Origin of the sequence: Staphylococcus simulans (assembly GCF_025561465.1) — a bacterium.
Classification (GTDB): Bacteria; Bacillota; Bacilli; order Staphylococcales; family Staphylococcaceae; genus Staphylococcus; species Staphylococcus simulans.
This window is the reverse complement of sequence record NZ_CP095100.1, coordinates 2537544-2595214: the sequence shown is the minus strand read 5'-3', so window position 1 is coordinate 2595214 and position 57671 is coordinate 2537544. Positions and strand designations below refer to the sequence as shown.

Here is a 57671-nt window from a genome sequence, read left to right as displayed (position 1 = left end):
TATGGTAAAGAAGCGTCTGATTTTACCAAGAATATGTTGATGCATGCTTCTAAGGTTGAAGTTGAGTTTGATAAGGGCGGTAAGACAGATAAATATGGCAGATATCTAGCATATGTCTATGCCGATGGTGTGATGGTAAATGATGCATTAGTCAGACAAGGTTTAGCAAAAGTGGCTTATATTTATCCGCCAAGTGTTACGTATTTAGACCAATTACAAGAGAGTCAACGTTTAGCGCAACAGGAGCATCTGAATATTTGGAGTGGTAATGTCCCAGAAAATAATTATCAAAGTAGCCTGCCGTCAGGCTCCCAAGGATCTCAAAATCATTCACAAAACAGTGCGTCTCAAAATGGAGGAACGAAGTATTATGCTAACTGTACAGAATTGAGAAAAGACTATCCTGGAGGCGTGTCTAAAGATCATCCGGCTTATAGAGATAAAATGGATGGAGATAAAGATGGATGGGCATGCGAGATAAATTAATGGGTATGAAAAAAGTAGAATTCGTTTGAATTCACATAATAAAAATGATTGTAAAAAGTAAATGGCTATGCTATAATTCTTGATTGTGAGTAATGAAAATTATTCCTTGCTTACTCCAATTGAGAGTAAGCCGTATAGTCCACGAGGAGGTGCAGATAAAAATGAGAACATATGAAATTATGTACGTTGTTCGTCCAAACATTGAAGATGAAGCGAGAAAAGCATTAGTTGAACGTTTCAAAAATATTTTAACTAACGACGGTGCTGAAATCATTGAAGAAAAAGATTGGGGCAAACGTCGCCTTGCTTACGAAATCGACGATTTCAAAGAAGGTTTCTACAACATTGTACGTATCAACACTGAAAACAGTGAAGCTACAGATGAATTCCAACGTTTAGCAAAAATCAATGACGATATCATTCGTTATATGGTTATTCGCGAAGACGAAGATAAGTAAAAACAGAATGGGGGCGTTTAAATGATTAACAGAGTTGTATTAGTAGGCCGTTTAACTAAGGATCCTGAATACAGAACGACACCCTCAGGCGTAAGTGTAGCGACTTTTACTCTAGCGGTTAATCGTACGTTTACGAATGCGCAAGGGGAACGTGAAGCGGACTTTATTAACTGTGTTGTTTTTAGAAAACAAGCAGAAAACGTAAGCAATTACTTGTTTAAAGGAAGTCTTGCAGGCGTTGATGGTCGCTTACAATCACGCAGTTACGAAAACCAAGAAGGACGCCGTATCTTTGTTACTGAAGTTGTATGTGACAGTGTTCAATTCCTTGAACCAAAATCACAAAACCAACGTCATGGCCAACAATCTGGCGGTAATAACCAATTCCAGAGCTATGGTCAAAACTATGGTGGTCAACAACAAGGACAAAATACGTCATCTTATCAAAACAACAATTCATCCAACGCTGGTCAATCAGACAATCCATTCGCAAATACGAACGGACCTATTGACATCAGTGACGATGATTTACCATTCTAATACGTGTAATGAACGTAAAATTTGAAAATATCGATTAAAGGAGGCAGTTAACCATGGCAGGTGGACCAAGAAGAGGCGGACGTCGTCGTAAAAAAGTTTGTTACTTCACAGCAAACGGAATTACACACATCGACTATAAAGATACTGACTTATTAAAACGTTTTATCTCAGAACGCGGTAAAATTTTACCACGTCGTGTAACTGGCACTTCAGCTAAATATCAACGTATGTTGACTACAGCTATCAAACGTGCTCGTCATATGGCTTTATTACCATATGTTAAAGATGAAAACTAAGATAAAACTTATAGATAAACCCCGTAGGCATAGGCTTACGGGGTTTTTTCATGTTCAAAAATAATAATAAAGGACGAAATAAGGATAGAAAATATTAATCTAAAAGAGGTAAGATTCTCTAAAGTTTGTTTTTTTTAACAGAAAAAATACGCCCGACTTCGCGAGCGTATTATAAAAGTCATTAAGTATTTATGGATTATTTTTTAGGAGCAAAAGTGTCTACTAAGTTCACGATTAACTTGATAATACCACCAATAATATCTGCGATCATCATGATAAGCAACCTCCTTTTTTTATCTTAATTTTATTCTAGATGATTTTTCTATTTCATTGCGCAAAATTCCTTAAGTCATCATTTAACCTACTTAACTGTTAAATTTTGACTCTGGAAATAACAGTTACGTTCCCTAAGTGTTCTAAAAGTATAAGTATGATGAGTTGTACACTGTGTTTATTGCGTTTATGGACGGGTAAAATATTTTTGAAATGTATCCACTACATTGGACAAGTGAATAAATGTCAAGTTGAAAAGGAGCATCTTAATATGAGTAGACAAGGATTAAATAAAAACGATAAGAATGAAACATCTCATCCAACGCACTACGAAGGATTAGATCATAGCGGTAAAAGTGAAGAACACTTTGATCTGCATAAAGCGAATGATTTATTAACAGAGTACAAAGAAAATGAAAATAAGTGGTCAAAAGAAGAACGTACTAAAGAATTAGAATTAATCGAAGATGAAATCAAAAAACAAAAAATGTTGGTTAAAGATAGAGTGAAACCAGATAGTCAACCAGAAAAAGATCGTTTAGCTAACTTATCAGATAAAGTGACTGAACAAGTATTCGGTATTTTTGAACATACAGATGATTTAGAAGAGGCTAAAAGATTTTTAGAGTCTCATTATCAACGTGGTAAAGTTGATATTGCTTATGGTCGTTCTTTCATTTTAGTTTGTGAAGATTCACTGCTTGCACAAGCAAAAAGCGAATACTCAAGCAATAAAGATAATGAAGAGTTAGTTAATTTTATCTCTGAAAAGAATATTGAATTAAGTAAAGAAATTATGTCAGATGATTACGTTCATTTATTAGAAGTAGAGCGTGAATTCTTAAAAATCTTGATGAAAAATAATCAACTTGACGAAATTTAAAAGTTAAATAAAAATGTATGAGACCTTAACCCTGTAGCATTGATGCATATCAATATTACAGGGATTTTTTTATCTGATTTTATTTTCATTAGCTATCTGTATAGGTTGAAAGGAATGTTTGGGTGTTGTTAATGTAAGAAGTACATAAAATATAATCACTTGTACACAAGAGACCGTACAAGAATGTTAAAATTAGATAACAAACAAACATTAAGTCGATAAAATTATATAAAAACATGTTATCATTACGTTAAATCTATTTGCTCAGTGTCATAATGAAGTAAAGTGAATTGAGTAAACGGCAGAGGATAACGAGATTATAGGAGTGAACACAACGTGAAGCTTTATTTGATACGGCATGGAGAATCAACCGCAAACTATGATAATCATCATGGAAATCAATACTTTACTGGACAATTAGATGTCTCTTTAACAAAAGAAGGCGTATGTTCTGCACAAGCATTAAAAACATATTTTGAAGGTATACATATAGACCATATCTACATTTCTGATTTAACCCGTACGATTCAAACATATGAAAATGGTTTTGACAGTGCGATTCCACATACTTTTTCGCCATTATTAAGAGAACGCTCTCTAGGGGAGTTTGAAGGCTATCCAAGAGAAACATTGCGTGACAATCCAGCTTATAGTCGTTATTTTGAAGATCCACGATACAGCGACTTTCGAAACAGTTTTACACAACGTGCACCTGGCGGTGAAAACTATTCAGATGTATTAGGAAGAATAGATGAATTTTTTAAAGATATATTGGATATTAAAGACGAAGTAGTAGTGATTGTGGCGCATCAAATTTGGATACGTTGCTGCTTGTATTATTTAGGTGTAATTACTGAAGAAGAATTATTCGATAAACATATTGAGAATTGTGATCCGATTCTTGTAGATACTGAAAACATATAAAAGCGGTTGAATCCCTTGTTTTGGATTCAACCGCTTAACATTTATCTTGATTGATTTTATTTTAATTTGTCGATTGCTTGAGGTAATAACTCTTCAAACAAATCAATGAAGTTTAAATAAACATCTTTATAAACGTATTCATCAATTCGGTGTGCTTGGCTTGTTTCGCCAGGACCGAACATAATAAGTGGGAAGTCTTTTCCTTTATCAAGCATTAAGTCAGCCGCATCTGTGACACCTGGTGAAGCTTGTTTAGGAATAGATTCACCTAAATATTTTTTACCGAGTGATTGTGCTAGGTCTACTACTGGATTATCACCAGTTGTGAAGACTGCAGAACGTGACATATACGTATCAATGTCTAAATCACAATCACTGTATTTTTCTTTAACATCTTTTGCGACTTGTTCGAATAAGTCTTGGTAGCCATCATTGTCTGCTTCTGGAATTGTTCTGATATTAAATTCTACTACTGCGCGGTCAGGAATAGAGTTGACTTGTGTACCACTATTAAAGATTGTCGCATTTGCGACAGGTTCGCCTAACTCTTCATTTGTCGCAGTAATTTTAGCTTGTGCTTCATTAATGCGATGCACAAAGTCTACTAATGGATTCAACGCATTATAACCGAGTTGAGGCATAGAACTATGCACAGATGAACCTTTTGATGTGACACGGATATCCATAGAACCTTTGTGTGCATAAATAATTTTATCTTGAGATGGTTCTGAAATAAGCAATGCATCTACATCATCCATATAACCATCTTTATAGAAGGCTCTAGCTCCGTCACCTTCAATCTCTTCGCCTACTGTCGCAAGTAAACGGATTGTGCCTTCTTTTGGTAAGCCTTGGTCGTGTAATTCAATTAAACTGATCACAAATGCAGCTAAACCAGATTTCATATCTGCTGCACCACGACCGTGTAGACGTCCTTCATCATCTTCAGTTAGTTTGAAAGGTGGTGTTTGCCAATCTTCTGGGTTACCTGGTGAAACAACATCCATATGACCGGATACCCCGATAACAGGGCTGCCGCTACCAATTTCAGCTACAAGGTTTGCGCGTGTATCTGTTAATTTAATAATTTTAGCGTCGATATTATGTTTTTTGAAAAGGTCTTGCAGATACTCTGCGACGTCTAATTCATTATCGTTCACAGATTCAATACCGACTAAATCTCTTAATATATGAATACGTTCATCTGACGTTAATTTACCCATATCATCAGCTCCCTCATAAATTTTCATACAATATAAGCGTAAAATATCGGATAATAGTATTCAAACAATTCGCACTTTTGAACGTTAAAATAAATAAGCGTAAACTCGGAGGTAGACGGGAAAATAATAAATGAGTCGAAGACATTGGAGGAATCGTATTGGATAATAGAATTCAATATCAAAACGTTGCGAAAGATAAGATTAATATTCTATACGAAATGGAAAAACAATTGAAAAAAGCGAGCATCGATCATCACTTACAAGAATTAGTGAAAATCCGTGCTTCTCAAATTAATGGCTGTGCCTTTTGTTTGGCAATGCATACAAGCGATGCACGTAAAATCGGTGTAAGTGAGAAAGAAATTTTCTTATTAAACGCATGGCATGATACGAATATATATTCTGAGAGAACGAAACTGGCTTTAGAATTAACAGAAGCTATTACTTTAATTTCACAACATGGCGTATCTGATGAGCTATATCGCCGCGTACGCGAAGTATACTCAGAAGAAGAATACACAGATTTAGTCTTTGTGATTAATCAAATCAACTTCTGGAATAGACTCTCTATCTCAATGGGTAATGAACATAATGTTTAATATCGTATAAAGAAAGCGCGCGAGCACTGTTTAATGAGTGTTCGCGCGCTTTTGTATGTTCAATGATTATTTATCAATCGCTTGAGTAGATAGCTTGTGTTTCTTTAAGAAAGCTTTGATTTTCTTTTGTTGTTTTAAATTTACGTCACCTGCGTAGTTTGTAGGAACATCGACGACATTGATTGTTTTTTGTGGACTATAACTCAACTCTTCTAACTGTTGGTCTGCACGTGCAACTTTATAGTTAACAGCGCTGAAGTATTTATTAATACGTTCGATATCTTCTTTTTGATTAGAAGGAACTTTATTATCTTTTAAGAATGCTTCGAAATTCATTTGATTCTTCGTTGTAAGGTTAGCTAATTCTCGTAAATCTGTATCTAACTGATCTGAGACTTTTTGACGACCATCATATTGTTGGTCTAGCTTATGTTGTAAGACGTATTTGTTATCAATGATATCGTTATTCGCTTCTAAGTAACGTTTTAAATAATCACGCGTTTCTTGTTCAGTTAAATCTTTACCTTTTTCAGAGGTTTTAAAGATTTCTATTTTGTGAATCGGTGTCGCATTTTTCGGCGCATATTTTGCGTGATGTTCTTGTTTTTCGTCTTTTTGTGCACAAGCTGTAAGCGTCAAAGCTAACATTAATGTGAAAGCGATGATTAATAGTTGTTTTAGTTTGCTCACTTTTGTTTCTCCTTCACTGTTCTATATGATTACTTTCATTATAGCTTAACATCCTAGCATGCGTTAAGTATCTCGTTGCCATGGAGATTCCAGTCTTGAAGTGAAAGGAACATCGAGTTGATATTTCGCAATGAAATGTTGCGCAACGTGCAGCATGAGATAGCCGAATAACACAGCACCGACTGTATCAGAAAAGTAATGAGCATGAACGTAAATGCGTGAAACCATCATAATGAAAATCATCAGATACGCGATATAATGCCAATAACGTTTGCGCATTAACGTTAAGAAGACCACTGCCGCAACGACAATTGTTAACGTATGCAAACTTGGGAAACTGAATCCTGAGATATATTCCACAGGACGTGCGCGATGAATAAAGTACTTCAATCCAATTCCTAATAAAAGTGTCACAATTGCCCAAGTCATTGTTATCAATGAGAGCTTTTTATTCTTGAAGAATAAAATAATTAAAATGACAGCCATAAAACCAACTAAGTGCCATGGTTGAAATAGGTTAGAGTAGACGATTAAGAAGCGGTCCATAAATGGTACTTGATGTAAGAGTCTGACGAAGTTATAAATCGGTTCGTCTATCATAAGGATGAAGTCCAATTTCACCAGCAGCATTAAAATAATAAAAATAACGAGGGTAATGCCGATATGTTTGGTATGTAGGACCTTCATAATAAAACCTAACTTTCTTTCTTGATTTAGATAAATTATAGCTTACTGTCTCATCTTTGCCATCCTACTTTGGAATGAACTAAACCTAACGGTAGGTGATAGGTTTGATTAATCATGGGATTGAATATATTTTTCAACTTTACGCAGTATAAAGAAGAGCAGTGCTAAATATACACCGAGTTCGACTAAAATAAGCCATGCGTGGCCAAATTTGATAAGTATAAATAAGTCGAGGACGCTTAATGGAAGACTGACGTATAAAAGACGTTTGAAGTAACGTGTTTGCAGTGACTGATAAAAGCGTTGCAGCTGTTCCCAATTGAGGTTTCTAGGAAACGTGCGGGTTCGATTCAAACCGATGAAAAGATTGTTAAAATTGACAGTAGAACGAGAAGCTTGGCTGAGATGAACTATAGAAACAAGTAATAATAACATAGACAACCAAAGCTCCTTTTCTCAGCTATATTGTAGTGAATTATATTAATTGTAACATGAATATGTATAAAAAAAGACAGACAAAGATAGCTTTCTTAAAGAAATTTATCTTTGCCTGTCTTATTAGTTATCCGTCTTAATCAAATGATAGGGAGAGATTAGTTACGGATAATATAATCAAATGCGTTCAGTGCAGCGTCTGCACCTGTACCCATTGCGATGATAATTTGTTTGAAGCGATCGTCTGTTACGTCGCCTGCCGCGAATACACCCGGCATACTTGTTTCTTGTTTACGGTCTACGATAATTTCGCCATGGTCGTTTGTGTCAATTGCACCGTGCAACCATTCAGAGTTTGGTAATAGACCGATTTGGACGAAAATACCATCTACATCAATTTGATGTGTTTCGCCAGTTTTGTTGTCTTCATATTTAAGACCGGTAACATGATCGTCACCAAGAACTTCTGAAGACTGTGCATTTTTCAAGATTGTAACGTTTGATAATTCACCTAAACGTTTTTGTAAAATCTCATCTGCACGTAAGAAGTCTTTGTATTCTACAAGTGTAACGTGTTTTACAATACCTGCTAAGTCAATAGCAGCTTCAGCACCAGAGTTGCCGCCGCCGACAACCGCAACATTTTTACCTTCGAATAAAGGTCCGTCACAGTGAGGGCAGTATGCAACACCTTTGTTGCGTAACTCGTCTTCACCTGGAATGTTCAAGTTTTTGAAGCGTGCACCTGTAGCAATAATAACTGTCTTACTTTTTAGTTTGGCATCATTTTCTAAAGTAACAACAATGCCGTCTTCAGTTTTCTCAACGTTAGAAGCACGGATACCATCCATCACATCAATATCGTATTCATTGATGTGTTGCTCTAAAGCAGATGAGAATTCTGGACCTGTTGTTTCTTTAACTGTGATAAAGTTTTCGATACCTGCAGTTTCAGTCACTTGACCACCGATACGATCTGCCACAATACCTGTACGTAAACCTTTACGTGCAGTATAGATAGCAGCTGTACCACTTGCAGGACCGCCACCGATGACTAATACATCGAATGGTTCTTTATCATTGAATTCAGCAGGGTCTGCTTGGCTGCCTAACATGTTTAAGATGTCAGAAATAGTCATGCGGCCGTTACCGAATTCTTCGCCGTTTAAGAATACAGCAGGAACTGCCATAATATCTTCAGATTCTTCTCTGAAGACTGCGCCATCAATCATGGTATGCGTGATGTTAGGGTTTAACACACTCATCATGTTCAATGCTTGAACCACATCCGGACATTTTTGACAGCTTAAGCTGATAAATGTTTCGAAATGAAGTGGTCCTTCAAGCGCTTTGACTTGATCGATAACACTTTGTTCTTCTTTCGGAGGGCGTCCGCTGACTTGTAATAAAGCCAATACGAGTGAGTTGAATTCATGACCTAATGGCACACCGGCAAATACTATGCCTGTGTGCGCATCAGGAGTATCTACACTGAAACTTGGTGTACGTTTCAGTGTATCCTCTTTAACAGTGATATGCGATGACATATCAGCAATTTCATCTAACAGGTCTTTCAACTCTTTAGATTTGTCGCTGTCATCATAGCTCGCTGTTAAAACCACGTCGCCTTCCATTAATTCAAGAAGTTGAGATAATTGTGATTTTAACTCTTTATCCAGCATTTATATGAATGCCTCCTTAAATTTTACCTACTAAGTCAAGACCTGGTTGTAAAGTTTCGCCGCCTTCTTCCCATTTAGCTGGGCAAACTTCACCTGGATGTTGACGTACATATTGAGCAGCTTTAATTTTGTGAACTAAAGTGCTTGCGTCACGGCCAATACCGTCTGCGTTAATTTCTGCAGCTTGTACTACGCCATCAGGGTCAACGATGAAAGTACCACGTTGAGCTAATCCTAGTTCTTCATCTAATACATCAAAGTTACGAGTGATTGTTTGTGATGGGTCACCAATCATTGTGTATTGTAATTTGCTGATAGCATCTGAGTGGTCATGCCAAGCTTTGTGTACGAAATGAGTATCTGTTGAGATTGAGTACACATTAACACCTAATTTTTGTAATTCATCATATTGGTTTTGAACGTCTTCTAATTCAGTTGGGCAAACGAATGAGAAGTCTGCTGGGTAGAATACTAAAACGTTCCAAGAACCTTTTAATGTTTCTTCTGAAACTTCGATGAACTCATCTTTTTTAGGATCATAAGCATTTGCTGTGAATGGTAAAATTTCTTTGTTAATTAATGACATAAAATACATCCTCCTAGAAATTAAAAAGTTTTTTTGATTAGAAAGCTAATCAGGATAGCTAAATTATCCTAATTATTTATTTATAATAATTCTAATCTCCTTGATTCCTATTATCACATTATCGTCAGAAATAGTCAATACTCGTGATTGTGTAAGTGGAATAATGCATAAAACACTGTAAATACTAGTGTATTAGAAATATTAACGACTTTTAGAATGTGTGTAAAGCAAAGAAATTCATAGGAAATTAACAATTATTTCTCAATATCAATTAGAGATTAATTTTCTCAATAAAGATGACTGATTATTAATCGCAATCTCTACAATAACGTTATACCCCGTTTCTGTCTCTATAACAACAGAAAGGGGTATTGTAACTTATTATTCAAATGTGACCTCAATTGAGCCTGGGTAACTATATTCTGCACGATACGTACCTTTTTCAGCTGGAACAGGTGGAACAAATGTACCAGAAGAAACAATTTGGCCTTTAAGCAGTTGTTTATCTTGTGATGCAAGTTTTTTAACTAACCATTTTAATGCTTCAATTGGATTACCTAGTACATCTGAAGAAACACCTGTCGCAATTTCTTCATTATCTTTTGTTAATTTTAAAGTGATATTTTCAAAGTCTTCATATGAGACACGATCAGCAGCTTCACCTAATGCGACTAAACCTGAAGCTGTGTTATCAGAAATTAAGTCGCCTAAAGTGAAGTTAGGGAACCAATCTTTATAGCGTGCATCTGGTATTTCAATACCTGGCGCTACTTTAACGCTGTTTAAGATATCTTCGTCTGATGCATCGGGACAAATATCATTTAATATCACGAACACGAGTTCAGGTTCGATAAGCGGTGCGAATAATTTAGATAATTGAACTGTTTCACCTGATTTTACAACTTTATCAGATAAAATTGTTCCGTAAGCCGGCTCATCTGTATTCGCGTAAGCTTGCGTTTCTGCACTGGTCATACTTACTTTGTAGCCTGCGATTTCACTGTTGTTTGCTTGTGTCAATTCACTGATTAAAGCATCTTGGATTTGATAGGCTACCGATTCGCTGATGCCATATTTTTCTGAAACGAAGTCAATCGGTTCATGATTTTGTTGTGCTTTAAACAATGCATTTACAATTTCTTTTTTGTATTGGACCATAGGTATCTCCCCTTATTCTGAATATTACTATTATTAGAATAACTTTTATTGTCTTAACTTTCAAAGCATTAAATTTTTATGACTTATGAAAAGAGGGTAAAATAAGAGTGCTAAAATCATTTGAAAGGTAGGAATGAAAATTCTATGTCAGATGTAATCGATCAAATTATGATGAAACACCACTCTGTAAGAAAATTCAAAAATGAACCTTTAAGTAAAGAAACGGTTAAAAAGTTAGTGGAAGCAGGCCAAAGAGCTTCTACATCAAGCTACTTACAAACATATTCTATTATTGGTATTACAGACCCTGAAATTAAAAAAGCATTGAGAGAAATTTCAGGTCAACCTTATGTTGAAGAAAGCGGCTATTTATTTGTCTTTGTGATGGACTATCACCGTCAAGATTTAATCAACAATGAAGTTGAGCAAAACTTACAAAGTTCATTTGAATCTGCAGAAGGCTTACTTGTCGGTACAATTGATGTTGCGTTAGTTGCACAAAATATTTCAATTGCGGCAGAAAGCTTAGGACTTGGTATGGTTTATTTAGGTTCATTACGTAATGATGTTGCTCGCGTGAAAGAGCTATTGAACTTACCTGAATATACATTCCCATTATTCGGAATGGCACTAGGTGTTCCTGCAGATGATGAAAATGGTTCACCAAAACCACGTTTACCATTTGAAGCTGTCTTCCATGAAAATGGATACAACCAAAACGATGACGAAGAATTAGGTTATATTAAAGATTATGATAAAGAAGTCAGCGCATATTACGACAAACGTACAAATGGAGAACGTAAAGAAACTTGGTCAGAACAAATTGCACAATTCTTAACAATGAAAGAACGTGCAGATATGTTAGACGAACTGCATAAGTCAGGTTTCATTAAAAAATAAGTGTTCATTCATCAGACACTTGATTAAAAGTAGAGAAATTAAAAAATCAGCCCTATCACGCTCACTTTAATTGTGAACGCGATAGGGCTGATTTACTTTACATAAAGCCTAAGCCTAATATTTAACTCGTACTTATAAGAAGTTGGCCTTCTTATCTCTTAATAGTCTGTACTTAAGTCATTATATTGATTTTCATTAAATTTCTTTTTATCCAAGTTGCCAGTTAATTTAGCACTGCCGACACCTGCAAGCATAGAGTCATTGACGTTTAATGCTGTACGTCCCATATCAATTAATGGTTCTACTGAAATTAGCACACCAGCTAATGCGACAGGCAAGTTCAATGTTGAAAGTACTAAGATCGCAGCGAATGTTGCGCCGCCGCCAACACCTGCAACACCAAATGAAGAAATAATAACAACCGCAATGAGTGTCACAATAAACTGCAAGTTGACTTCAACATCTGCAACCGGTGCGACCATCACTGCTAACATTGCTGGATAGATACCTGCACAACCGTTTTGGCCGATAGATAAACCGAAAGATGCTGATAAGTTCGCAATACCTTCAGGTACACCTAAACGTGATTTTTGTGTTTGTACGTTTAATGGCAGGGCACCTGCACTTGAGCGTGATGTGAATGCGAATATTAATACTTCAGCGACTTTACGAACATAGCGCCAAGGATTCAAGCCGAGGATGCTGACAATAATTAAATGAATGATGAACATCGTAATTAAAGCCGCATATGAGGCCAATACGAACTTACCTAATGTCCATAACGCTCCGAAATCACTCGTCGCAATGGTATTTGCCATAATGGCTAAGATACCGTAAGGCGTTAAACGTAAAACGAAAGTCACAACTGACATGATTACTGAATAGATAGCTTCAATTGCACGTTTTACGATATGACCATTTTCAGGTTGTTTACGTGCGACACGTAAATATGCGAAACCGATAAATGTCGCAAAAATAACTACAGCGATTGTAGATGTTGTACGTTGACCTGTGAAATCTAAGAATGGATTTCTTGGTAATAATTCTAAGATTTGTTGGGGTAGCGTACTTGCGGTCATATCTTTTGCTTTCTGAGCAAGTTCTGTACCGCGTGATTGTTCTGCACTGCCTAAATCAATAGATGAAGCATCTAATCCGAAGACAAGTGCTGAAATAATACCAATTGTTGCTGCGATTGCAACTGTTCCAATTAGGAACACAAAGATGTAGAAACCGATTTTCGCGAATTTTTCACCTAATTGAATTTTAGTGAAAGCTGCGACAATCGAAATGAAGATCAGTGGCATAACGATCATTTGAAGTAATGCGACATAACCATTACCTACAATGCCGAACCAATCTGTTGTAGTGGTTGTGATTTTAGAACCAGCACCATAAGCCAGGTGCATAATAGCGCCAAGTACAATTCCAATACCTAGTGCGGTGAAAACACGTTTTGAGAAAGAAACGTGTTTTTTTGCCATAACAAAAAGTCCAGCAAGAAGCAGAACGAAGATGATAATATTAAGAATAGTGAAACCCAATTGAATCAAACTTCCTTTCATAAATATTTATCTTATAGCAAAAGATAAGACTTGATTTGAATTCAAATAACTGCTCAAAGAAGGAAGTTCATTTTATGATAACTGAACTTAGCAGATATGTATCAACTTTTTTATACAACAGTATAGGATAGTTGTAAAGTTCGTTTAAATACATAGTAAATATATCGTATATATAAGAAAGGGTCAATGGCGGTTTTTAACTGTTTCTTTAAAAATACTGTGAACAAAATAAAAAAATCCAACCCGAATTATCGGATTGGATTTGAATAGTGTTTAATTTACATACCGAATAAACGTGCGAAGAAACCTTTTTTCTCTTCTTTCTTATGATGTGGAACAGTAGGTTCATGTTGATTGTCAATCGGTATTTCTGGTTCAGGTGTTGTTGAATTTGGTGTACCTTGAACTTCTGTCTCAGGTGTTTCATTTTCTGATTTAGTTGTTTCAGATGCATCAACTGCTGGTTGTTCTGAAGTACTTTCAGATTTAACTGGTTCTGTTTGTGTCGGTTGTTCAGTTTCAGCTGATGCTGTGGCACCTTTATAATCAGAAAGCGGTGTTTCTGTAGTTTTTTGAGTTTGTTCTTCTGAAGATGTTGTTTCAGTTTTAACTTCTTCCGTTGAAGGTTTAGTTTCTTTGACTTCAGCAGTCTTAGCCACTTGTTCCTCTGCTTTAGGTTCAGTTTTAGTTTCAACAGTAGGTTGTGGTTGTGCTAAAACTTTTTCAGTATGAGATTTCATAGCTTCAGTGTTATCTTGAACTGCTTTTGCTTGATCTTTTTGTGCTGTTTCAATCGCTTTAAGTGTTTTTTCGTGTTGATCAAGCTTATCTGTCATTTGTTGTTGTAAAGTTTGTAAATCTTTTTGTTGTTGGTGCACTTGAGAAATCATTTGGCCTAGCATTTGACGTTCTTCACGCATCTTAGTGATGTCGTTATGTAAGTCACTTAATAATTTTGCGAAGTTTTGATCGCTAGGAAGTTGATTTTGATCATCCTCTTTAACAACAATTTGTAAGAAATCATTTTCTTTCTCTAATTCTTCGAAAGCTAAGTCGTAACTATTTGTTTGCTTAACTTTATCCGCAATCTCTCTGAATAACTCGATGTCTTCTTCTTGGAAGTCAGTTGCTTCACGACCACGGTATTCTGTTTTCTTTAAATGGTAACCGCGTTCTTCTAAATGTTGTACGATTTTACGTACTTGTTTCTCACTTAATTCGACGCGTTGGGCGAATTCTTTTGTTAGCATCTGATCTATATCCTTTCACTCTATGATTTTAAGTGGGACGTATGTCTTACGTCACACAAACGTTAGTCTAACCTCTATGTTAGTTTAACCCGATTTCCTTTTGATTTCAAGGGTTCTCACGATTTTCGAAGATCCATTTGTTCAAGTAGCGGATAAACGGTTTTGCGTGAAAGGTGATTTGCGAAAACATATTTTAAAATATAACAAGATTTAACACTAGTACCGTAAATGTCTTTAGTCAACGGAATGCGTGTGTGCAAGAATAATTTCAATGGAATTGGTTCGCCGCCTGGCTCTATAGCAGGACGAATATAATCGATTTCTCTTTGTTCTTCAAAGCCATGTTCTTTTAAGAAAAGGTGACGTTGCATAAGCAGATCTGCATCAGGTTCATCTAAAGAATCCGGAATCGGTAATGCTTCCATCATAAAGAAATTCACATCGCGGTCATGCACACGGTTGGCTAGATTATCCAATCCTTCTTGGAGCTTCTCTAATGTTTCAGTTAAATAACGTTTTCTTTCTGGTGTGTCTACAGCAACTAGATACATAATAAATGCTGCATTTGTAGTAGCTTCGTAGTGGCCCGTGGCAAAACTGACAACTTCATCGTTATCTAAACCGACTAAGAAGACGTAATCATTTTGGGTGCGTTTATTTTCAAGTGATTGTTTGAATACATGGTGTTTTTGTGACACATTTCCGAATTGATAGTTATCAAAGAGATTTAAAGCTGCCTCATACAATGGATCGGATGTTTGTTTCACTAATTTAAAGTCCATAGCGCTGCCCTCCCATTTTTCTTTTGATTATAGCATATTGATACACTGGGCTTATATGTAAATAAAAAATAATCAGCAGACTAAGCTGCTGATTATCATGAATGCAAATTAAATTTCATATTCTTTATCGTGTTTATCTTTTTTTGTTTCGTATTCGTCTTTGAACTCTTTTCGGCTGATATCATGTTTATCAGCAAGCACAACGATATTACCATTAAGTAATTCGCGTTTTAGAATTTGACGTTCTGTGTCTGATAAGTCGTATTGTAATAAGACTGCTTGTTCACCGTCTTCCCCAGTTAGAAGGCGAGCAATTCTGTCACTGAACGTTCCGCTTGTAGATTGCACTGTCATGTCCGTGCTTGCTATACTGCCAAGGTTTAATTTGTTTTTGCTGATAACTGAAATCTCGTCTTTGGTATACCCCTCATCTAATCTGCGTTTTAAAGTATCAAAAATTTCGTCTTGTGATGTAAGTACAGTAATGTTTGCCATGTTAAAGCTCCCCCTCTGTGAAATATGTTTAATGTTATAATGTATACCCTTTTTTTATATAATTGAACCATCTAAATTATACTATTATACGGCTAAGCTATCAAATAAATATAAGAAAATTCACACTATTATCAACGCAAGGACGTATTTTCTTCGATGCACAATTAGATTTTATGGAAATATGATGAATTAAGTTTCAGTTATTGAAATAAAGCTTGAAATTTGATATTATCATTAAATAATTTACCTTACTCATATAATCTAGAGAATTAGGCTTTAGAAGTTTCTACCATGTCGCCTTAACGACATGACTATGAGTCACTGATACAATACAACACAATGGTGCTTTCAAAACAAACGGGTAGACACGTGTTCATTCTACAATATAAGTTGAGGACTATTTGGGAGATGGGACTTATATTGTAGTGTTCACAAACATCGAGCGATTAAGTTTTGAAACGCGGAGAACAATAACAGCTTCTCAAACCGTCATTTATAAGTTGCTTTGGCAACACGCTTGAAGGGGTTGAACTTGCGTTAAACCACAGAAGGCGTCAACAAGAATGGTCTTATATCTAATAAATATAAGATGATTTAAATTGACCTCCTGACTCCAAAGTGAACTTCATATTGATAATGATGTGTATTGCCTGTGCCACTCATAGATCCTGAAACTCATAGAGTAGTTTGGGATTTTTTTATACACAAATTTAGGAGGTTTGTTGGCGTGGAAGCGTTGAAAAAGAAGGTTAAAGAAGACGGCGTCGTCATTGGCGAAAAAATCTTGAAGGTAGATGGGTTTTTAAACCATCAAATTGATGCAGTGTTAATGTATGACATTGGCGAAACATTTTATGAACAGTTTAAAGATCAAGGCATCACTAAAATCTTAACTGTTGAAGCATCAGGCATTGCGCCAGCTATTATGGCAGCATATCGTTTTGAAGTACCATGTCTCTTTGCGAAGAAGGCTAAGCCAAGTACTTTGGCAGATGGATTTTATCAGACAGATATTCATTCGTTTACGAAAAACAAGACGAATCGTGTCATTATCTCTGAAGAATTTTTAGGAGAAAATGATCGTGTATTGATTATCGATGACTTTTTAGCGAATGGAGATGCGGCACTTGGTTTGAATCGTTTAGTTGAACAAGCAGGTGCAGAAACAGTCGGTATCGGTATTGTCGTGGAGAAAAGTTTCCAACAAGGCCGTAAACGTTTAGAAGAAGCTGGCTTGAAAGTTTCTTCACTTTGCCAAGTCGCATCGCTTCAAGGCAACCAAGTAACTTTAGTAGGTGAAGGTGAAGAGAACGCATGAAGAATTTCATCTTGAGTCTACAACATTTACTTGCAATGTATGCAGGTGCTATACTTGTTCCAATTATCGTCGGGACGAGTTTGAAATTCACACCAGAACAAATCGCGTACCTTGTAACAGTCGATATCTTCATGTGTGGGGTAGCCACATTTTTAGAAGCGAATAGAGTAACAGGTACAGGTTTGCCGATTGTTTTAGGGTGTACCTTTACTGCGGTTGCACCGATGATATTAATCGGCCAGACCAAAGGTTTGGACGTATTATACGGGTCACTCTTTGTATCAGGGATTTTAGTGGTCTTAATTGCACCTGTCTTTTCTTACGTTGTTAAATTCTTCCCACCTGTCGTAACAGGTAGTGTGGTAACGATCATCGGGATTAATTTAATGCCGGTTGCTATGAACTATGTAGCAGGTGGACAAGGGGCAAAAGACTACGGCGATATGAAAAATATCATTTTAGGTTTTTCAACGTTGTTGATTATCTTGCTTTTACAACGTTTTACACATGGTTTCTTAAAGTCTATTGCAATCTTAATCGGGTTGATTGCAGGAACTTTGCTCGCTGGTGCTTTTGGTGTTGTCGACTTGAATCAAGTTGGAACAGCACATTGGTTCGAGTTTCCGAAACCATTCAGATTCTCAGGCTTTGCGTTTGATATCGGTGCGATTTTAGTATTCTTTATCGTCGCATTAGTCAGCTTGATTGAATCAACAGGTGTATACACAGCGTTAAGTAAAATCACAGGAAGAACTTTGACGCGTAACGACTACCGCAAAGGTTACACTGCGGAAGGGCTTGCGATTGTGATTGGTTCTATCTTCAACGCATTTCCATATACTGCATATTCTCAAAATGTCGGTTTGGTTTCACTTTCTGGCGTGAAAAAGAATAATGTCATCTATGGAATGGTCATCTTACTCTTAATTTGCGGTTGTATTCCAAAGTTAGGCGCGTTAGCAAATATTATTCCATTACCTGTACTCGGCGGGGCGATGATCGCGATGTTCGGTATGGTAATGGCTTATGGTGTCAGTATCTTAGGCAGTATCGATTTCAAGAAGCAGAATAACTTGTTAGTTATTGCTGTGGCTGTCGGTTTAGGAACAGGTATCAGTGCTGTTCCGGAAGCATTTAAAGCAATGGGCGAACAATTCGCTTGGTTAACACAAAATGGAATTGTACTAGGTGCTATCTCAGCAATCGTACTTAATTTCTTTTTTAACGGCTTAAAGTATCAACAAAACGAAGAAAATGTGAAATAATGTAATTAAAACAAATAATGGAGGCTGTATTCAATGTGGGAAAATAAATTTGCTAAAGAATCTTTGACGTTCGATGATGTACTGTTAATTCCAGCGGAGTCTGATGTATTACCTAAGGAAGTAGATTTAAGTGTTGAGTTATCAGACAGAATCAAATTGAAAATTCCAGTTATCTCAGCTGGTATGGACACTGTAACTGAGTCAAAAATGGCAATTGCTATGGCAAGACAAGGCGGTCTTGGTGTCGTTCATAAAAACATGAACATCGAAGATCAAGCTGATGAAGTACAAAAAGTTAAACGTTCTGAAAATGGTGTTATTTCTAATCCATTTTACTTAACACCAGAAGAAAAAGTTTATGAAGCTGAAGCCTTAATGGGTAAATACCGCATTTCAGGTGTACCGATCGTAGACAATAAAGAAGACCGCAACCTCGTTGGTATTCTCACAAACCGTGACTTACGTTTTATTGAAGATTTCTCAATCAGAATTTCAGATGTCATGACAAAAGAAGACTTAATCACAGCTCCAGTCGGCACAACTTTAGACGAAGCAGAAAAAATCTTACAAAAACACAAAATCGAAAAATTACCATTAACTGAAAATGGTAAATTAGAAGGACTTATCACTATCAAAGATATTGAGAAAGTTCACGAATATCCAAACGCTGCTAAAGACGCACAAGGCCGTTTATTATGTGCAGCAGCTATCGGTATTTCTAAAGATACTGACATCCGCGCAGAGAAATTGGTTGAAGCAGGTGTTGATGCATTAGTTATCGATACTGCACACGGTCACTCACAAGGTGTTATCGACCAAGTTAAACACATTAAAGCTAAATATCCAGAAGTAACAGTTATCGCTGGTAACGTTGCGACAGGCGAAGCTACAAAAGCATTATTTGAAGCTGGCGCAGATGTTGTTAAAGTAGGTATCGGACCTGGTTCTATTTGTACAACTCGTATTGTTGCGGGTGTAGGTGTACCTCAAATTACTGCAGTGTATGACTGTGCAACTGAAGCACGTAAACACGGCAAAGCGATTATCGCTGACGGTGGTATCAAATACTCTGGTGATGTTGTAAAAGCATTAGCAGCTGGTGGTCACGCAGTAATGTTAGGCAGCTTGCTTGCGGGTACTGAAGAAAGTCCAGGAGAAACTGAAATCTTCCAAGGTAGACAATATAAAACTTACCGTGGTATGGGTTCATTAGGTGCAATGGAAAGTGGTTCAAATGATCGTTACTTCCAAGAAGATAAAACACCTAAAAAATACGTTCCAGAAGGTATTGAAGGCCGTATCGCATATAAAGGTTTATTACAAGACAACATCTATCAATTGATGGGCGGCGTGAGAAGCGGTATGGGTTATACAGGCTCTCACAACTTGAAAGAATTACGTGAAGAAGCAATGTTTACACGTATGGGACCTGCTGGTTTAGCAGAAAGCCACCCACACAATATCCAAATCACAAAAGAATCACCAAACTACTCAAGATAAAAGGAGAAACTGATTTATGGAAATGGCGAAAGAACAAGAGTTAATTCTTGTATTAGACTTTGGTAGCCAATACAACCAATTAATTACACGTCGTATTCGTGAAATGGGTGTGTACAGTGAGTTGCACGACCATGAAATTTCAATTGAAGAAATTAAAAATATGAATCCAAAAGGTATTATCTTATCAGGCGGACCAAACTCAGTTTATGAAGAAGGTTCTTACACAATTGATCCTGAAATCTTTAATTTAGGCGTACCTGTACTTGGTATTTGTTACGGTATGCAGTTAACAACAAAATTATTAGGTGGAAAAGTTGAGCGTGCGAATGAACGTGAATACGGTAAAGCAATTATCCACGCAAAATCTGATGAAATCTTCTTCGGTTTACCAGAAGAACAAACAGTATGGATGAGTCACTCGGATAAAGTGATTGAAATTCCAGAAGGCTTTGAATCTATCGCAGATAGTCCAAGCACGCCTTACGCAGCAATCGAAGATAAAGAACGTCGTATCTACGGTGTTCAATTCCACCCAGAAGTGCGTCATACTGAGTATGGTAATGACATTTTACGTAACTTTGTGCGTCGTGTATGTGATTGTACAGGCGAATGGACAATGGAAAACTTCATTGAAGTCGAAATTGAAAAAATCCGTGAAAAAGTTGGAGACCGTAAAGTGCTTTGCGCAATGAGCGGCGGTGTAGACTCTTCAGTTGTTGCAGTGCTCTTGCATAAAGCAATCGGCGATCAATTAACTTGTATCTTCGTAGACCACGGTTTACTTCGTAAAGGCGAAGGCGACATGGTTATGGAACAATTCGGTGAAGGTTTCAACATGAACATCATCCGTGTGAATGCGAAAGATCGCTTCATGGATAAATTAAAAGGTGTTTCTGACCCTGAACAAAAACGTAAAATCATCGGTAACGAATTCGTATATGTCTTCGACGATGAAGCATCAAAACTAAAAGGTGTAGACTTCCTTGCTCAAGGTACGCTTTACACTGACGTCATTGAATCAGGTACAAAAACAGCACAAACAATCAAATCTCACCATAACGTAGGTGGATTACCTGAAGACATGCAATTTGAATTGATTGAACCTATCAATACATTATTCAAAGACGAAGTACGTGCTTTAGGTATCGAACTTGGTATTCCTGAACACTTAGTTTGGAGACAACCATTCCCAGGTCCAGGACTTGGTATCCGTGTTCTAGGTGAAATTACTGAAGAAAAATTAGAAATCGTCCGCGAATCAGACGCCATCTTAAGAGAAGTGATTCGTGAAGAAGGTTTAGAGCGTGAAATCTGGCAATACTTCACAGTACTTCCAGGCATGCGTTCAGTAGGTGTAATGGGCGATTACCGTACGTATGACTATACAATCGGTATCCGTGCCGTAACTTCAATTGATGGTATGACAAGTGACTTTGCGCGAATCGACTGGGAAGTCTTACAAAAGATTTCAAGTCGTATCGTTAACGAAGTAGATCACGTCAACAGAGTAGTCTATGACATTACTTCTAAGCCACCAAGCACAATCGAATGGGAGTAACCAGTCTGAATATATAAAACGAAAACCCTTTAACCGCAATGGTTAGAGGGTTTTTTAAGAATACTTTACTTTTAAAATCAACACGAATTCTCAAAAGTGAATGTGTATATTATAATTTAGGTAACAAATATGATGCTAACATGATAAACACCGATCCTGATAACTATTCGCAGTAGTTACCGGGCTCTTTTTAGGTGTATTGGCTATGCCGTTGCTTTTTAATACGATTATTTAGCCAATAGGAAAATAACGTGATTGTTACCCCTGAAGGTCAAGTAAATACATATGGATTGGGTGTAAGCAGTCTAAGTCTAACCTCTTTTAACAGTGATAGTTAGAGTTTTTTCATTGCCTTATAGACAAATATAAAAGGAAAAATGGCTTAAAGCAATTTGGGAGTTTGATAATCTTAAGCTCTTTTTAAGCAAACTTCTCTTTATTCAGGTATAATTATTATACTTAAATAAAGAGAGGTACATTATGAACTTTCATCAATCAACAATCAAACATGTTAATCGAATCGAAATAAATGTTGCAGATATAAAACGCCAAACCGATTTTTACAATCACATACTGGGTCTTAAAGTTATCTCATCCACACCGACACAAACAGTTTTAGCAGTGGGTACGGATGGTCATGAAGTTGTCTTAAAACAACTAGATAATGGACGCTTTGCGAGTAAGACAGAAGCAGGATTATTCCATATCGCGTTTCTATTAAGTGATGTTAAGCAACTTGGAGCGCTCATTAAACACCTTTCAGATGAAAAGATACCGATTGCTGGGGGAGATCATCTCGTCAGCGAAGCGATTTATTTTAATGACTTAGAAGGTAATGGTATAGAAGTTTATACCGATCGTCCATTTGAGTTATGGCAATGGCAAAATGAACTAGTAGTAATGGATACGTTACAACTAGAAGTCACACGTATTTTAACTGAAGCAAAAGGTGCAAAATGGGAAGGTATGCCTGCAGATGCGAAAATAGGACACCTTCATTTAAAAACGCATGATTTAAGTGCCTCAAGTGAATTCTATCTACAATTAGGATTTCAAGTTGCGTCTGCATTACCACAAGCATTATTTTTATCTGATCAAAAATATCATCACCATATAGCTATTAACACTTGGCAGTCGAACCAACCGCTAAAAGATGCTGAAAAGACATATGGATTGACTGCATTTAATATTGTAGACGCCAAAAAAGACATAGAAAAATATAAAACACCTGAAGGATTAAATTTAAGTATCCAAGCATAATCAAATGAATCAATTGAATAAAATTAGAAACCTCTTAAAATGGAGGTGCCTCCTAATTGATTTTGAGAATTTTAACAACCACTGAAGGTTAGAGTAACTCTATGAAAAATAATGATGTTTTTGAACTTTTGTTATAATCGCGCTATGGATTAAGTGTTCATTTTTATGAATGCGTGAGCTATGGTGCGATTTTTCTTTATAATTCATAGACAATCAACCGTTAAGGTCAGTAAAGCATTGAGAAAAGCGTAAAATCACATATCAATAAAAAAGTTTTGAATACATTATGTTATATCTGTTATGTTCATGAATTATTATTATAAATGCGCTTATATTGTGTATGTTGATGTTTTTAAATCGTAGTTAATAACTAGGATTAGCGAGTTGTTTTGAAATTTCGTGAATAAGTACTTTATAAAAATTATTAGAAAATTCATACTATAATGAAAATAACATTTGCTTTCGTGCGCTAAAAGGTATAAGCTTGAATGAACACATGTAAAAAGGGGCTGTGCAAAATAGATATATTAATCGGTACAGGTTTATTGTTACTTATTTTAGTATTTTTCACTGTGTTCACGTATTATGCGCCAGATGGGCGTGCAGTCATGGGGGCTTTAGCAACAGCAGCAATCGCAACATTCTTAGTTGAGGCGTTGCAAGGGTTTGTATTGGGAGATATTTTCGATATTAAGTTTTTAAAGGAAACGGGTAGTCTAGCTGGGACATTGAGTGGGGTCATTGTCGCATTCCTAGTCGCATTATCGAGAAAGATCAATCCACAAAACTCAGCGTTGCTTGCGGTCGCATTTGCGGAAATCGGGCTGATTCCTGCATTGTTTGCGGCGTATCTGATGTCGTTTGTGATTCGCTTTATTGAAAAGAAAATTACAAACGGTATGGACTTTATTATCGTAGTATTATTCTGTATTCCAGTTGGACGATTGTTAGGGGTTTGGTTCACGCCACTAGTCGATGGTTCATTATTGAAAATCGGCGGTATTATCGATGTGGCGATGAATACAAGTCCATTGCTGATGGGTCTGATTCTTGGTGGTATTGTGACAGTTGTTGGAACATCACCACTAAGTTCTATGGCATTAACAGCAATGTTAGGCTTAACAGGTGTACCAATGGCAGTTGCGGCGTTAACAGCGTTTGCGTCTAGCTTTATGAATACAACGTTACTACATCGTTTGAAAATCGGTAACTTGAAATCAGTTATTTCTATTGCGATTGAGCCACTGTCAAAAGCAGACTTAGTGTCTTCTAATCCAGTGCCAATCTATGTGACGAACTTTATCGGTGGAGGACTAGCTGGTATGGTCATTGCTTACTCGGGGTTAGTCAATGATGCGCCAGGTACAGCAGCACCGACACCAGGTATTCTCGTTATGTTTGGTTTCAACCCAGCACTCGACGTATTAAAATACGCAGCCATCGCAGCTGCAATTTGTTTCATTGTCGGTTGGGTAATGTCATATGTATTTAGAAACTATCCAATCCGTAACAGTGAAGTGACGGGTTATAAATCTAAAATCATAGAAAACAAAGCTAATCCAACAGTGAATGAAGCATAGAAATAAAGAAACAACACACTAAAGGGACATGCCTGATGTGTGTTGTTTTTTTAGTGCTAAAAATGACACGAACTATTAAGCTTTAATAGAACAATACGCCTATTCCAATTCCAATGAGTACGATTGCCCATGAAGGTAGTTTGAAATAAGCTAATAAGACAAATAATATCGTTGCGAATGTGAAATCTAAAGGTTGTTTAACCGTAGAAGTCCAAATAGGTTGGTAGAAAGCCGAGATTAAAATACCAACCACACCTGCGCTGATCCCTTTCAAAAAGCCTCTGGCATAAAGGTTGGACTTAAAACTATCCCAAAATGGCAAGACACCAAACAACAGTAAAAAGGCAGGTAAAAAGATTGCGAATGTCGCAAGCAACCCTCCTAGAACGCCTCCGATATTTGTGCCGATATAAGACGCAAAAGTGAATAATGGGCCAGGCACAGCTTGTGCTGCCGCATAACCTGTAATGAACTGATCAGAAGAAATCAATCCTTGCGGTACAAACTCCTTTTCTAACAGTGGCAACACGACGTGGCCGCCACCAAAAACAAGTGAACCAGAACGATAGAAACTGTCGAACATTTTAATCCATATATTTTGAGTGGTTGCGCTTAAGATAGGCAATACAACAAGCAAAGAAACAAATAACGATAAAGAGATAATCCCTAATCTTTTAGGTAAATAGAACACTTTAGAATCAGCGTCTGGCGTTGATGTAGGCTTAAGGAATAAGACACCATATAAGCCAGTTATAGCCAGCGCAACCACTTGAATATAAATACTATTGATCAATAATGAGAGTGCTAACACAAACATAGCCAATGCGATGGTTGTTTTCGTATTAGTTAATTTCTTGCCCATACCAATAATTGCTTGTGCCACAATTGCGACAGCAACAAGTTTCAATCCTTGCATCCAAGTAAAGTGTGTATCCCCATTCACAAATAAAGTTGAAAATAACATTAAAACAATCACTGAAGGCATAGTGAATCCTAGAAATGCGAGAATACCACCGAATACACCACCTCTGATGGTACCTATACCGATACCGACTTGACTGCTGGCAGGGCCTGGAAGAAATTGGCATAACGCGACTAAGTCAGAGTACTCTCTTTCATCCAACCATTTTCTTTTCTTCACATATTCATCATAAAAATAACCTAAATGCGCTGTAGGTCCACCAAAGGACATCAAACCAAGTTTTAAAGCTACAATAAAAATGGTGAAATAATGAGACATAGGCAACTCCTTATATAAATTAGCATCAACTTATAGATTTTGCGTTAGTCTTCATTATATTTCGAAATGCATAAAGGTGATGTATGGATTTTGTAAAGTTTATGAATGACATGTATTTGAGTTTTATGATCAATTCTATAGTATCTCTATATCAAAAGGATACTAAGAAGGGTTGTTCGTCTTCTGTTAAACATAAACGAATGCGTTCTGTGAAGTTCCCCCAAGTGACCTTTTGCATGACTTCTTCAAAAGTAAAGAATCCAACTTCCAAACTTTCATCGCTAGTCGTAAGTGTGCCGTTAATGTAGATTCCTTTAAATAAATGATTGATGATACTGTGTTCAGTATTTTGAAAGACACCACAATATGTCGTGAGTTTGATGGTGACGCCGGCTTCTTCTTTCACTTCACGAATGACACCCTCTCGAATGGTTTCACCATTTTCAATTTGCCCGCCAGGAATTTCCCAGCCACGCAAAGGACTTTTGATTAAAAGTATTTTATTCTCATCATTTGTGACCACACATGAAGCGGAAACAATATGTTTTGGGGTCATCTTAATCCTCCTAGAGTTGTGTTATTGAATGATACTCGTTAAAAGTGAACAGCTAGTGTCTAAAAATATGTAAAAAATAATTTATAGTTAATAATTAGTTAATTCAATTGTAGTGTATGTCTGTTTTATAATAAAAGCATGTAAATTAAAGGAGACAACAACGATGAATTTTAAACAATTTTTACTGACAGGCCTCGCAAGTGTATTACTTGGATCAGCAGGTGCACATGTATTTTCATATCAAGCAGAAGCTGCCCAATTCGGCGCACACGAATTTCGTGATTACAGCGTACAACCTAAAGAAAACTTGAAAAACTTATTGAACGCGAGTCACTATTATAAAGACATGGCGAAAGAATCAGGTGCAACATTCTACCAGAATAAATTAAACCAAGCGATTTATTTTGCTAAGAAACAACAAAAGTCTAATAATGATTCACAAGTTGTGACAGCAATTAATCAACTTTCAGCTATCTATAATGAGGTATTTCAATTGCATTTGCAAACTGAAAAAGGCAGTGCCGACATCTTAAGTAAAAAAGCAGAACTACAAAACCTAATTGTAAAGGCAAACCATTTATTAACTGAAAGTCATCTTTCAATGAATCAAGATGAAGCGCAGCTAAAACAAACTGTTGCGCAAGCACAAGCTGTATTAAACCAAACAGCACCAGACTTTGAATTAGTGAATGCGATTAACGCAGTTCAACAACACATTCAAAATGTAGAGTCATATCAGGCATTTGTAGCACATCATTAATAAAGATATAAGCGATAGAACACAGTAATCTCTATAGGGTTGCTGTGTTTTTTTATGTTCAGTTTTTTGACTGAAGGGTATATAGGTAAACATAACTACACATATGAGAGACAACATCCAAGGGGGGAATGTTATGTCTAAGGCATTATCGATTATTGTTCCTGTATATAATAAATCTCAGTTTTTACAACAATGTGTATCATCTATTGATGAGTTAAAGTTGAATCATGATGAGATAGAAGCCATCTTTGTTGACGATGTTTCAACAGATGACTCATTGGAACAATTAAAACAGTTTGAACAAACGCGTGATTACATGCGTGTTATAGAGTTAGAAGCAAACAGCGGCAGTCCAGCTAAGCCAAGAAATGTAGGGATGGAAGCGGCTGAAGGCACTTATATTACGTTCTTAGATGCAGATGACTGGTTAGATACAGAAGGTTTTCCAAAGTTGCTTGACCAAACTTTAACTACAGAGAGCGATATAGTGTTCGGTCAAAGTTTAAAACATAAGGACCAGTCTGTGAGCCAAATTGCGCGCTTTAGTGCTTATACAAAAGAAGAAGGACTTGTGCCTTACGAAATTGATAAAATCTTTCGTGCCGTCGGTCCACCTGGAAAAATAATAAAACAATCAGTGATTCAAGATCATCATCTTTATTTTGAACCGATGAAATACGGAGAAGATAAGCTGTTCTTTACCGAAGTAATTGCGCACGCTAAAACAGCCGCTATGAATGATATCGTGGTCTATCATGTGAATCGATATGGTGCGAATCAATCATTGGTCAGTGAAACAGATATTTTTGAAAAAACAGCTTTTAATTTAGAAGTGTTAAAGCAGTTATTAGATTTAGACATCCCGGAGACTGCACGCAAACATGCGATCAGTCGAATAGTAGAAATGGATTATTTATCACGCTTATTCATGAATCGTCGCTTCTTAAAAAGCGCAGAGAAAAATAAATTCTATGAAGCTTTTGATCAGTTAGTTTCAACTTTAGACCAACATGACTTAGATATTAAAGATTACTTGACTGAACCGAAATATGAAAAAGTATGTGAATGCTTATTAAATAGCGATAAAGAAAAAGTAGAAGCGTTGATTACTTTATTAAGCGAAGGTATACGAGCACCACATTATATTGCAGACGGATTAGTATATTATCATTTGCCGGAAGACTTGCACACCGTTGAACCCTTATACGAACCCTTCTATGCGGTCTATAGCGGCACACATCTTAAAGATAATCAGTTCTATGAGGTTATTACGCTATATAAAGAGGATTCAACAGAAGTCGACGCAGTGAATTTGGTGAAGCTTTCTGATGAATCCGTTACGCAGAAAGTAATGTTTGAGCAGCAAGACAATCAACTCTGGATACCTTCAGATGCATTAAACGTAGATTTCGATTTTAATCTGCAAGTTATTTATGATCACTACAAACCATTTTTAGTACACATGATGTTGCCAAGCATTACGGAAAATCATGCTTTAAAACGTCAAGGTCAGAAAGTAGAATTCGTTTCAACACAACAAGAACAAGCATCATCAGCTGAACCTAATGAGGTGGATACTACTAAATATTATGCAGAAAACCCAGGGAAAGTATGGGCGATTAAGAAGTTTAAAGTGTATGGTGATACTGAATTTACACAAGAACAAGCTCAATCTATGGAAGTCGGTGAGGTGTTTAATGTATCAGAGATACAGTATTCTAAGAAAGGGACACCGCGATTAGTATTAGAGGATGGGAACGTGATTACTGCGAATAAAAAGTTTGTCGAACAGTTAGACAGTGATCTGTCTGAACATTATATTGTAGACTGGCCAATCACGATTCAAGTCATTAAAAAGTGTAAAGCTTATGAAGATCGTAACTTTAAAACTGAAGCAGAATTCCAACCGAAGTTAAATGACACGATAGAAATAGATAAAATTGTGTGTTCTTCTAAAGGGACACCGCGTTTAAAAACAAAAGCGGGTTATTTTATCACCGCAAATCGAGATTTTGTGCAGGTTGTAAAGTAAGAAGAAGGGATGAAAATCTCTTCTTCTTTTTGTTTGGATAACGTGGTAATGCGTTAAAGTATCATTAAATATTTTAAAGAAATCGGTTGTGAATAGTATAAAATAACGTATATTGCTAGAAGGTTATTAAGTTTGTGAAATTATTATAAATATTGTTGACAGGGGATAGAGAAAACGGTAAGATTCAATACATAATTATTTTCTGACAATTCGAATATCATTGTATCAATTTGAATTGTAGGGTGCTATATCTATATACTATGAGGGGAGAGTATTTTATTGACTTCTAAAATTACTTATACAGACTTCACCTCAGACCCTTTTGAATCATTAGATGTTTCAGATGAAACAAAAGGTGCGTATCATGTTCTGAAATGGGCATATGATACTTACGGAGATGAAATTGTATATGCTTGCAGTTTCGGAGCAGAGGGCATCGTTCTGATTAACTTAATTTCGCAAGTGAAACCAGACGCACGTATCGTCTTTTTAGACACGGGTCTCCATTTCGATGAAACGTACGATTTAATCGACCGTGTTAAAGCAAAATATCCTAAATTGAACATTGTTATGAAGAAGCCAGATTTAACACTTGATCAACAAGCTCAAGAATATGGCGGTAATCTTTGGCGTAGAGATCCAAACCAATGTTGTTATATCCGTAAAGTTAAACCGCTTGAAGAAGTATTAACTGGCCAAACAGCTTGGGTATCAGGATTGAGACGTGAACAATCTCCAACAAGACGCAACACAAACTTTGTGAATAAAGACGACCGTTTTGAATCTATTAAAGTTTGTCCGTTAATCCATTGGACTTGGGATGATGTATGGGATTATATTAAATCGAATGATTTACCTTATAATGCTTTACATGATCAGAACTATCCAAGCATCGGATGCGCACCATGTACTTCACCTGTTTTTGAAGGCGGCGACTCTAGAGAAGGCAGATGGCAAAACAACATGAAAACTGAATGTGGTTTGCACATCGGACGTAAATCTTAATTTGAAAGTTACAATTAATTTTTTTGTATATAATTCCTAGTGGATGTGTTGGAATTTTGAAAGCACAATGACTATACTTGAATTAAGTGTAGATATTTTTTTAGTTTCAATTCCTACTAAAAAACTAAGGATAAAATCTATCATATGGGGGGAAGACACTTGAATTTATCAGCAACAAATAGTCCGTTCAACGATGAACAGGCACAACTCATTAATCAAGCGTTATCAACATTATCAAATGACCAGAAGCTCTGGCTTAGCGGTTATTTAACGGCACATCTCCAAGATGGCACAGCAACACAAGCACCTGCTTCTAGCGCAGCAGCAACGCAGGCACCAGCAGCACCAGCGCAACAACAAGCTGTAGAACCACGCAAAGTCACTGTATTATTTGGTTCTGAATCTGGTAACGCACAGTGGGTGGCAGAATTACTCGAAAGTAAATTAAAAGAAAACGATTTTGATGCCACATTAACTGAAATGGACCAATATAAAACGAAAGATTTAAAAAATGTTGAAGACCTACTTATCGTAACGTCAACACACGGTGAAGGCGATCCACCGGATAACGCATTATCTTTCTATGAATTCTTATACGGACGTAAAGCACCTAAATTAGAAGGCGCACGCTTCTCAGTACTTGCTTTAGGTGACCAATCTTATGAGTTCTTCTGTCAAACAGGTAAAGACTTTGATGCACGCTTAGAAGAGTTAGGCGCTGACCGTATTTTACCGCGTGTCGATTGTGATATTGACTTTGAAGAACTCGCAAATGAATGGGTTGAAAACATTATTAATGAGTTAGGCGATCAAGAAGTAAAGCAAGTGGTTCAAGAGGCACAAGATGCACCTGTTGAAGATGCTTCTGGACCCATTTACTCAAGAACATTTCCTTACGAAGCAGAAGTCTTAGAAAATATTAATTTAACTGGTCGCGGTTCTGATAAAGAAGTTCGCCACCTTGAATTATCATTAGAAGGTTATGGCGATGACTACGCACCAGGCGATTCCATTAATATCTTACCTGAAAATGACCCAGAACTTGTGGATGAAATTATCGATATGCAAGATTGGGTGGCAGAAAAAGATATTACTGTGAATACACAAGGTGACAAAATGTCGCTAGAAGAAGCATTGACGTCATACTTTGAAATCACAAAATTAACGAAACCATTAATCGAAAGTGCAGCACAGCTCTTTGATAATGAAGACTTATTAGATAGAGCCTCTGATAGTGAATGGGTGAAAGATTATATCTACGGTCGTGACTTAATAGACTTATTGAATGATTTCCCTACAGAGTCACTACAACCGAACCAATTACATCAAGTCTTAAGAAAAATCCCTGCACGCAGTTACTCTATTTCAAGCAGTCATAAAGCAAATGAAGATGAAGTACACATTACAGTATGTGCAGTACGTTATGAAGCACATAATCGTAAACGCTCAGGTGTCTGCAGTGTACAACTCGCAGAACGTGTAGAGCCGGGCGATAAATTAAAAGTATACTTGAAGAAAAATCCTAACTTTAAATTCCCATTCGATGAGAACACACCAGTCATCATGATTGGACCAGGTACAGGTATCGCTCCATTCCGCAGTGTCTTACAAGAACGAGAAGAATTGGATTTAACAGGTAACACATGGTTGTTCTTTGGTAACCCACACTTTACAACAGACTTCTTATACCAAACCGAAATTCAAGATTGGTTGAAGAGCGGTGTGTTAGAAAAAGTAGATTTAGCCTTTTCACGTGATCAAGAAGAAAAACGTTATGTTCAGCATTTAATCGATGAAAACAGTGCAGAATTTTATGAATGGTTAAGAAATGGCGCAGCAATTTATGTCTGCGGCGATGAAAAACACATGGCGAAAGATGTACATCAAGCCATCATTCATGTATTGGAAAAAGAAGGCGGCTTATCTGAAGAAGAATCAGAAGAGTACCTATCAGAATTGAAAAAAGAAAAACGCTATCAACGTGACGTGTATTAATTTTTGAGGAGGCAAATTATGGCTGAGAATAACAATGATTTATATAAAGGCTTAGATGATTTAGAACGTAATAAAGGCGAAAGCAATTATTTGCGCGGTACCATTGCACAGGGTTTAAAAGACCCTGTGACTGGTGCAATCGCTGATGATGATACCAAGTTATTAAAATTCCACGGCAGCTATATGCAAGATGACCGTGACTTACGTCAAGAACGACGCAAACAAAAATTAGAACCTCTTTACGCATTTATGATTCGTGTACGTATCCCTGGAGGCCGTGTTTCCACGGATCAATGGTTGAAGCTAGATCAATTGGCAGATGATTATGCAGGTGAACAAATTCGTTTAACCACACGTCAAACCGTACAGTATCATGGGATTTTAAAACGCAACTTAAAAAAATCAATGCAAGCGATTAACGCAGCTGTACTTGATTCAATCGCAGCGTGCGGTGACGTCAATCGTAATGTCATGTGCAACCCTAATTCCTACCAATCTGATGTGTATAGTGAAATAAATGATTATGCGGATAAAATCAGCGGACATTTATTACCGAAGACGACAGCGTACCATGAAATTTGGTTAGACGGTGAAAAAATCATCGATTCTAAACAAGAAGATCATGAACCTATGTACGGTAAAACATACTTGCCACGTAAATTTAAAATCGGTATTGCGTTACCACCTTCTAACGATATTGATGTCTATTCACAAGATATCGGCTTAATCGGTATCGTTGAAAATGATGAATTAACCGGCTTCACAGTAACTGTCGGCGGCGGTATGGGCAGTAAGCATGATGATTTAAGAACACATCCTCAAGTCGGTAAAGTATTAGGTTATATTCCTAAAGAAACAGCACCGGAAGTTTGTGAGAAAATCTTAACGATTCAACGTGATTTCGGTGACCGTGCAGACCGTCAACAAGCGCGTTTCAAATATACAGTGGAACGTAAAGGCGTGGATTGGATTCGTGAAGAATTAAATCGTCGTTTAGGCTGGGAAATCGAAGATGCGAAACCATTTGAATTTGACAGTAACGGTGACCGTTTAGGTTGGGTTGAAGGTTCAGGTAAGTATCACTATACATTATTCATTCAAAATGGTCGTATTAAAGATACAGAAGACTTTAAGTTGAAAACAGCGATTAAGAAATTAGCGCAAACACATAAAGGTGAAATTCGCATGACACCGAACCAAAACCTGATTTTTGCGAATGTTGAGAAAGAAGATAAAGCCGCTATTGATGCGATTATCGAAGAGTATGGTTTAACAGACGGCAAAAATTACAGTGGTTTACGTCGTAACTCTATGGCTTGTGTGGCCTTTCCGACTTGCGGGCTTGCGATGGCAGAGTCAGAACGTTATTTACCTTCTTTAGTGACTAAAATTGAAGACATTTTAGATGAATTTGGTTTACGAGAAGAAGAAATCACGATTCGTATGACAGGTTGCCCGAACGGCTGTGCACGTCCTGCATTAGCTGAAATTGCTTTTATTGGTAAAGCACCTGGTAAATATAATTTCTATTTAGGCGGCAGCTTTATCGGTGAACGTTTGAATAAATTATATAAAGAAAATATCGGAGAAGCGGAAATTTTAGAAAGCTTACGTCCAATTTTAGAACAATACAGTAAAGAGCGTGAAACAGGGGAACACTTCGGTGACTTTGTAGTACGTAAAGGTATTGTAGAAAAAGTTACAGATGGTCGTGACTTCAGATAAGCAGTAAGCATTACCTCAGAAAGTGACGTATCTACGCACTTGGATACGTCCTTTCTCTAGTAATGCTCAACATCTATTTAAATAAAACAAAGAGGTGATCGAATGGGAAAAGTATATATCGTAGGCGCAGGTCCCGGAGATCCGGATTTAATCACAGTAAAAGGTGTCAAAGCTATAGAACAAGCCAATGTGATTCTATATGATCGCCTCGTTAATAAGGCCTTATTGCAATATGCAAAGCCGAATACAAGATTGATTTATTGTGGGAAAGACCCGAGTGGTTTATCAATTCCTCAAGTAGAAATCAATGCATTAATGGTGAGTTTCGCACGTAAAGGTCATACTGTAACAAGATTAAAAGGCGGAGATCCTTTCTTGTTCGGTAGAGGTGGAGAAGAAGCGGAAGTTCTGGCAGAACATCACATCGCTTTTGAAATTGTACCTGGTATTACCTCAGGTATCGCCGCACCTGCTTATGCAGGCATCCCAGTTACACATCGAGACTATAGTTCTTCTGTCGCATTTGTGACAGGTGTTAATAAAGAAAAAACGTTAAAAGAAGATTATTGGAAACATTTAGCATTAGGTCCTGAAACACTGTGTATTTACATGGGTGTCAGCAGGTTACCTGAAATCTGTCGCTTGTTAGTGCAACATGGCAGACCGAAAGATACACCTGCCGCATTGGTTTATCAAGGAACAAGCGGAGTTCAACAAACTGCAGTCGGTACTTTAGAAACCATTGTTGATGGCGCAAAAGATTTTAAAAATCCATCGATGATTGTAATCGGTGAAGTCGTACAATTACGTGAGAAAATCAGCTGGTTTGAATCTGTTTCAGCCCAAGCAGCAGCGCATCAATAAATGTGTCATACCGGCAAGGAAGACATATTAAGTTCATTTTTTTAACTTTAATTCCTTGTAAACTGATAAGAATAGTATCATCTGTGTGCTACACAACATAAATAATATGAAAATTCTAACAATCAAAACTTGATTATTGAAAGAAAGGAGCAAAGACAATGAAAAAACTATTAATTATTGCCTTCGTAGGGTTTTTTGCACAATTGGTTGACGGTTCCCTCGGCATGGGCTTCGGCGTAACATCATCATCGATTTTGTTATCGCTTGGTTTAGCACCAGCCATTGTATCAGCGACAATCCATTTTTCTGAAATTGCGACAACAGCAGCATCAGGTGTTTCGCACATGTCATTCTCTAACGCAGATAAGCGTTTAATACTGAAATTAGCGGTGCCGGGATCGATGGCAGCTTTCATTGGTGCAGCGGCAGTCAGCCATCTGCATGCAGGTTTAGTTAAGCCTGTCGTTGCTTTGTTCCTGATTACCATCGGTATTTATATTTTAGTTCAATTTGCGTTTAAACGCGGACAAACTAAAAAGCTGACAAGAGGGTCAGAGTTGAGTAATAAATTTATGTTTCCGCTTGGTGCGACTGCTGGATTTTTAACAGCTATCGGTGGAGGCGGCTGGGGACCAGTCAATACTTCTGCATTACTTGCACGTCGTGATATCAATGTTCGTCATGTTATCGGCAGTGTATCTATCAGTGAGTTTTTCGTAACGATTGCAGCGTCTATCAGTTTCTTGATTTTCTTACCCCTTCATTTAATTAATTGGGGATTGGTTCTGGCATTAAGTGTCGGCGGCGTTGCGGCTGCACCATTTGCGGCATGGCTCGTTAAGATTATCCCAGTAAATGTCTTAGGCATTTTTGTCGGCGGTTTGATTATCTTTACCAACAGCAATACTTTGTTGAACGCATTTGGTGCACCGGGTGAAGCGATTGCTTTCGTAAGAGTCGCAGTGGTTATTGGTTGGTTTGCATTATTGTTTGTCATTTTGCGCAAAGAAGGTAAATTATCGAACTTTTTTCACAAAAAAGAAGCAAATAAAGTAGGAAGAGTAAAACAATAAGAGGAGATGAGTTAAATGGCTACAACAACACAAATTTTAGAACATACGAACACACCGCATGGTGGTAAGTTAATTAATCGTCAACTTGAAGGAGCAGAACGTGAAGCATTAATTGAAGCAGCAGAAGCTTTTAAAACATTAACGTTAAACGCATGGAGTTTATCCGACTTAGAATTAATCGCAATTGGCGGTTTCAGTCCATTAACAGGATTTATGGGAGAAGCGGACTATCAAAACGTCGTTGAAAACTTACATCTTGCAGATGGAACGTTATGGAGTATTCCAATTACTTTACCAGTTAATGAAGCAGAAGCGGACCAATATGAAATTGGAGAACAGATTGCGCTTTATGGAGAAGATCAACAGTTATACGGTGTCTTAACTTTAGAAGAAAAATATACGTATGATAAAGAAAAAGAAGCACAAAATGTTTATGGAACGACAGAAGAAGCTCATCCAGGCGTCAAAAAAGTATATGACAAAGGTAATGTGTATCTAGCAGGTCCGATTCAATTAGTAAATCGTCCAGACCATAGTGAGTTTGAAGAATTTGAATTAGATCCGATTGAAGTACGTCAAATGTTCCATGATTTGGGATGGAAAACAGTCGTAGGTTTCCAAACACGTAACCCAGTACATCGTGCACATGAGTATATCCAAAAAAGTGCGTTAGAAACAGTTGATGGTCTCTTATTGAATCCATTAGTAGGGGAAACAAAGTCTGATGATATCCCAGCGGATGTTCGTATGGAAAGTTACCAAGTGATTTTAAAACACTATTATCCAGAAGATCGTGCACGCTTAGCGATTTATCCAGCTGCGATGCGTTATGCAGGACCGCGTGAAGCGATTTTACATGCGATTGTGCGCCAAAACTATGGTTGTACACATTTCATTGTAGGACGTGACCATGCAGGTGTAGGTGACTATTATGGTACATATGAAGCGCAAGAGTTGATTACGAAATATCAAGAAGAGTTGGGTATTCATATTTTAAAATTTGAACATGCTTTCTATTGCACGAAGTGCGGTAATATGGCGACAGCGAAAACGTGCCCGCATGGTGCAGAACATCATGTGCATTTAAGCGGGACAAAAGTCCGTGAAAAATTACGTAATGGAGAATCTTTACCGAAAGAATTCTCACGTCCTGAAGTCGCTGAAGTGTTAATTCGCGGTTTACGCAGACATAGAGAACAAAATGAGGAGGCGTAACGATGACAAAATCTCAAAATATTACATGGCATGATTCAGAAGTAACGAAAACAGAACGTCAAGCTCAAAATGGCCATAAGAGTGTAGTCCTGTGGTTTACTGGTTTATCCGGTTCAGGTAAGTCTACCATCAGTGTTGCTTTAGAAAAAGCATTATTTGAACGTCGTATTCATGCGTATCGTTTAGATGGAGATAATATCCGTCATGGTTTAAATAATAATCTCGGTTTCAGTCCAGAAGACCGTAAAGAAAATATCCGTCGTATCGGTGAAGTCAGTAAATTATTAGCAGATGCAGGACTGATTACATTAACGGCGTTCATCTCACCTTATCGTGAAGATCGTGATCGTGTCCGTGAAATTTTAGAAGATGGCGAATTTATCGAGGTATATGCGAAAGCCAGTGTTGAAACGTGTGAGCAGCGTGACCCGAAACAGTTGTATAAAAAAGCACGTGCAGGAGAAATTAAGAACTTTACTGGTATTGATGCGCCATATGAAGCGCCAGAACATGCGGAAATTGTCGTGGATACAGAGACAACTTCTGTGGAAGAAGCGGTTCAACAGATTCTAAACTATTTAGAAGACAAACAAATTATTTAATATTCCGAGCACACACAAACCTTAAATTGTGTGTGCTTTTTTGGTGGATAATATCATGGTTAAGTTTTGCGATTATTCTGAAATTGAATTAAAATAGAAGTGTACAATAATATATGGAACAACAAGGAGAGTCGAACAACATGGCAGAAGTAAAAGGCAAAGTAGCAATGGTGACAGGCGGCGGACAAGGTATCGGAGAAGCAATTTGTCGCAGACTCGCAAAAGACGGTTTTAAAGTAGGGGTGGCAGATTTTAATGAAATAACTGCAGAAGCGGTTGCACAAAGCTTACGTGATGAAGGTTATGAAGCGCTTGCGGTTAAAGTAGATGTATCAGATCGTGATCAAGTCTTCCAAGCAGTCAACACAGTGAAAGATCACTTCGGAGATTTCAATGTGATTGTTAATAACGCTGGATTAGGACCACAAACACCACTTGATACAATTACGTATGATCAATATCGCAAAGTTTTCGATGTAAACGTCGGCGCAATTTTCTGGGGCATTCAAGCAGCGGTTGAAGCTTTTGAATCATTTGGTCACGGTGGTAAAATTATTAACGCTTCTTCTCAAGCAGGACAAGTCGGAAACCCAGGACTTGCATTATATGGCGCAACTAAATTCGCAATCCGTGGTATTACACAAACTGCAGCACGTGACTTAGCTGATAAAGGTATTACTGTGAATGCGTATTGCCCAGGTATCGTTAAAACACCGATGATGGAAGATATCGCACAAAAAACAGCTGATGAAGCAGGTAAACCATATGAATGGGGTATGGAACAATTCTCTAAAAATATCGCATTAAAACGTTTATCAGAACCTTCAGATGTAGCAGCATGTGTATCTTATCTTGCAGGACCAGATAGTGATTATATGACTGGCCAAGCTTTAATTATTGATGGCGGTATGGTCTTCAATTAATACAAGACATAAAGAAAGGCAAGTGCACCTAAACAGGACACTTGCCTTCTTTTTATTTTCTAGGAATACCAATTGCATGACCGAGTTGTTTCGGTGTTTCAAATTCCCCTTGTTCCTCATAATATGTTTTGATGTTATCAAAAACAAAATCTGGAAAAGCACTGCTGCGACGTTGTTGGTTATCAATAGCCATCATGATAACCTCATACGTTGCAGTCGGGACTTGATCTTGATTAAACATCTTTAAAAAGAAATGTACACGTTTGTGGTCATAGTCATAAACATAAACTTCTACCGTAAACGTTTCATCTAGCAACATTTCTTTTAAGTAAGTGATATGTGCTTCTAAATTAAAAATTGTTGTGTCATGTTTTTGTCGGTAATCAATCGAGAACCCCATTTTCGCAAAGAAACCGACGACCGCATCACTGAAAATTGAAAAATACTGTGCATCATGTAAATGTTGATTATGATCAATCCAAGAAGGATGCACCTTATCCTCATAAGTATAAATGTACCCCATATTTAATTTTCCCCCTTTAATGCATATAACTGCAGTGTATCATATAAATGAAATCGATAGCTTGGACGTACTTTCTTTAGACTATGATGACATTCGTATGAAGTGACTAAAGTAGGAGAAACGTTCCTGAAATTGAAACAGGATTAGAATTATTTTATTCGCACATTCTAAAAATGAATTCAAATTATCAATTTAAGTAAGAGATACAATACCAACTATTTTGCTGAAGTGTATTATCAATGAAATTTATCATCGAAAAAATATAGTAAATGTTAAAGAATGTATAAAGAATAGAACTAAAATATTCTTCTGCATAAAGTTAACTATTTTATGAAATTTGTGTATAATGATTTATAATAATGCAACACATTAAACAAATGGGGGGGATATCATGAAGAGGCTATTATGTTTATTAAGTGCATCAGTATTAATTTTAGCGGCTTGTGGTGACAAAAAAGAGGAGTCGGAGAAAGAGGAGACATCTAGTTTAGATGCGAAACAAGCAAAAACAAAAGAAAAACCTAAAATTAAAGATAACGCAGTTGAAATCAAAGGGGTAAAGGTGAAAATTGTGGGTACAGAAATTGTGCCTAAGGGGACAACAGAATATCAAGATGATGATGTTTTAGTTGTAAAATATGAAGTGACGAATAACAGTAAAGATGACAATGAAGTTAAACCAACTAGGTCTTATTTGAAAGTGTTTGAAGCGTATCAAGATAGTAAAGATTCAGAAAAGCGCTTAGATTACGGTCATGTAAGAGGAGAAACTTATGATAGTGAAAGAGATAAAGGTGAAGATAATATTAAAAAAGGAAGTACAATTTCATCTATTGAAACGTACAAGTTAAATGATTTAGAGTCACCTGTGTTATTAAAAGCGAAAGATCAAGAGAACTACGAGGATCCAAACATCGGTTCAATCAAAATTAATATTAAAGACAAGAAATCATCTGATAATAAATCATCTGATAAGAAGTCATCTGAAGACGATATTAAAAGTGAGGATATGACTGACTTATAAGAAATCAAAACACTGGAATAAACGATATTTCAGTGTTTTATTATGTTGGTTTAAATCAATAAAGTTTATCAAATAAGTTGAAAAAATAAGTTAATACGGTATGATAGTAATAAATAAAATAGTTCTTATTAAGAGTGAGTGGAGGGACTTGGCCCTGTGAAGCTCCAGCAACAACCGCAAGGTGACGTGCTAAATCCAACAAGGTAACTTGAAAGATAAGAAGACGTACGTGAAGCGCTTCTTCTTGCAAGGAGGGCTATTTTATTTATCCAAAATGAGAAAAAGGTGGTAAATAAAATGACAACATTCGCTAAACAACAAATCAAAGAGAAAATGCAAGAGCTGGAACAATGGGAGAATTATGAACCAATGAATATGGCTAGCAGTATGGGAAGAAAAGCCCAAATTCATGATATTGAGGCAACAATCAGACAAATGGTTCCATTGGAAGTGATTAAAGATTGGCTAGAAGAAAAGTAAGAAAGAAGAGAAGTTCATGATCGCAATCAGTGCGTGTTTAATTGGAGAGAATGTACGTTACGACGGCAGTCATAAATTGAATGATACATTACGCCAACTTGTTCAAGAGGATAAAGCGATAGCGCTATGTCCTGAAGTATTAGGCGGTTTGACTACACCGAGACCAGCAGCTGAAATTGTTGGCGGGGATGGCTTTGATGTGTGGTCAGGTCGTGCTAAAGTCATTGCGACGACAGGTGAAGATGTTACGGAGGCATTTAAAGAAGGTGCATTAAAGACATTGGAATTGCTACAAGCACATCAATGTACGGCAATGATTCTAAAGTCGAAAAGTCCTTCTTGTGGAACCTCTGAAATTTATGATGGGACATTCAGTGGTGACTTGAAATCAGGCGAGGGTGTCTGTACAGCGTTATTAATACGGCACGAAATTACAATTATGAATGAATTAAACTGGAGAAAAAAATTAGATTTCACGTCGATTTAATTTTTAGTGTGAATTTTCTTATTGACAGAATATTCTTTTAACTATAGACTAGGATTAATTCAAATAATATTAATTGATTATGATGAGTAAAGTACATATTGAAGAATTAACAGAGAGCTTTTGGTTGGTGTGAAAAAGTAATTCGACAATATCGAAAATGGACTCTGAATCTGTCAGCTGAATCATTAAGTTGGCACGTGTTAGCAAACGTTACCACTGCTCGAGTATGATAGTACTGTTGAGGAGAAGTATGGACTTCTTGAAACTGGGTGGTACCGCGCAGAATCGAATTCTACGCCCCTGTAAAGCTTTAGATAGGCTTTATGGGGGCTTTTTTATTATTTGAAATAAGAACATAAACATAGGGGGAAGTTAAGATGAGTGAATTATTACGTTATGATATTGTAGGAAGTTTCTTAAGACCAGAGGCATTAAAAGAAGCGCGTGCAGCGTTCGAAAAAGGAGAAATCGATCAAGCTGCCTTAAGAGAAGTAGAAGACCGTGAGATTAAAACATTGATTGAGAAGCAAGTAGAGAATGGTTTGAAATCTATTACAGATGGAGAATTTCGTAGAAGCTGGTGGCATTTAGATTTCTTCTGGGGATTGAATGGTGTAGAAACAGTTAAAGATGAAGGCGGATTTGAGTTCGATGCGGTTCAATCTCGTATTGAAACAGCACGTTTATCAGGCCCGATTTCAGGAGACAATCATCCGTTTGTGGCAGACTTCAAATTCTTATTAGCTCATACACCAGAAGGTATCGAGGCACGTCAAACTGTACCAGCACCTGCCAGACTCTTCTCAGAGCTGACACGAAAAGAAAATATTGAAGCAACACGCAAATATTACGAAACAGATGACGCATTAATTGATGCTATTGCGGATGCATATCAAACAGTGATTGAAGATTTATATGAAGCGGGTCTCAAAACGATTCAATTTGACGATACAACATGGGGGCGTTTAGTCGGAGACCAAACTGAAATTAACGGTAAAAACGGTGACCAACAAGAAAAAGAACGCTTAAAACAATTATTCAAAGACGTGAATAACCGCGCAATTGAACGTTTACCTAAAGACTTGCGTGTTCAAACTCATATTTGTCGTGGTAATTACCGTTCAACATGGTTCGCATCAGGCGCATATGACAGTGTCGCAACACCATTGTTCGACCAAGAAAATGTAGATGCTTATCTTTTAGAATACGATAGTGATCGTTCAGGTGGATTTGAACCGCTTCAATACGTATCAGATGATAAACAAGTCGTATTAGGTCTCATTACTTCTAAAGATGGTGAATTAGAAGATATAGATGAAGTCATAAAACGTATTAAAGAAGCGTCACAATATATCCCGTTAGACCGTTTAGCTTTAAGTACACAATGCGGCTTCGCATCAACAGAAGAAGGTAATAACTTAACTGAAGCACAACAATGGGCTAAAATTCGTTTAGTCAAAAGTATTGCGGAAGAAGTATGGCCTGAAAAAGTAAAAGGCTAAATCATCAATACATTAATGAATGATAGAAGATGAATTTCACTAGAGAAGGTGGAATTCATCTTTTTTTATTCATTTCTTTAAGTTAACTTCACAAAAGTCACCAAGCTGACAAAGATTTTTAATCACTACCTTGTATTATTTAATAGTAAGGGGTATATTATAAGTGAACTACTATTAAACATTAAACAGTACTGAATAATGTGTTGGAGGTTTGCTATGAATATACAATTTAAGAAAGGCGCACTTGAATTTTTAGTCTTGCTTATTATTCAAGGTGAAGATCAGTATGGCTATTCACTTGTACAAAAGATAACACCGCGTATCACAATCGCAGAAGGTACCGTCTATCCTTTAATGCGCCGTTTAGTTAAGGAAGGTTATTTAACAACTTATTTTAAACCGTCGACAGAAGGACCAGCACGCAAGTATTACCGAATTACCGAAGAAGGTCATGAACGTTTAGAAGCACTACTTGAAGAATGGAAGGCCTTTACAGAAGCTGTAGATTTATTTATTGAGGAGAGTGAGAGAGATGAGTAAACAAGAATATTTACAGTTATTAAATCGTTATTTAACGCGCGTTTCACCGGAAGAACGCCAAGATATTTTAAACGAGTATGAAACACACTTCATCAGTGGTAAAGAAGCAGGAAAAACTGAAGAAGAAATTTCCCGGGAATTAGGTAATCCGAAAGACATCGGGCGTGAAATGAGTGCGAATGCGGCGGTAGATAAAGCAGAATCTTCTCGCAATGCCGGCAATGTCACGAATGCTGTGTTAGCGGTTATGGGATTAAGTATTTTAAACTTCTTCGTTATTACCATTGTAATTGCGACATGGTTCGGTGTGCTTTTATCTTTAGGTGTGGCGACGCTTACTTTTCTAGCTGCACCTATATTCTTACTGGTCAAAGGCATGATAGATGGATTTGGAGAAATTATTCCTCTAGATATCTACGTTTCATTTATATGCTTTGGAATCGGATTGATGTTATTTACAGTAACGTACCTTGCTTATAAATGGAGCTTCGTTCTCTTTATGAAATATTTACGTTGGAATATTAAAGTTGTGAAAGGAAGTGCGCAATCATGAAAAAAGCATTGTTGATTATCTTTAGTATAGGCTTAGTGATTACAGTCGGTTTCGGAATTGCGGGCTATGTAGAAGGAAAAAAGCAACTTAAAAAAGCTGATAATCCAATTCATTACACAAAAGACTATAAGCATGAAGATGCGAAAATAAAAAACTTGAAAATCAATACGGATACATCAAACGTCATCATTAAAAAAGGTGACCACTTCCATGTTAAGGGGGAAGGTGGTATTAAAGGAAAAACAAAAATTAACAGTACTATCAAAGGTGATACATTAGCAGTTGAATCAAAACTTCCAAACCCTACGATCAATTTTACATTTGGAAATATTACAAACAGTACTATCACAATTACAGTACCTGAACGTCAATTGTCAGATGTGACAATTTATAATGATACAGGAGACATGACAATTGAAGGTTTAAAAGCGAATCATTTAGAAGCGCAATTGGATACAGGAGAGTTAGTGTTAAAAGCAGCTGATCTTAATAAAGCAGATTTAACAAGTGATACAGGTGATATTGAAATCACGCAAACACTTTTCAAAAATATGAGGATTGGAAATGATACTGGCGATACTGAAGTCAAAGGTATCAAAGGCGATGTGAATCTCCAAGTACAATCAGACACAGGTGATATTGAGGTAGATTATGCAGAACCACCTAAAAATACTAAGGTTATTCATAAAGAAGATGTAGATATGGATATTCATCAACCTGCTTTAAAAGCAAAACGTTATGGCAATGCTTCGCACACAATTGAATTAGAATCAGATACAGGTACAGTAGAAATTAATTAAAGTTATCACTATGAGCACCTAAGCAGAGAAGTTCTGTCTAGGTGCTTCTTTATATTGATAAAATTAATATTTTTAAATTTATTTTCGTATATAAGTTTAATTACTTTTTTCTCGTTTGTGTATACGTTAGAATGTCTTTTGCGAAAATGAAAGAAAGGAGAAATATATGATTAATCTGTTATCAGCCATTGGATCTATCGGGACATTTATTATGGCTTTGTTCTATTTAGTGTCTGTATCGATTCAACTCTATCAACTGCGTATTTCATTTACGCCAGCCATTGGTTTTAATCAAATTTTACTGCAGACAAGTAAAAATGATCGATTGAAGTTATTTAATATCAGCGCAGCAAACCAAGATAGTAATCGCTTTTTAAAGCTGTATAACTTAGGCGGCGGTGCCGCAAAAGAAGTGATAGTTACAATCACACACATGGGTAAAGAAGAAGTACTTCAAAGGAAATATGTCAGTATTTTACCAAGTAAAGAGTATTATCTTGTGCCTATTAATGAAGGTGTCTTTCATGAATTAGAAGAAACGATTCAACAGAATGGCTATGAAGCAGCTTTAAAAGTAGATATAAACTTCAAACACAACTTAAGCCGTAAAACACAGCATATAGAGTTATTCGGTAAAATCGATAGTTTCAATCAATTAGATGAAAATCCAATCTATGAATTGCAGTTTGTTCAAAAATCTGCGATTAACCAATAGTGAATGGGCTCCAAAATATCAAGTTTGGGGTCTTTTTTTATGTATGAGCATAAATACTTGCATTATTCCTAAAGTAGTATTATTATATGAAGTATAATAAGTATATCAGAAGAACAACGTCCTCATTATAAGATAGAAAAGAGTAGAAAAGGGAAGTTATTCAAAGATAAGGAGATGAAATAAATGAACAACAACAACTTAAAAGGTATGCACCATGTCACTGCGATTACAAGTGATGCGATTAAAATATATGATTTCTTTACAGACGTATTAGGTCTAAGATTAGTGAAAAAAACAGTAAACCAAGATGATATCCAAACGTATCATTTATTCTTTGCGGATGATGAAGGGAATGCAGGAACAGATGTCACATTCTTCGATTTCCCTGGAATTCCTAAAGGTACACATGGAACAGATGAAATTGCACGTATTACATTACGTGTACCATCAGATGCGGCGATTGAATTTTGGAATGACCGTTTAAGTGAGTTTGACGTGAAACATGAAGCGCCAACAGAACTATTCGGTAAAAAAATCTTACGTTTTGAAGATTTTGATGGCCAGCTTTACACATTAATTTCTGATGAATCAGATTCAGCAGACAGTGTAGAACCAGGTGTTGCTTGGAAAAATGCGCCAGTACCAGAAGAATATGCGATTGTTGGTTTAGGACCTATCGAATTAAACGTGAGCCGTTTCGATCCATTCAAACAAATTTTCGAAGAGGTATACGGCTATAAAGAAGTTGAATCCGAAGGCGACTATCACTTATTCGAAACAGGAAAAGGCGGTAACGGCGGACAAGTTATCGTACGTAAACTTGGCGGCAACCCAGGTATGCAAGGTTATGGTACAATCCATCACACTGCGTTCCGTGTGGCAGATAAAGATGAATTAGATGTCTGGATTGACCGTTTGAATAAATATCAAATCGGCAACTCTGGATTTGTAGAACGTTACTTCTTCAAATCACTTTATTCTAAATTCTATCCAGGTATCTTAATTGAAATTGCGACAGATGGTCCAGGTTTCATGGGAGATGAACCATACGAAACAGTAGGTGAAATCTTATCATTACCACCATTCTTGGAACCAAAAAGAGAACAAATCGAAGCACAAGTACGTCATATTGAAACAACGCGCCACAACCAACCAGGCCGTACAAATCAATAATTTATCACTAAGGAGGCAGGTATCATGGCTTTAGATACAATGAAGCACATTTTTAGAAAAGGTCAAAGTTCAGATCAACCTACATTCATCTTATTACACGGAACAGGTGGAGACGAATCTGATTTATTCCCGCTCGCATTACGTTTGAACCCAAACTATAACATGTTAGGTGTGAAAGGAAATGTGGATGAAAATGGTATGACACGTTTCTTCAAACGTCATGGTGAAGGTCAATATGATTGGAAAGACTTAGAAGAACGCGGCACAGAATTATATGAGTTCTTACAAGCAGCCGCAAAAGAATATGACTTTGATTTAGAAAATGCAATCTTAGTTGGTTTCTCAAACGGTACGAACATTGCGATTAACTTACTATTACGTGAGGAAACTAAATTTGCGAAAGCATTATTATTCGCAGGGCTTTATCCAACACACATTGACCATGTGAAAGATTTAAGTGGCACAGACATCTATCTTTCAATGGGTACGCATGACCCTATCGTACCTGTATCTGAAAGTGAACGTTTAATTGATTTATTCCAACGTTCAGGTGCGAATGTTACAACACATTGGACACAATCACACGGCATTACTGAAGAGTCACTTAATGAAGCAGTGAAAGTTGTGAACGAACAATAAACTTAAATAATAGCTTAATAGACACGTGATTGAAGGACCTCCAGACCAATTCAATCAACCCCCGTAATCAAGCACTCAGGCTTTTTGACTAAAATTCAAAAAGTGCTGAGTGCTTTTTAATATGTGAAAGTATAATAAAAAGCTTCTGCAGACACAGAAGCTAAATTAATACGGATAGATCTTTTTAAATTCAGAGTATTAAAGCGAGAATATTCTTTAATATAATCAACGCGACCAAAAAAACGATAACGCTGGATACTTTGTTAAGAATTAAAATGAATTTGCCAGACTTATCGACAGTGCCGACTATACGTCCTAAAACTGCCAAGAAGATAAACCAAATCCAAGAAATGGAGATGGTGGCGATAGAAAAGGCCAATTTGTCATCCCCTTCATAGATTGAGGCACTTGTCCCAATGACACCGACTGTATCCATAATAGCGTGTGGGTTAAGTAAGGAAACAGAGAGCGCAAATAGAATTTGTTTCTTAGGACTCATCGGTTCAATTTCATCAATATTAGAAGGCTTTTCTTTCCAAAGTGACCAAGCCATATAGATTAAGAATACAAAACCAATGATATAAATCACTAATTGTAACGTCGGTATAGACATTAAAATCAAAGACACACCGAGTATTGCGACTACAATTAAAAATGTGTCACAAAATCCTGCAGTGAGGATGACAGGTAAAGCATGCGTCAATTTTTTCTGATTCGCACCTTGATTAAACACAAAGACATTTTGTGCGCCTAAAGGCAAAATCAGACCTAACGCTAACAAAACACCATGAAGTATCGCTTGTAACATAAATGACTACCACTTTCTCTATACAATGTCTCTTTGATTTTGTGATTGGGCTAAGCGTGTACATAAAGAGGGATTGTATGTATGTTAGTTAATTTGTAGTATATACAAAAACTAAACGGTGAACAACGCATAACAAAAAGATGAATAAGATAGGTATATAATTCAGTGTCTCATTCGTTTGTAATCTATTTTGTTAACTCGAATTAAGAATTTATTAAACTTTGGTTTATGGTGTATGCAGATACAAAACGCTACACTGAAAATAGGAAATTAAGTAATTATTTTCTATGGATTTTCATTAGTTGACCGCTATATGAAACCAATTATCCTTATTCGTTGGATATCCGGATTTTGGCTATCGTTCAAAATTCGGATTTTTTAATTCTTTGAGAAAAGGCAGGTTACGCTTTTTATGGTTTTAATGATTCTAGGTTTATTCTTTATTATTCGCTTATACTCTTTATCCATCTCTATTCGTCATGAGCGTGAATTGATTGCGCAAGGTGCAGTGCAATATGGCGCAAAGAACTCAAAATATCTTGCGTTATTACATATTTTAATTTATGTGGTCAGCTTTGTTTATGCGACAATCGCTCAACCCGCATTTAATGTAGTATCACAAATTGGCCTCGTATTACTGATCGTCAGTTATGTGATGTTGTTTTGGGTCATTCGTACACTAGGTCCAATTTGGACGTTGAAGGTCTACATACTTAAAGAACATCATATTGTAAAATCAGGGCTCTTTAAATTCGTTAAACATCCCAATTACTTCTTAAATATTATTCCTGAATTAATCGGTGTGATTTTATTAACACAAGCTTATCCAGTAAGTGTACTGCTTATTCCGTATGCAGTTTCACTATATGTACGCATTCAACAAGAAGAAAGCGCGATGGCACATCTTAAATAAATAACATAACGGTGTAAGACTAAGAACAAATTTTAAACGTTCTTAGTCTTTTTTGTTAAGAGTTTTACAATATTTAATGGCGTTTAATTGAAGGTGGAAATAAGGAGGAAAGAGAACCTATAATAGAATTAATACGAATGTGTTGGAGGTGAGTAAGTATGTTGAAGGTGAAAGCACCGAAACATCTCTTTTTGGAAGGGGGAGATGAAGCGGTGTTGTTGTTGCATTCTTTTACTGGGACTGTACAAGATGTCAAAGAAGTAGCAGAAGCATTACATAAAGAGGGTTATACCTGTTATGCGCCTTGTTATAGGGGGCATGGTCTGCCTGTTTCTGAGTTCGTACAATATGATATTAGAGATTGGTGGGAAGATGCAGAAGCGGCTTATGGTTTTCTACATGCAAAGGGATACCGTAAAATCACTGTTCTTGGCGTGTCGTTAGGTGGTATTTTTGCATTAAAAATAGCTGAACAATTTGACGTAGATCGTGTGATTGGGATGTCAGTGCCTTATCATAAATCTGCAGAAGGTGTGTTAAGCAGATTGAACCATTATGGTACACGACTACAATACTATATTGGTTGTACTGAAGAGGAACAAGCAGAAGAAATGGCATATGTGCCTGCTTATCAAGAGGGTGCCGCCCATTTTGAAGCGTTTGTGAATCAAACCATGAATGAGCTTGGCAGAATCAAAGCACCGACACTGTTATTATACGGTGGAAAAGATGATGTTTCGTATAAGGAAAGTGTAGATAGCATCGCTAAAAAGTTGGTTCATGCATCGGATATTGAAACTGGATGTTTTGAGGATTCAGGTCATTTAATGACAAGAAGCACAGAGAAACAAAAAATCATAGAAAAAATCATTAATTTTATGTAAGATTAAAATGAATTTTTGTGAAACCGTTTTACTTAACAACGAAAGTAGCGTAAAATCATACAAGATAATGTTTTTTTCAGAGTGTTCGTATATGATAAGATGGCCATAAGAGTACTTTTACTATTAAATTTTCTACGAACACTCGAACCGTGTGTTGACTGTGATAGTTAAATATAGAGTATTCGATTGTAAATCAACAAACAAAAACTAATTACCCTGAAAAATAGATATTTCCACCCAAGAAGAGAAAGAGAAAGATGAATTGGAGGGATTTCGTTATGAAAAACGAAATAGTCAACAACGCGATTGAGCTATTTGCGAAAAAAGGATACTATGGTTGTACTTTAGAAGAAATAGCCAACAGTGTATCTATAAAAAAAGCGAGCTTATACTATTATTTCCCAAGCAAAGCTAATATTTATGAAGCATGTTCAAATAGAATTATCCAATATTTTAATAGAATCTTAGACTTACAAGAAAATATATCGCAACGTACTTTAGAAAACTTACGTCAATTTATCATAGATATGGTTTTTAAACCTAACATCAGTTATTTACGTATGTATATACAATTTAACCAAGCACCAGATGAGTTTAAAGAACAACTGTATCAAGGTATTGCTACACTGCATAGTAAATTGAATCGTATTTTAGAACTTTATTACGAGGTAAATGACATTTCAATGCCTATCAGAGAGTTTAAAGATTTAATGTTAGGTATTATGGAAAGTGGCTTTATTAGAACAACTTTCGTTAATTACTTTGATGAATTAAGTTATCGCAGATATACTATGGAAAAAGATGTTGAAGCAACATTAAACGCTTTGCTGGAATTAGAATAAGTGCATATTGATCGTAACTTTAAAGCAAGATGAGATTATCCAAAAGGGTAATCTTTTTTTATGCCATTTTGAGTTGAAAATGAATGCATAAGCAATGTTAAGTAGCTTTAAGAGATACGAGATAGAAAAAATCGAAAATATATGAGAAAGCCTATGATGACAAGGTTACAACAAGATATTCTGTTTAATTGCTAGTTGAGGGATTGCTATATTTGTGTTATAGTATACTTACTTACATGAACGCTTTAACGCTTTAAAGTAAATTAGTTTTTAGCCTGAAAATAACAGAAAAGGATGAGCAGCGTGTCGAAACAATCACAGTGGAAAACCTCAACCGGATTTATTTTAGCAAGCGCAGGTTCGGCCATCGGATTAGGGGCCATGTGGAAATTCCCATATATGGCTGGTATCTATGGCGGCGGTGCGTTTCTACTTATGTTTTTAATATTTACAATTTTTATAGGCTTGCCGTTACTCATTATGGAATTTACAATCGGTAAGCTTGGAAGAACTTATACAACCGCTATTTTCGGTAAATTATCAAATAAGAAATGGACAAATGTTATTGGCTGGAGCGGTAACCTCGCTGTCTTTGTCTTATTTGGTTTCTATAGCGTTGTTGGTGGTTGGATTATGATTTATATCGCACAAGTTGCGATGCAGATAATAGGACTAAGAGACGGGACACTTGGCAGTATTCAATTTGAACAAGTCATCTCAAGTCCGCTTTATACCATGTTAGGACAAGGTTCTTTTATCTTAGTGACGATGGTAATTGTTATGTTAGGTGTTGAGCATGGGCTTGAGAAAGCATCTAAAGTTATGATGCCTTTGCTGTTCATCTTTTTAATATTAATTGTGGTACGTTCACTCTCATTAGAAGGTGCTTCTGAAGGTGTACGTTTCTTATTAGAACCACGTATGGAAGAGCTATCTATGGAAGGTATTCTCTTTGCGCTTGGCCAATCATTCTTCGCCCTCTCATTAGGAACGACAGGGATGATTACGTACGCAAGTTATGCCCCTAAAGAAATGACGATTAAAACTTCTGCGTTATCCATTGTAATTATGAATATTATTGTGGCATTACTTGCAGGTTTAGCGATCTTCCCTGCAATCAATGCGTTTGGTTATAAACCAGAAGAAGGTCCTGGCTTACTCTTTAAAGTACTGCCGCATGTATTTGAGAAAATGAGCTTTGGTCCAGGATTTTATTTCATCTTCTTGATTTTATTCTTATTCGCAGCGTTAACATCATCCATTTCATTACTGGAATTGAATGTGTCTAACTTTACTAAGAATGACAACCGTAAACGTGGTAAAGTAGCTTTAATCGGCAGTATATTAGTCTTTATTATCAGTATCCCAGCAACTTTATCATTTAGTACATTAAGTCATATACACTTTTTAGCGGGTACGATTTTCGACAATATGGACTTTTTAGTTTCTAATATTTTAATGCCTTTAGGCGCACTTGCGACGACTTTATTTGTCGGTCAATTATTGAAAAAAGAAGACCTGAAATCAGTATTTGGTAATGATCGTTTGAAAATTTTTATGCCTTGGTATTACTTAGTTAAATATGTCTTGCCTGTGGTAATACTCTTAGTTTTCGTCATCCAATTCTTTAATTAAAATAAAATGAATCACAAAATAAAATTCCCGTTGCATCATGCATGCAGCGGGAATTTTTTACTATTTAGTCTCAATATCTAACTTAATTTGAGAATGTATCCAGTAAGCTTTATGGAGTCTCCACCTTATTGAATTTACGCTTTAGCTTTATATATTGGTGATGCTCCCACTTATGACGCAACTGTTTAAAGTCATCAGATTTAAGATAGACAAGTAACCCTATAAGTGCAGTTAAAACTAACAAGATATTAATAACAACATTAATCTGTTCATAGCTATATTCATAGAGGTGAACGCTAGAATTATTAAGTATGTGCAGTAAGATAGTGATTTTGATATCTCTAGTTAATGCAAAAACGATACTGTAAATGAATCCTGGAACTAAATAAGGGAAAACATGCTGGTAATCGCCTGAGACTACCACATGAAGAAAGCCGAAAATGATTGTAGAAAGTGTTACATAAATTGCCATTCTCAAAAACATGGATTTGCGGTTAGTTTCGTTAAACAGAAAAGAAGTGGCGGTTAAAATAATGATAAAAAGCATACCTCTAAATATTACTTCTTCTATGATAGGTGCATTAAAACTAGTACCAAGAAATGAAGAAGGAAAATCAACAGCTTTCTCTTTTAAAATCTTTTGATTCTCTGACTCGCCTGTGTAAACAAGTCTACTTAGAATACTTGTGGAAAAATAGGAAACAGTAATCAAGGAAAATTTGATAGATCAACCTAATTTTGTTGATTGAACGTATTTGGGGTTGAATAAAGAAGGTATATGACATATTTTCAAATAATACTGATAAACGAATAAAACGAGTATCGGAATAATAATATAAAGTACACATAGTGTTATCGGATTTTCAAAGTGATCAGTCGCAAATAATAAGCTATACATAAAAGCACTCATGAGTAGTATTGATATGATAATCCATTTAATTGCTAGAAAAATAGTTTGTATGAAGTTTTTAAAAGTATTGTGCGTGTGAAGCACGTTGCATCCTCTCCTAACTTTTAATTTTATTTTGATTATTTGTGAATAGACACAATGAAGTTACATCAATATTTTTAAGTTACACTTTAAGAGAAAATTGCATTTACAACTGCATTGCGCTATAATTCATACCAGTACGATAGGAATAATGGGAATGAATGATGGGAAACAGGAGTCGGGCCTGTCATCATGCATTTCACGGGGAGGACATCTATGATTGGATTTGATTTAATCGGCAATACACCTTTGGTTAAATTAGAGTCGTTCAGTGATGATAAAGTATCAATTTATGTAAAACTAGAACAATTCAACCCTGGCGGCAGTGTAAAAGACCGCTTAGGCAAATATTTAATTGAACAAGCAATGGAACGTGGACGAATTAAGCGCGGTGACACAATAGTGGAAGCCTCAGCAGGCAATACGGGTATTGGCTTAGCAATTGCGGCGAACCACTATGGTTTACAATGTGTGATTTATGCGCCGATCGGTTTTGCGTCAGAAAAGATTTCAATTATGGAAGCATTAGGCGCAAAAGTGATTCGTACACCGCAAAATGGCGGTATGTTAGGTGCGCAACAAGCGGCACGTGATTATGCGGCTGAACATGGTGCGTATTATACGAATCAGTTTGAGTCAGAAGATAATCCAGGTGCGTATCGAGATACGATGGCACAAGAAATCTTAAAAGAATTGCCGAAAGTAGATTACTTTGTGGCAGGTGTCGGTTCAGGCGGAACATTTACAGGAACTGCCGAAGTATTAGCACAACACGGTGTTAAAAATGTCATTGTTGAACCTGTCGGGTCAGTGTTAAACGGTGGTAAAAAACGCCTGCATGACACAGAAGGTATCGGTTCTGAAAAATGGCCGGGCTTCTTAGATAAAGGTTTAGTAACGGACATTTTAACTATTACAGATGAAGATGCCTTTCATAATGTAAAACAACTTGCGCTACAAGAAGGACTGTTAGTAGGCAGTTCCTCAGGTGCCGCATTACAAGGTGCATTAGAAATTAAAGCACGTATAGACAAAGGAACGATTGTCACAGTCTTCCCAGACGGCAGTGATCGTTATATGTCTAAATCGATTTTTAATTATTCGGGAAAAAATAAGGCGTAAAGGAGTTAAAGATTTATGAATAAGAAAACACAAATGGTACATGGCGGCCATACAACAGATGATTATACAGGTGCGGTAACGACACCGATTTATCAAACAAGCACTTATTTACAAGATGATATCGGGGATTTGCGTGAGGGTTATGAATATTCACGTAGCGGTAATCCAACACGTGCTGCACTAGAAAGTGCGATTGCAGATATAGAATATGGACGTTTTGGTTTCGCATTCGGCTCAGGTGTAGCCGCGATGTCTGCAGTTATCATGTTATTAGATAAAGGTGACCACATCGTTGTGAATTCTGATGTCTACGGCGGTACATTCCGAGTGTTGACGAAAGTGTTCAATCGCTTTGGTATTGATGCGGACTTTGTAGATACAACAGAAGTTGAAAAAATTGAAGCAGCGATTAAACCAGAAACAAAAATGTTAATGGTTGAAACACCATCTAACCCATTATTACGTGTGACGGATATTAAAGCTTCAGCAGAAATTGCGAAAAAGCATGATTTGATTTCTGTAGTGGATAATACATTCATGTCTCCTTATTTCCAAAATCCATTAAAACTAGGTGCAGACATTGTCTTACATTCTGCTTCTAAATATATCGGTGGCCACAGTGATGTTATCGGTGGTTTACTCGCAACAAGCGATGAAGATTTAGCTGAACGTCTTGGCTTCATTCAAAACTCAACAGGCGGTGTGCTTGGACCACAAGACAGTTATTTATTAATTCGTGGTATTAAAACATTAGGTTTACGTATGGAACAAGTCAGCCGTAGTGCAGTGGCAGTTGCGAAAATGCTTGCGGAACACCCTAATGTTCAAAAAGTATATCATCCAAGCTTAGAAAGTCATCCAAATCACGATGTACATGAAAACCAAGCATCAGGTCATACAGGTGTTGTGTCATTTGTAGTTTCTGATATTGATGCCGCAAAGGCAGTGATTCGTGAAACAGAATACTTCACATTAGCTGAAAGCTTAGGTGCAGTGGAAAGTTTAATTTCAGTACCTGCTCTAATGACACACGCTTCTATTCCAAAAGAAGTACGTGAAAAAGAAGGTATTGAAGACGGTTTAATCCGTTTATCTGTTGGTATTGAAGATACAGAAGACTTAGTCGCTGATTTAAAACAAGCTTTAGACCAATTACAAAAATAATTTCATATAAAGATGTATAGAATAAAGGTGCCTTCCAAGTCGGAGAGGCACCTTTATCATTTAAGCAATTTGCTATTCATTGATTTCGCGAATTTCGAAAATCTCTTTAGCAACCGTATCTGCTTCAGTAAGTGGTAAAGCGTGATAAGTTGTATGATTTTCGACCGCAATATTTTGATTGATATGTGTGTGATAGTATTGATCTAATGCGTTTTTATTGATGAAAAATTGAATTTCAGGACAACAACTGTCTGCACACTGTGTTTCTGAACATAAGTTTTTAAATAATACATAGATAGCTGGATTCTCAGTGTTAAGTTGACCGTTTTTAAGTGAGATTTGAATCGGTTCTTTCGTTTCTGCGCATTGTGCTTCTATATGAATCGGTTCATTCAAGGCATAGTGAATGCCTAATGCATCAATCGCACACATCGCATAGACAGTGGTATGATCTGAAAGCTGAACTTTAAATGAAGTTGGATGTGTCGCAAAAGGATAGAGACAAGTGATAAGGTGGTCTTGTACAACAATCACATGTTTATCAAGTAATGTTTGATAAGCGTCTGTAAATGCAGGGGGAGTAGTCGGTTGTTTAACAATCTCTCGAATTAAAGATTGTCTTTGTTGATGTTCATGCGGTGTAAGTAACGCATCAAAATTAAAGTAATGCATCTAAAACGACTCCTTTCTCTTTAATCGTAATAATTTCGATTTAATTCTACGCCTATTAAACATATTAAACAAATAAAACAAAATATATAGAAAGGGAAGATAAAGTATGGTGGATTTTGCAAGACTAGAACAATATTTAGAAATAGATACTGATCAATACCATGATACAAGTTTAGAAACATTAAATGCCTATATCAGACAATATGCGCTGCATGTACCCTTTGAGAATATCAATGTACAAAATGGCTGGCCGCTTGCGTTAACAGATGAAGCGATGATGCATAAAGTTGTTGATGAACAACGTGGAGGCTTTTGTTATGAAATGAATTATTTCTTTAAACATTATCTGGAATATAAAGGTTTTGAAGTGAAGGCATTATCTGCAACTGTGTTAAGTCCAAAAGGGTGGGCGCGTGAAGGTTCGCATATGTCACTTCAAGTCGTAATTGAAGGTGTACCGTATGTTGTAGATGTCGGTTTTGGAGATATGCCGAAGTTTGCGTTGCCGATGGATGAAACGAGTATGCAGGACGTGACAGGCAGTTATCGTGTGCATCACGTCGATGAGACACATTATGATATTGAAAAATGGTCTAATGATAATCATCAATGGCAGACTAGTTATCGTGTATTAAATGAGCCGAAACAATTAGATGATTTTAAAGATGGCATTGAATTTAACCAATCCAGTCCAGATTCTATCTTTGTGCAAGGTTTATTGATCACAATAGCAACCGAAGTCGGACGTAATACGTTGACTGAAAATCATTTAACATTATTGGTCAATGGTGAGAAGACTGTTCAAGATACAACGCCTGATAATTATCAAGCATTCTTAGAGAAGTACTTTGGAATTCCTGAAATGACGATTCAGACATTTGAATAGTCATACAGTTATGAGATGAAAACAGTAAAATCATAAGTGAGAAAAAGAAACAGCACAACCTCTGAAAAATCAGAAGTTGTGCTGTGTTTTTTATGCCGCATGATCTCGTTTGCGTGAGATATATGCCACACCTAAACCTGTCAATACTAAACCGATTGGCCATACTGGAAGATCATTGCTTCCTGTATCCGGTAAAGTCTGTTCAGTGTTTGAGTCATTTTTCGTAGTTGAAGCTGTTTTAGCTTGTTGTTGTGCATGGTTGGCATGCAATGGGTAAACATTTGAAGTTTTTGTTGTTAGATGAGACTGAATTGTCTCTAGGTTTGTCACAGCTGAGTTAACCTGCGCTGTAGTTGTTTGATGTGCTGTCATTGATGCGCTGTTTTGTGACGCATTAACTTGTGATGTACCTGCTTGTGCTGTTGTTGTAGCTGCAGGGAACGGAATTACATTTGAAGTTGAAGCTGTTGGTTGCGTTGTTTGTGTGCTTGCGACAGGTTGTAATGCTGGTTGTGTCGGTACTGCAGGTGTTGTTGTATTTGGTGCTGGTTGTGCAGTATCGCCAGTTGCTGGTTGTGTTTCTGTATCTGCTTGTTCCTCTGTTTGTGCCACAGGTGGTTGACCGTTGATAATACGGCTGATTTTGTCAGTGTCGTATTGTGATAAGTCTGCTTCTCTTAAGTAATCTGAGAAGACTTTATCTAAAGAGCCGCCTTCTTCACGTAAACCGCCTAACATGTCGTAACCGTCGCCGCCTGAAGCGGTAAAGTCATTTGTAGTCATGTAGTAAGTACGGTTAGGATCTAACGCTTCAAATTGTTGTGTCTGTTTGTTTAATACTTCGATTTTTAACACGCGTTCGCCGGGCGCTTTATTAATATCGTAATAAACACGAATTGATTTAGAAATATGCAAGAACGCGCCGTTAGCGCCTA

59 protein-coding genes, 1 pseudogene, 2 riboswitches and 1 other annotated feature (2 of these 63 cut by a window edge) are annotated in these 57671 nt (G+C 36.7%); of the genes and pseudogenes, 41 read left to right on the top strand and 19 right to left on the bottom strand.

What is annotated here, in order from left to right:
• The 6 genes from MUA87_RS12345 to MUA87_RS12320 all read left to right on the top strand — a co-directional run.
• On the top strand, nucleotides 1–486 hold the end of the coding sequence (locus tag MUA87_RS12345) for a thermonuclease family protein (protein WP_023014891.1). Its footprint begins 498 nt before the window's first position; 486 of the gene's 984 nt are visible here — the last part of the coding sequence; the start codon falls outside the window, past its left edge; it ends in the stop codon at nucleotides 484–486.
• 161 nt (nucleotides 487–647) lie between these two features.
• A complete protein-coding gene (gene rpsF / locus MUA87_RS12340) occupies nucleotides 648–944 on the top strand; it encodes a 30S ribosomal protein S6 (RefSeq protein ID WP_002480322.1) in 297 nt (98 codons plus the stop codon).
• Between the two features lie 21 nt (nucleotides 945–965).
• Nucleotides 966–1484, top strand: coding sequence for a single-stranded DNA-binding protein (gene ssb / locus MUA87_RS12335; protein WP_002480323.1), 519 nt, complete (start codon nucleotides 966–968; stop codon nucleotides 1482–1484).
• Nucleotides 1485–1537: 53 nt separating this feature from the next.
• Nucleotides 1538–1780: a 30S ribosomal protein S18 gene (gene rpsR, locus MUA87_RS12330; protein ID WP_002480324.1), complete on the top strand. Its 243-nt coding sequence runs from the start codon at nucleotides 1538–1540 to the stop codon at nucleotides 1778–1780.
• A 544-nt stretch (nucleotides 1781–2324) separates the two neighbouring features.
• Nucleotides 2325–2936: a hypothetical protein gene (locus tag MUA87_RS12325; protein ID WP_002480325.1), complete on the top strand. Its 612-nt coding sequence runs from the start codon at nucleotides 2325–2327 to the stop codon at nucleotides 2934–2936.
• Nucleotides 2937–3272: 336 nt separating this feature from the next.
• Nucleotides 3273–3860 (top strand): histidine phosphatase family protein, encoded by a 588-nt coding sequence (locus MUA87_RS12320; protein WP_103363933.1) that lies wholly within the window; start codon nucleotides 3273–3275, stop codon nucleotides 3858–3860.
• 56 nt (nucleotides 3861–3916) lie between these two features.
• Here the strand turns inward: MUA87_RS12320 and MUA87_RS12315 are convergent, their stop codons facing one another.
• Nucleotides 3917–5083, bottom strand: a complete 1167-nt coding sequence (locus MUA87_RS12315) for an ArgE/DapE family deacylase (protein WP_023014893.1) — start codon at nucleotides 5081–5083, stop codon at nucleotides 3917–3919.
• Between the two features lie 158 nt (nucleotides 5084–5241).
• On the opposite strand from MUA87_RS12315, the gene MUA87_RS12310 reads away from it, so the two are divergent.
• Nucleotides 5242–5682 carry a carboxymuconolactone decarboxylase family protein gene (locus MUA87_RS12310; protein ID WP_262550955.1) on the top strand — a complete coding sequence of 147 codons (441 nt, stop codon included), beginning with the start codon at nucleotides 5242–5244 and terminating at the stop codon, nucleotides 5680–5682.
• Between the two features lie 66 nt (nucleotides 5683–5748).
• Here MUA87_RS12310 and MUA87_RS12305 read toward each other — a convergent pair whose 3' ends face one another.
• The 6 genes from MUA87_RS12305 to MUA87_RS12280 all read right to left on the bottom strand — a co-directional run bounded on the left by MUA87_RS12305 (nucleotide 5749) and on the right by MUA87_RS12280 (nucleotide 10920).
• Nucleotides 5749–6372 carry an NDxxF motif lipoprotein gene (locus MUA87_RS12305; protein WP_105978230.1) on the bottom strand — a complete coding sequence of 208 codons (624 nt, stop codon included), beginning with the start codon at nucleotides 6370–6372 and terminating at the stop codon, nucleotides 5749–5751.
• 63 nt (nucleotides 6373–6435) lie between these two features.
• Nucleotides 6436–6972, bottom strand: coding sequence for a phosphatase PAP2 family protein (locus MUA87_RS12300; protein WP_023014895.1), 537 nt, complete (start codon nucleotides 6970–6972; stop codon nucleotides 6436–6438).
• Between the two features lie 195 nt (nucleotides 6973–7167).
• Nucleotides 7168–7494 carry a hypothetical protein gene (locus MUA87_RS12295; protein WP_105978229.1) on the bottom strand — a complete coding sequence of 109 codons (327 nt, stop codon included), beginning with the start codon at nucleotides 7492–7494 and terminating at the stop codon, nucleotides 7168–7170.
• Nucleotides 7495–7652: 158 nt separating this feature from the next.
• Nucleotides 7653–9176: an alkyl hydroperoxide reductase subunit F gene (gene ahpF, locus MUA87_RS12290; RefSeq protein WP_002480332.1), complete on the bottom strand. Its 1524-nt coding sequence runs from the start codon at nucleotides 9174–9176 to the stop codon at nucleotides 7653–7655.
• A gap of 16 nt (nucleotides 9177–9192) precedes the next feature.
• Nucleotides 9193–9762 carry an alkyl hydroperoxide reductase subunit C gene (ahpC, locus tag MUA87_RS12285; protein WP_002480333.1) on the bottom strand — a complete coding sequence of 190 codons (570 nt, stop codon included), beginning with the start codon at nucleotides 9760–9762 and terminating at the stop codon, nucleotides 9193–9195.
• A 381-nt stretch (nucleotides 9763–10143) separates the two neighbouring features.
• Entirely contained in the window at nucleotides 10144–10920 is a 777-nt protein-coding gene (locus tag MUA87_RS12280; RefSeq protein WP_262550952.1) for a 2-keto-4-pentenoate hydratase, read from the bottom strand.
• Nucleotides 10921–11064: 144 nt separating this feature from the next.
• On the opposite strand from MUA87_RS12280, the gene nfsA reads away from it, so the two are divergent.
• Nucleotides 11065–11820 (top strand): oxygen-insensitive NADPH nitroreductase, encoded by a 756-nt coding sequence (gene nfsA, locus MUA87_RS12275; RefSeq protein ID WP_002480335.1) that lies wholly within the window; start codon nucleotides 11065–11067, stop codon nucleotides 11818–11820.
• 158 nt (nucleotides 11821–11978) lie between these two features.
• Here the strand turns inward: nfsA and MUA87_RS12270 are convergent, their stop codons facing one another.
• The 4 genes from MUA87_RS12270 to MUA87_RS12255 form a co-directional block, all read right to left on the bottom strand.
• Nucleotides 11979–13385, bottom strand: coding sequence for an L-cystine transporter (locus tag MUA87_RS12270; protein WP_262546963.1), 1407 nt, complete (start codon nucleotides 13383–13385; stop codon nucleotides 11979–11981).
• A 278-nt stretch (nucleotides 13386–13663) separates the two neighbouring features.
• A complete protein-coding gene (locus tag MUA87_RS12265) occupies nucleotides 13664–14635 on the bottom strand; it encodes a hypothetical protein (RefSeq protein WP_023014898.1) in 972 nt (323 codons plus the stop codon).
• A gap of 116 nt (nucleotides 14636–14751) precedes the next feature.
• A complete protein-coding gene (locus MUA87_RS12260; protein ID WP_023014899.1) occupies nucleotides 14752–15417 on the bottom strand; it encodes a hypothetical protein in 666 nt (221 codons plus the stop codon).
• 108 nt (nucleotides 15418–15525) lie between these two features.
• Entirely contained in the window at nucleotides 15526–15912 is a 387-nt protein-coding gene (locus MUA87_RS12255; protein WP_002480339.1) for a general stress protein, read from the bottom strand.
• Nucleotides 15913–16144: 232 nt separating this feature from the next.
• Nucleotides 16145–16246, top strand: a riboswitch (purine riboswitch).
• 393 nt (nucleotides 16247–16639) lie between these two features.
• Here MUA87_RS12255 and xpt point away from each other — a divergent pair.
• From xpt to guaA, 4 genes are read left to right on the top strand one after another with little or no spacing between them, the layout of a single operon-like run.
• The gene (gene xpt, locus MUA87_RS12250; protein ID WP_002480340.1) at nucleotides 16640–17230 is read left to right on the top strand and encodes a xanthine phosphoribosyltransferase; all 591 of its coding nucleotides are present in this window, start codon (nucleotides 16640–16642) and stop codon (nucleotides 17228–17230) included.
• The gene (pbuX, locus tag MUA87_RS12245) at nucleotides 17227–18495 is read left to right on the top strand and encodes a xanthine permease PbuX (RefSeq protein ID WP_002480341.1); all 1269 of its coding nucleotides are present in this window, start codon (nucleotides 17227–17229) and stop codon (nucleotides 18493–18495) included. Before xpt ends, pbuX begins: the two co-directional genes overlap by 4 nt.
• Nucleotides 18496–18528: 33 nt before the next feature.
• Nucleotides 18529–19995: an IMP dehydrogenase gene (gene guaB / locus MUA87_RS12240; RefSeq protein ID WP_002480342.1), complete on the top strand. Its 1467-nt coding sequence runs from the start codon at nucleotides 18529–18531 to the stop codon at nucleotides 19993–19995.
• A gap of 16 nt (nucleotides 19996–20011) precedes the next feature.
• Nucleotides 20012–21553 carry a glutamine-hydrolyzing GMP synthase gene (gene guaA, locus MUA87_RS12235; protein WP_002480343.1) on the top strand — a complete coding sequence of 514 codons (1542 nt, stop codon included), beginning with the start codon at nucleotides 20012–20014 and terminating at the stop codon, nucleotides 21551–21553.
• Between the two features lie 190 nt (nucleotides 21554–21743).
• On the opposite strand, the pseudogene MUA87_RS12895 reads toward guaA, so the two are convergent.
• Nucleotides 21744–21821: pseudogene (locus tag MUA87_RS12895) on the bottom strand (type I toxin-antitoxin system Fst family toxin); the annotation flags it as partial.
• Between the two features lie 212 nt (nucleotides 21822–22033).
• On the opposite strand from MUA87_RS12895, the gene MUA87_RS12230 reads away from it, so the two are divergent.
• Nucleotides 22034–22813: a VOC family protein gene (locus tag MUA87_RS12230; RefSeq protein WP_105978226.1), complete on the top strand. Its 780-nt coding sequence runs from the start codon at nucleotides 22034–22036 to the stop codon at nucleotides 22811–22813.
• A 518-nt stretch (nucleotides 22814–23331) separates the two neighbouring features.
• Entirely contained in the window at nucleotides 23332–24393 is a 1062-nt protein-coding gene (locus tag MUA87_RS12225) for a PTS sugar transporter subunit IIC (protein ID WP_031262374.1), read from the top strand.
• 82 nt (nucleotides 24394–24475) lie between these two features.
• On the opposite strand, the gene chrA is transcribed toward MUA87_RS12225, so the two are convergent.
• Entirely contained in the window at nucleotides 24476–25633 is a 1158-nt protein-coding gene (gene chrA / locus MUA87_RS12220) for a chromate efflux transporter (protein ID WP_002480346.1), read from the bottom strand.
• Nucleotides 25634–25784: 151 nt separating this feature from the next.
• Complete coding sequence (locus MUA87_RS12215) at nucleotides 25785–26189, bottom strand: NUDIX hydrolase (protein ID WP_105978224.1); 405 nt, start codon at nucleotides 26187–26189, stop codon at nucleotides 25785–25787.
• Between the two features lie 163 nt (nucleotides 26190–26352).
• On the opposite strand from MUA87_RS12215, the gene MUA87_RS12210 reads away from it, so the two are divergent.
• The 10 genes from MUA87_RS12210 to MUA87_RS12165 all read left to right on the top strand — a co-directional run bounded on the left by MUA87_RS12210 (nucleotide 26353) and on the right by MUA87_RS12165 (nucleotide 38383).
• Nucleotides 26353–26949 carry a complement inhibitor SCIN family protein gene (locus MUA87_RS12210; protein WP_103363782.1) on the top strand — a complete coding sequence of 199 codons (597 nt, stop codon included), beginning with the start codon at nucleotides 26353–26355 and terminating at the stop codon, nucleotides 26947–26949.
• 133 nt (nucleotides 26950–27082) lie between these two features.
• Nucleotides 27083–28981 (top strand): glycosyltransferase family 2 protein, encoded by a 1899-nt coding sequence (locus MUA87_RS12205; protein WP_262550947.1) that lies wholly within the window; start codon nucleotides 27083–27085, stop codon nucleotides 28979–28981.
• A gap of 279 nt (nucleotides 28982–29260) precedes the next feature.
• Entirely contained in the window at nucleotides 29261–29986 is a 726-nt protein-coding gene (locus MUA87_RS12200; protein WP_002480350.1) for a phosphoadenylyl-sulfate reductase, read from the top strand.
• A gap of 159 nt (nucleotides 29987–30145) precedes the next feature.
• Nucleotides 30146–31981, top strand: a complete 1836-nt coding sequence (locus tag MUA87_RS12195; protein ID WP_262550945.1) for an assimilatory sulfite reductase (NADPH) flavoprotein subunit — start codon at nucleotides 30146–30148, stop codon at nucleotides 31979–31981.
• Between the two features lie 18 nt (nucleotides 31982–31999).
• Nucleotides 32000–33706, top strand: a complete 1707-nt coding sequence (locus MUA87_RS12190; protein ID WP_262550944.1) for an NADPH-dependent assimilatory sulfite reductase hemoprotein subunit — start codon at nucleotides 32000–32002, stop codon at nucleotides 33704–33706.
• Between the two features lie 102 nt (nucleotides 33707–33808).
• Nucleotides 33809–34570, top strand: coding sequence for a uroporphyrinogen-III C-methyltransferase (cobA, locus tag MUA87_RS12185; RefSeq protein ID WP_262550942.1), 762 nt, complete (start codon nucleotides 33809–33811; stop codon nucleotides 34568–34570).
• 158 nt (nucleotides 34571–34728) lie between these two features.
• Nucleotides 34729–35643: a sulfite exporter TauE/SafE family protein gene (locus MUA87_RS12180; RefSeq protein WP_002480354.1), complete on the top strand. Its 915-nt coding sequence runs from the start codon at nucleotides 34729–34731 to the stop codon at nucleotides 35641–35643.
• A gap of 15 nt (nucleotides 35644–35658) precedes the next feature.
• Nucleotides 35659–36858, top strand: a complete 1200-nt coding sequence (gene sat, locus MUA87_RS12175; protein ID WP_002480355.1) for a sulfate adenylyltransferase — start codon at nucleotides 35659–35661, stop codon at nucleotides 36856–36858.
• Nucleotides 36859–36860: 2 nt separating this feature from the next.
• Nucleotides 36861–37460, top strand: coding sequence for an adenylyl-sulfate kinase (gene cysC / locus MUA87_RS12170; protein ID WP_002480356.1), 600 nt, complete (start codon nucleotides 36861–36863; stop codon nucleotides 37458–37460).
• A 140-nt stretch (nucleotides 37461–37600) separates the two neighbouring features.
• Nucleotides 37601–38383 (top strand): (S)-acetoin forming diacetyl reductase, encoded by a 783-nt coding sequence (locus MUA87_RS12165; protein WP_070463488.1) that lies wholly within the window; start codon nucleotides 37601–37603, stop codon nucleotides 38381–38383.
• Nucleotides 38384–38435: 52 nt separating this feature from the next.
• Here the strand turns inward: MUA87_RS12165 and MUA87_RS12160 are convergent, their stop codons facing one another.
• On the bottom strand, nucleotides 38436–38906 hold the full coding sequence (locus MUA87_RS12160) for a thioesterase family protein (RefSeq protein ID WP_023014909.1): 471 nt from the start codon (nucleotides 38904–38906) through the stop codon (nucleotides 38436–38438).
• A gap of 391 nt (nucleotides 38907–39297) precedes the next feature.
• Here MUA87_RS12160 and MUA87_RS12155 point away from each other — a divergent pair, with 391 nt between their 5' ends.
• The 10 genes from MUA87_RS12155 to MUA87_RS12110 all read left to right on the top strand — a co-directional run bounded on the left by MUA87_RS12155 (nucleotide 39298) and on the right by MUA87_RS12110 (nucleotide 46819).
• Nucleotides 39298–39930, top strand: coding sequence for a DUF5067 domain-containing protein (locus MUA87_RS12155; RefSeq protein ID WP_023014910.1), 633 nt, complete (start codon nucleotides 39298–39300; stop codon nucleotides 39928–39930).
• A gap of 122 nt (nucleotides 39931–40052) precedes the next feature.
• A riboswitch (SAM riboswitch) is annotated at nucleotides 40053–40152 on the top strand.
• A gap of 75 nt (nucleotides 40153–40227) precedes the next feature.
• A complete protein-coding gene (locus MUA87_RS12150) occupies nucleotides 40228–40410 on the top strand; it encodes a hypothetical protein (protein WP_023014911.1) in 183 nt (60 codons plus the stop codon).
• 16 nt (nucleotides 40411–40426) lie between these two features.
• Nucleotides 40427–40897: a 2-thiouracil desulfurase family protein gene (locus MUA87_RS12145; RefSeq protein ID WP_262550937.1), complete on the top strand. Its 471-nt coding sequence runs from the start codon at nucleotides 40427–40429 to the stop codon at nucleotides 40895–40897.
• Nucleotides 40898–40967: 70 nt separating this feature from the next.
• Nucleotides 40968–41202 (top strand) — a binding site (T-box leader).
• 72 nt (nucleotides 41203–41274) lie between these two features.
• Complete coding sequence (locus tag MUA87_RS12140) at nucleotides 41275–42399, top strand: 5-methyltetrahydropteroyltriglutamate--homocysteine S-methyltransferase (RefSeq protein ID WP_002480362.1); 1125 nt, start codon at nucleotides 41275–41277, stop codon at nucleotides 42397–42399.
• 216 nt (nucleotides 42400–42615) lie between these two features.
• On the top strand, nucleotides 42616–42939 hold the full coding sequence (locus MUA87_RS12135) for a PadR family transcriptional regulator (RefSeq protein ID WP_002480363.1): 324 nt from the start codon (nucleotides 42616–42618) through the stop codon (nucleotides 42937–42939).
• Complete coding sequence (locus MUA87_RS12130; RefSeq protein WP_262550935.1) at nucleotides 42932–43492, top strand: DUF1700 domain-containing protein; 561 nt, start codon at nucleotides 42932–42934, stop codon at nucleotides 43490–43492. The genes MUA87_RS12135 and MUA87_RS12130 overlap by 8 nt, the downstream gene beginning before the upstream one ends.
• Entirely contained in the window at nucleotides 43489–44292 is an 804-nt protein-coding gene (locus tag MUA87_RS12125) for a DUF4097 domain-containing protein (protein WP_262550933.1), read from the top strand. The genes MUA87_RS12130 and MUA87_RS12125 overlap by 4 nt, the downstream gene beginning before the upstream one ends.
• Nucleotides 44293–44458: 166 nt before the next feature.
• The gene (locus tag MUA87_RS12120) at nucleotides 44459–45007 is read left to right on the top strand and encodes a hypothetical protein (protein WP_002480366.1); all 549 of its coding nucleotides are present in this window, start codon (nucleotides 44459–44461) and stop codon (nucleotides 45005–45007) included.
• A gap of 183 nt (nucleotides 45008–45190) precedes the next feature.
• A complete protein-coding gene (locus MUA87_RS12115) occupies nucleotides 45191–46180 on the top strand; it encodes a ring-cleaving dioxygenase (RefSeq protein WP_023014916.1) in 990 nt (329 codons plus the stop codon).
• Nucleotides 46181–46219: 39 nt separating this feature from the next.
• Entirely contained in the window at nucleotides 46220–46819 is a 600-nt protein-coding gene (locus MUA87_RS12110) for an alpha/beta hydrolase (RefSeq protein ID WP_031262377.1), read from the top strand.
• 190 nt (nucleotides 46820–47009) lie between these two features.
• On the opposite strand, the gene MUA87_RS12105 is transcribed toward MUA87_RS12110, so the two are convergent.
• Nucleotides 47010–47627, bottom strand: a complete 618-nt coding sequence (locus MUA87_RS12105; protein WP_262550930.1) for a LysE/ArgO family amino acid transporter — start codon at nucleotides 47625–47627, stop codon at nucleotides 47010–47012.
• A gap of 412 nt (nucleotides 47628–48039) precedes the next feature.
• Between MUA87_RS12105 and MUA87_RS12100 the strand changes: the two genes are divergently transcribed.
• From MUA87_RS12100 to MUA87_RS12085, 4 genes are all read left to right on the top strand, one after another.
• Entirely contained in the window at nucleotides 48040–48540 is a 501-nt protein-coding gene (locus tag MUA87_RS12100; RefSeq protein WP_023014918.1) for an isoprenylcysteine carboxyl methyltransferase family protein, read from the top strand.
• 158 nt (nucleotides 48541–48698) lie between these two features.
• Complete coding sequence (locus MUA87_RS12095; protein WP_023014919.1) at nucleotides 48699–49424, top strand: alpha/beta hydrolase; 726 nt, start codon at nucleotides 48699–48701, stop codon at nucleotides 49422–49424.
• Between the two features lie 278 nt (nucleotides 49425–49702).
• Nucleotides 49703–50266, top strand: a complete 564-nt coding sequence (locus MUA87_RS12090) for a TetR/AcrR family transcriptional regulator (protein ID WP_057510339.1) — start codon at nucleotides 49703–49705, stop codon at nucleotides 50264–50266.
• Between the two features lie 303 nt (nucleotides 50267–50569).
• A complete protein-coding gene (locus MUA87_RS12085) occupies nucleotides 50570–51901 on the top strand; it encodes a sodium-dependent transporter (RefSeq protein WP_060804219.1) in 1332 nt (443 codons plus the stop codon).
• Nucleotides 51902–52010: 109 nt separating this feature from the next.
• Here MUA87_RS12085 and MUA87_RS12080 read toward each other — a convergent pair whose 3' ends face one another.
• Complete coding sequence (locus MUA87_RS12080; protein WP_262550892.1) at nucleotides 52011–52613, bottom strand: CPBP family intramembrane glutamic endopeptidase; 603 nt, start codon at nucleotides 52611–52613, stop codon at nucleotides 52011–52013.
• Nucleotides 52614–53108: 495 nt separating this feature from the next.
• Here MUA87_RS12080 and MUA87_RS12075 point away from each other — a divergent pair, with 495 nt between their 5' ends.
• Both MUA87_RS12075 and MUA87_RS12070 read left to right on the top strand, forming a co-directional pair.
• The gene (locus MUA87_RS12075; protein WP_262550890.1) at nucleotides 53109–54014 is read left to right on the top strand and encodes a PLP-dependent cysteine synthase family protein; all 906 of its coding nucleotides are present in this window, start codon (nucleotides 53109–53111) and stop codon (nucleotides 54012–54014) included.
• A 15-nt stretch (nucleotides 54015–54029) separates the two neighbouring features.
• On the top strand, nucleotides 54030–55178 hold the full coding sequence (locus MUA87_RS12070; protein ID WP_061054942.1) for a bifunctional cystathionine gamma-lyase/homocysteine desulfhydrase: 1149 nt from the start codon (nucleotides 54030–54032) through the stop codon (nucleotides 55176–55178).
• A 72-nt stretch (nucleotides 55179–55250) separates the two neighbouring features.
• Here the strand turns inward: MUA87_RS12070 and merB are convergent, their stop codons facing one another.
• Nucleotides 55251–55850, bottom strand: coding sequence for an organomercurial lyase (gene merB, locus MUA87_RS12065; protein ID WP_002480377.1), 600 nt, complete (start codon nucleotides 55848–55850; stop codon nucleotides 55251–55253).
• Between the two features lie 106 nt (nucleotides 55851–55956).
• Here merB and MUA87_RS12060 point away from each other — a divergent pair, with 106 nt between their 5' ends.
• Nucleotides 55957–56736, top strand: a complete 780-nt coding sequence (locus tag MUA87_RS12060; protein WP_002480378.1) for an arylamine N-acetyltransferase family protein — start codon at nucleotides 55957–55959, stop codon at nucleotides 56734–56736.
• Nucleotides 56737–56826: 90 nt separating this feature from the next.
• Here MUA87_RS12060 and MUA87_RS12055 read toward each other — a convergent pair whose 3' ends face one another.
• On the bottom strand, nucleotides 56827–57671 hold the 3' end of the coding sequence (locus tag MUA87_RS12055) for a 5'-nucleotidase C-terminal domain-containing protein (protein ID WP_262550888.1). It continues 1633 nt past the right edge of the window; the window shows 845 of its 2478 coding nt (coding positions 1634–2478); its start codon lies off the right edge, out of view — the gene reads right to left on this strand; it ends in the stop codon at nucleotides 56827–56829.

Coding starts and splice junctions, on each gene's coding strand:
- rpsF (WP_002480322.1), top strand. CDS start 648: ATGAGAACATATGAAATTATGTACGTTGTTCGTCCAAACATTGAAGAT.
- ssb (WP_002480323.1), top strand. CDS start 966: ATGATTAACAGAGTTGTATTAGTAGGCCGTTTAACTAAGGATCCTGAA.
- rpsR (WP_002480324.1), top strand. CDS start 1,538: ATGGCAGGTGGACCAAGAAGAGGCGGACGTCGTCGTAAAAAAGTTTGT.
- MUA87_RS12325 (WP_002480325.1), top strand. CDS start 2,325: ATGAGTAGACAAGGATTAAATAAAAACGATAAGAATGAAACATCTCAT.
- MUA87_RS12315 (WP_023014893.1), bottom strand. CDS start 5,083: ATGGGTAAATTAACGTCAGATGAACGTATTCATATATTAAGAGATTTA.
- MUA87_RS12300 (WP_023014895.1), bottom strand. CDS start 6,972: ATGATAGACGAACCGATTTATAACTTCGTCAGACTCTTACATCAAGTA.
- MUA87_RS12295 (WP_105978229.1), bottom strand. CDS start 7,494: ATGTTATTATTACTTGTTTCTATAGTTCATCTCAGCCAAGCTTCTCGT.
- ahpF (WP_002480332.1), bottom strand. CDS start 9,176: ATGCTGGATAAAGAGTTAAAATCACAATTATCTCAACTTCTTGAATTA.
- ahpC (WP_002480333.1), bottom strand. CDS start 9,762: ATGTCATTAATTAACAAAGAAATTTTACCATTCACAGCAAATGCTTAT.
- MUA87_RS12280 (WP_262550952.1), bottom strand. CDS start 10,920: ATGGTCCAATACAAAAAAGAAATTGTAAATGCATTGTTTAAAGCACAA.
- nfsA (WP_002480335.1), top strand. CDS start 11,065: ATGTCAGATGTAATCGATCAAATTATGATGAAACACCACTCTGTAAGA.
- MUA87_RS12270 (WP_262546963.1), bottom strand. CDS start 13,385: ATGAAAGGAAGTTTGATTCAATTGGGTTTCACTATTCTTAATATTATC.
- MUA87_RS12265 (WP_023014898.1), bottom strand. CDS start 14,635: ATGCTAACAAAAGAATTCGCCCAACGCGTCGAATTAAGTGAGAAACAA.
- MUA87_RS12260 (WP_023014899.1), bottom strand. CDS start 15,417: ATGGACTTTAAATTAGTGAAACAAACATCCGATCCATTGTATGAGGCA.
- MUA87_RS12255 (WP_002480339.1), bottom strand. CDS start 15,912: ATGGCAAACATTACTGTACTTACATCACAAGACGAAATTTTTGATACT.
- pbuX (WP_002480341.1), top strand. CDS start 17,227: ATGAAGAATTTCATCTTGAGTCTACAACATTTACTTGCAATGTATGCA.
- guaB (WP_002480342.1), top strand. CDS start 18,529: ATGTGGGAAAATAAATTTGCTAAAGAATCTTTGACGTTCGATGATGTA.
- guaA (WP_002480343.1), top strand. CDS start 20,012: ATGGAAATGGCGAAAGAACAAGAGTTAATTCTTGTATTAGACTTTGGT.
- MUA87_RS12230 (WP_105978226.1), top strand. CDS start 22,034: ATGAACTTTCATCAATCAACAATCAAACATGTTAATCGAATCGAAATA.
- chrA (WP_002480346.1), bottom strand. CDS start 25,633: ATGTCTCATTATTTCACCATTTTTATTGTAGCTTTAAAACTTGGTTTG.
- MUA87_RS12215 (WP_105978224.1), bottom strand. CDS start 26,189: ATGACCCCAAAACATATTGTTTCCGCTTCATGTGTGGTCACAAATGAT.
- MUA87_RS12210 (WP_103363782.1), top strand. CDS start 26,353: ATGAATTTTAAACAATTTTTACTGACAGGCCTCGCAAGTGTATTACTT.
- MUA87_RS12205 (WP_262550947.1), top strand. CDS start 27,083: ATGTCTAAGGCATTATCGATTATTGTTCCTGTATATAATAAATCTCAG.
- MUA87_RS12190 (WP_262550944.1), top strand. CDS start 32,000: ATGGCTGAGAATAACAATGATTTATATAAAGGCTTAGATGATTTAGAA.
- cobA (WP_262550942.1), top strand. CDS start 33,809: ATGGGAAAAGTATATATCGTAGGCGCAGGTCCCGGAGATCCGGATTTA.
- MUA87_RS12180 (WP_002480354.1), top strand. CDS start 34,729: ATGAAAAAACTATTAATTATTGCCTTCGTAGGGTTTTTTGCACAATTG.
- sat (WP_002480355.1), top strand. CDS start 35,659: ATGGCTACAACAACACAAATTTTAGAACATACGAACACACCGCATGGT.
- cysC (WP_002480356.1), top strand. CDS start 36,861: ATGACAAAATCTCAAAATATTACATGGCATGATTCAGAAGTAACGAAA.
- MUA87_RS12165 (WP_070463488.1), top strand. CDS start 37,601: ATGGCAGAAGTAAAAGGCAAAGTAGCAATGGTGACAGGCGGCGGACAA.
- MUA87_RS12160 (WP_023014909.1), bottom strand. CDS start 38,906: ATGGGGTACATTTATACTTATGAGGATAAGGTGCATCCTTCTTGGATT.
- MUA87_RS12155 (WP_023014910.1), top strand. CDS start 39,298: ATGAAGAGGCTATTATGTTTATTAAGTGCATCAGTATTAATTTTAGCG.
- MUA87_RS12150 (WP_023014911.1), top strand. CDS start 40,228: ATGACAACATTCGCTAAACAACAAATCAAAGAGAAAATGCAAGAGCTG.
- MUA87_RS12145 (WP_262550937.1), top strand. CDS start 40,427: ATGATCGCAATCAGTGCGTGTTTAATTGGAGAGAATGTACGTTACGAC.
- MUA87_RS12140 (WP_002480362.1), top strand. CDS start 41,275: ATGAGTGAATTATTACGTTATGATATTGTAGGAAGTTTCTTAAGACCA.
- MUA87_RS12135 (WP_002480363.1), top strand. CDS start 42,616: ATGAATATACAATTTAAGAAAGGCGCACTTGAATTTTTAGTCTTGCTT.
- MUA87_RS12130 (WP_262550935.1), top strand. CDS start 42,932: ATGAGTAAACAAGAATATTTACAGTTATTAAATCGTTATTTAACGCGC.
- MUA87_RS12125 (WP_262550933.1), top strand. CDS start 43,489: ATGAAAAAAGCATTGTTGATTATCTTTAGTATAGGCTTAGTGATTACA.
- MUA87_RS12120 (WP_002480366.1), top strand. CDS start 44,459: ATGATTAATCTGTTATCAGCCATTGGATCTATCGGGACATTTATTATG.
- MUA87_RS12115 (WP_023014916.1), top strand. CDS start 45,191: ATGAACAACAACAACTTAAAAGGTATGCACCATGTCACTGCGATTACA.
- MUA87_RS12110 (WP_031262377.1), top strand. CDS start 46,220: ATGAAGCACATTTTTAGAAAAGGTCAAAGTTCAGATCAACCTACATTC.
- MUA87_RS12105 (WP_262550930.1), bottom strand. CDS start 47,627: ATGTTACAAGCGATACTTCATGGTGTTTTGTTAGCGTTAGGTCTGATT.
- MUA87_RS12100 (WP_023014918.1), top strand. CDS start 48,040: ATGGTTTTAATGATTCTAGGTTTATTCTTTATTATTCGCTTATACTCT.
- MUA87_RS12095 (WP_023014919.1), top strand. CDS start 48,699: ATGTTGAAGGTGAAAGCACCGAAACATCTCTTTTTGGAAGGGGGAGAT.
- MUA87_RS12090 (WP_057510339.1), top strand. CDS start 49,703: ATGAAAAACGAAATAGTCAACAACGCGATTGAGCTATTTGCGAAAAAA.
- MUA87_RS12075 (WP_262550890.1), top strand. CDS start 53,109: ATGATTGGATTTGATTTAATCGGCAATACACCTTTGGTTAAATTAGAG.
- MUA87_RS12070 (WP_061054942.1), top strand. CDS start 54,030: ATGAATAAGAAAACACAAATGGTACATGGCGGCCATACAACAGATGAT.
- merB (WP_002480377.1), bottom strand. CDS start 55,850: ATGCATTACTTTAATTTTGATGCGTTACTTACACCGCATGAACATCAA.
- MUA87_RS12060 (WP_002480378.1), top strand. CDS start 55,957: ATGGTGGATTTTGCAAGACTAGAACAATATTTAGAAATAGATACTGAT.